Consider the following 55195-nt stretch of genomic DNA (forward strand, 5'->3'; position numbering starts at 1 on the left):
CCAAGCCTCACGGTCATCACCGATGCCGAAGGAGGTGTGGAATGACGCCGCAGCAGCTCACCGAGGAGTACATCTTCGCGCACGATCTCCGGGAAGCCAGCGCGAAGATCTACCGCGCCGCGACCAAGGCGCTGCTCAAGCACTTTGGTCCTACGGCAACCGTACAGGACGTGGACCACCGGGCAGTCCTGGGATGGCGGCGCAAGGTACTGGAACAAGGCCTGTCGAAGCGGAGCTGGAACACGTACTCGAATCATCTGCGGACGATCTGGGGCTATGCCATCGAGCACGAGTTGGTGACGCACTCCCAAGTCAACCCGTTCAGAAAGACCACCGTCATCCCCCCCAGGCGAGCAAGCAAAACCGTCGCCGCCGAAGCCATCCTGCGCGCCCGCCATTGGCTCAACATGCAGGTCGGCGCCGAGCGCGGCACCGGCGAACGCGCACGGATCACGCCCGCCTGGTTCTGGCTTTGCACGTTTGAGGTCTTCTACTTCACCGGCATCCGGTTGAATGCGCTGTTGTGCATACGCAAGCGCGACATCGACTGGGAAAATCAACTGATCCTCATCCGCGGCGAGACAGAGAAGACTCACAAAGAGTTCGTAGTGCCAATAACGGAGGGGCTTGTGCCTCACCTATCGAGGCTCCTGCAAGAGGCCGATAGAGCCGGATTCGTCGATGACGACCAGTTGTTCAACGTCAACCGGTTCTCACCGCACTACAAGAGCAAGGTGATGAACTCCGACCAGGTCGAAGCCATGTACCGGAAGTTGACCGAGAAGGTTGGGGTGCGGATGACCCCGCACCGTTTCCGGCACACCCTGGCCACCGACTTGATGAAGGCACCCGAGCGGAACATCCACCTCACGAAGTGCCTGCTCAACCACTCGAATATCCAGACCACGATGAGCTACATCGAGGCCGACTACGATCACATGCGTGCCGTGCTGCATGCTAGAAGCCTGGCCCAAGGCGCGCTGGAGAATGTCAGGAAGGTGGATTACAGCGGCTCCCCGCAAGCCTCTGCCAAACCAAAGCCATGCGGGCAACCTCTCGCTCGAGTGAGTGAAGCGCCGCCACCGGAGGTCAGGACAGAGCCTGCAGAACCAAGGGAGCACACGCCAGGGACAGGCATTCAGGGAGGTCCAACCGCGTGGGAAGCAGAAGCGCTACCACAGCCACCTGACACCTTCGAGCAAAGCGTGCTGTTCACTCTGATGGCTCAACACTTATCGAACCGTGCCGCCTCGGCATCCGCGGCTCCCGCTGCAACAAGCGGATCTGGTGGATGGGGATCTGCCGCCCGAAGCAGTCTCGCCTAGCGATACCGGTACTGAGGGGCCGGCTACCGGACGAAAGGTAGCCGCGCCTCCCAGCAGATCGCTAGGCCTGTAGGAATAATCTGGAATTACCGAGAGCGCCTGGATACCAGCGCCGGCATGCTGGCAGAGCCTCGCATTTTCAAGGCCAACACCGCAGTACCCTCTGTAATCGCTGATTATGTCGGGGGGCACATTGCTACGCCTGCAGAATGGTTTCAGGGCCTTAGAAACAGAAAAGCCCACCTAAATAGGCGGGCTATTCCATATTGACATCACGTCAATGCGGGCCTAATGTTCGGCCCAGACGGCTGCAAGGCTAGAACGGTGCAACACCCCCTTCCTAGACCTACGCAACTCGCCCCTCGAAAATGGTGGGTCGTGTAGGATTCGAACCTACGACCAATTGGTTAAAAGCCAACTGCTCTACCGACTGAGCTAACGACCCAACGCGAGGCGTATAATACTGATTTCTAACGTAAAAACAACACCTCTCGCGAATTTTTTTCAGAAATATGGCGTCGGGTCGGAAATACCAGCCGCCGCGAAGCCATCCGCACGCAGCCGGCAGCTATCGCATTTGCCGCACGCACGCCCCTGCTCATCGGCTTGATAACAGGACACCGTCAGGCCGTAATCCACCCCACGCGCCACGCCCGCCTGGATGATCTGCGCCTTGGACAGATACTGCAGCGGCGCCTGGATGCGGAAGCCATTGCCTTCCACGCCCGCCTTGGTTGCCAGGTTCGCCATGCGCTCGAAAGCCTCGACGAACTCAGGGCGACAATCCGGATAACCAGAGTAATCCACCGCATTCACACCGATGAAGATGTCACGGGCATCCAGGACCTCGGCCCAGCCCAGGGCGAGCGAGAGAAACACCGTATTGCGCGCGGGCACGTAAGTCACCGGTATACCTTCGCTAGGCGACTCGGGCACCGCGATGCTCTCGTCGGTCAATGCCGAGCCGCCCATGCCATTGAGGTCGAGCCCTATCACCTTGTGCTCGATCACGCCCAACTGCCGGGCCACGCGCTCGGCGGCCTGCAGCTCGGCGCGATGGCGCTGGCCGTAGTCGAAACTCATGGTGTAGCAGGCGTAGCCGTCGGCCTTGGCCATGGCGACAACGGTGGCGGAGTCGAGGCCGCCGGAGAGCAGGATGACCGCTTTCTTCTGGTTCATGATGGATTCCTCGTCTCAATGGCCCGGTTCGTCGTTCCAGAGAATCTTGTGCAGTTGCAATTGCAGGCGGACCGGCAGGTTGTCGGCCACGATCCAATCGGCCAGTTCTCGCGCGCTGACCTGATGGTGGCTCGGCGAGAACAGGACTTCACCGGCACGCTGGTCGAGGCGGTACTCGATCAGCTTGGATACCGCCCAGTCGTAGTCCTCTCGCGAACAGACGACAAACTTCACCTGATCGTTGTCGGTCAGCAACGGGATATTTTCGTATCGGTTGCGTCCGACCTCGCCAGATCCCGGCGTCTTGAGGTCGAGAACCTTGCTTACGCGCGGGTCGACCCGTGACACATCGAGGGCCCCGCTGGTTTCCAGGGAAACCTCGTAGCCGGCGTCGCAAAGCCGCTCCAGCAGAGAAATGCAATTCGGCTGGGCCAGCGGCTCCCCGCCGGTCACGCAGATGTAGCGAGGCTTGTAGGTGGCAACCCGCTCGAGAATAGCGTCCAGGCTAACGACGTCGCCGCCGCTGAAGGCATAGGCGGTATCGCAATAGTGACAGCGCAGGGGGCAGCCGGTCAGGCGCACGAAGACCGTCGGCAAGCCGGCGGTACGTGTTTCCCCCTGCAACGAGTAGAAAATCTCGGTGATGCGCAGGGTCTGTTGCATATTCAGCCACGGGCGTGACGACTGAACAGGTCGTCCGCCTCCGTTGCGGTAAATGAAGGGGCGCCACGGAACGTATCCTGTCGTGGCACTCGAAATCCCGGAAGGTCTCGCGAGGAGAGGCACGAAGATCAGCCGAGCTGAAACCATGCAGCTTCACGGGGGCGCCGATTCTAACGAAAAAACCCGCGACAGGCGCGGGTTTGTTCATCGGGAACGGGGTCAGCGAAGGTTCTTCAGGTCGCGCTGCGCCAGTTGGGCGGCCGAAGTGCCCGGGTACTGGGAAATGACCTGCTGGAGGATGCCCTTGGCCTTGTCGTTGTTACCCAGGCGACGCTCGACGTCCGCCAGCTTGTACAGCGAGTCGGGCACCTTCTGGCTGCTGGGGTAGCTCTGGCTGACCCGCGCGAAAGCCTGGCCGGCACCTTGCAGGTCGCCCTTGGCCAGGTTCACCTCGCCGAGCCAGTACTGGGCGTTGCCGGAGTACTGGCTGTTCGGGTACTTGCGCAAGAAGGCATTGAACGCCTGGCTCGCCTTGTCGAAATCCTTGCTCTTTATCAGGTCGAAGGCCGCGTCGTAGTAGAGCTTCTCCTTCGCCGGGTCGCCCGGCTCGCTACTCGGCGCCGGTGCGTTGTTGCCTGCGGGAGCCGCAGGCGCCCCATTGGCATTGATGGCGCCAGCAGGTGCGGAATTCTGTGCAGCGGGAGCGCCACCACCGGAAATCCGACGGTCGAGGTCCTGGTAGCGTTCCAGGCTTTCCTGCTTGAGCTGCTGGATCTGGTTCTGCTGTTCCTCGAGCGTGCCACGCAGGCGAGCCAACTCGTCCTGCATCTGCTGGAGCTGCATGAACAGTTCGCCCTGCACGGAGGTGGGGGTTGTCACCCCACCTCCGGCAAAGGCGCCGCCGGCACCTGCCGTGCCATACCCGGAAGGAGGAACGTTGCCGCCATTGTTGGCGGCAACGCCGTCATACACAGGAACTTCCGCCCAGGCCGCTAATGGCAGGCTGAGCGCGAGGAACGTCAGGACACGCAGGTGCTTGGGCATAACGACTTCTTACTTCTTCAGCTCGACGCGACGGTTCTGAGCCCAGGACTGCTCGTCGTGGCCGGTAGCGACCGGACGCTCTTTACCATAGGAAACCAGTTCCAGCTGGGCCGGCGAAACGCCCTGCAGCACCAGGTAGCGCTGAACGGCCTTGGCACGACGCTCGCCCAGAGCCATGTTGTACTCGCGGGTGCCACGTTCGTCGGTGTGGCCTTCCAGCACTACGCGCTGACCGCTGCCTTTCAGGTCTTTCGCGTGTACGTCCAGAGCGCGCATGGCTTCCGGCTTCAGGTCGGAGCTGTCGTACTCGAAGTAGAAGGTGGTGATCGCACGCAGAGCGGCTTCGTCGCTCAGGCTGCCGTCAACGGCACCGCTGTTGGCGCCATAGCCTGCGTTCGGGTCGACGCCGCCATTGGCACCTTCACCGGAAGCATCGCCGCCCTTGGAGGAGCAACCCACAGCCACAGCCATGGCCAGAGCCAGCGCAGCAAATTTGCCGAATTTCAGCATTTCCATCATGTAACTCCTAATGAACCCCAGTGTATAAGTTTGTAACCGTTGGCGACCGTCAGTTCAGGTAAGGGGACCAGGAAGGCTCGCGCACATCGCCCTGAGCGGTAGGGAGAGGTATCCGTACGCGTCCGTTGATGGATACGAGCATCAGCACGCCCCGGTCCTGCTGGCGGGTGGCGTAGATTAGCATGGTGCCATTGGGCGCAACAGTGGGCGAATCGTCCAGAGTGGTGTTCGACAGCACCCGCAGATTGCCGCGCTGGAGGTCCTGGGCGGCGATCTGGAAGTTGGTGTAGCCCTGCTGGCGGTGGACCATTACCAGGGTCTTCTCGTCGGCCGAGAGTTTCGGGTTGGCGTTGTAGTTGCCGATGAAGGTTACCCGGTCCACGGCACCGCTGTTCACGTTCATCTTGTAGATCTGCGGCTTGCCGCCACGGTCCGAGGTGAAGTACAGGGTAGAGCCGTCCTTGCCCCAGAAGGGTTCGGTATCGATCGCCAGGTTGTTGGTCAGGCGGCGCAGGGCGCGGCTGCCAAGGTCCATGACGTAGATTTCCGGGTTGCCGTCGCGCGACAGGACGAAGGCCAGGCGGTTGCCGTCAGGGGAGAATGCCGGAGCGCCATTCAGGCCCTCGAAATTGGTGATCTGCTCACGACGGCCAGTATCGACGTACTGGATGAAGATACGCGGGCGCTTCTGTTCGAAGGAGACATAGGCGATACGGCGGCCATCGGGCGAGAAGCGCGGCGACACGATGGGCTCGCGCGACTGCAGCAGGGTCACCGGGCGGGCGCCGTCGTAGTCGGAGCGCTGCAAGGTGTAGCGGGTGTTGTCGACCGAGAAACGCTCGGCGGTGACATAGAGCATCTTGGTGGAGAACGCGCCCTTGATACCGGTGAGCTTCTCGAACGACTGGTCGGCGATGTAGTGCGACATGTCGCGGAGCTGATCGGTGCTGCCGGTCACGCTGCCGGTCAGGACCTGCTGCTCGGTGCCGACATCGAACAATGCGTACTGCACCTGCAGGCGTCCGCCGGCAGGCACGATGTTGCCGACCATCACGTAGTTGACGCCAACTGCCTTCCAGTCACGGAAGATCACTTCGCTGGCCTGCGCCGGCTGGCTGATCATGTTCTGCCGAGGCAGCGGCTCGAAGTAGCCGGAGTTGCGCAGGTCGTTGCCGATGATATTGGACATGTCTTCCGGCAACACGTTGCCCCCCTGGAAGCCGAACGGCACCACGGCGATGGGAATGGCACGGTCGTTACCGCTGGAGATCACCAGCGGGTCGGCAGCCTGCGCAGCACCTGCCACCAGGGCCAGGGCGAACAGCGCAATGCGAATCAGGGTACTCACAGACTCAAATCCTCCGGTTTAAAGATGATGCGGCGCTGACGATACAGGCTGTCGAAGGTAGCCCGCGGCAATTGCTGCATCTCGGGAATACGGCCGACGTTGCGCACCGCCGCCACCGCCGAACTGTCGAAAGGCTTGTCGCCACTCGAACGGCTGACGCTGGCATTGGTGATGGTACCGTCCGGCAGCATTTCGATCAGTACTTCTACGCTCATTCCATTACGCGCCGATGGAGGACGCCGCCACTGCTGGCTCACCAGGTTGACGATCAGGTCGTCGAGACTGCCGGTGACCTCGCTGCCCACCTCGTCGGCCAAGGCCTGCTGGCGCTCGGTCGTATCCGAAAGCAACTCGGCCAACGCCTGCGCCTTCTTGTCCTCGGCAGCCTTGCGGGCTGCCGCGGCAGCGGCGGCGGCCTTTTTCTTGGCGGCCTCGACGGCGGCTTTCTTCTTCGCCGCTTCCGCAGCAGCCTTCTTCTTGGCCTCCTCGGCCGCTTTCTTCTTCGCGTCCTCGGCTGCCTTTTTCTTGGCGTCGTCAGCGGCCTTTTTCTTGGCCTCGTCCTCGGCGCGCTTCTTGGCTATGTCAGCCTGCCTCTTCTGTTCGGCGGCCTTGGCCTCGGCAGCTTTCTTGGCTTCATCGGCCTTCTTCGCCTCGGCGGCTTTCTGGGCCTCGGCCTTTCGAGCCTCGTCAGCCTTCTTTTGTTCCGCCGCTTTCGCAGCAGCGACCTGCTGCTGTTCCAGCTTTTGTTGCTCGAGTTTCTGCTGCTCGAGCTTCTTCTGTTCGAGTTGCTCGACTTCGTATTGCTTGGAGGCGGTCTTCTTCGCCTCGCCAGCGATCTTTTGGTTGGTCTGGGTCGTCGCCTGGCTCTTCGACTTGAGCTGGTAGAGCGTGGCCTGCACGATCGGCTTGGAGGGAGGAAGCTCCGGAGCAAACGCCCAGCTGACGAACAGCATGGCGAAGATCAGAACGTGCAGGACCACCGCCAGGACGACGGGCCAGAAATAACTCTCGGAAGGCGAGCGCTCGAACTGTTGCTTCAAGATCAGGGGGCCTCGGTAATCAACCCGACGTTGGGCACACCGGCCTGCTGCAAGGCACCCATGGCGCCAACCACCGCACCATAGTTCACCGCCTTGTCGCCGCGGATGAATACCTGGGTGTCCGGACGGGCACTCATGATCTTGGTGACTGCATCGGTCATCTGTTCCAACGACACGGCACTATCGGTCTGTTTTTCAGTATCCACTTCGCTGCCGACGTTCCAGTAATAGGAACCGTCAGCCTTCACCGAAAGGGTCAGGACCTGCTTGTTGTTGTCCTGAGGCAACGCCTCGCTGGACACCTTCGGCAGGTCGACCTTGACCCCCTGGTTGAGCATCGGTGCGGTCACCATGAAAATCACCAGCAGTACCAGCATCACGTCGATGTAAGGCACCACGTTCATTTCCGCGACCGGCTTGCGCTTGTGACGAACCCTTGCCATATCGGCTTACCTCTCAGTCGTCTTAGTCGTCGCTGGTGTGCACCTTGCGGTGCAGGATGGCCTGGAACTCGTCGGCGAAGGTGTAGTAACGACCGATCAGCATCTCAGAACGTGCGGAGAAGCGGTTGTAGGCGATGACCGCGGGGATCGCGGCGAACAGGCCGATGGCGGTGGCGATCAGCGCTTCGGCGATACCCGGGGCGACGGTGGCCAGGGTAGCCTGCTGCACGGTGGCCAGGCCACGGAAGGAATTCATGATACCCCAGACGGTACCGAACAGGCCGACGTACGGGCTGGTGGAGCCGACGGTTGCCAGGAACGGCAGGCTGGCCTCGAGTTTCTCCTCCTCACGGGAGATGGCCACACGCATGGCGCGCGCCACGCCCTCCATCACCGCATCGGGATCGACGCCGGGCTGCTGGCGCAGACGGGAAAACTCCTTGAAGCCGGCACGGAAGATCTGCTCGACGCCGGAGTCCGGGTCCGGATTGCTACCGGCCTGGCGGTACAGCTTGGACAGGTCGATGCCCGACCAGAAGCGTTCTTCGAAGGCATCCAGTGCCTTCTTGGCGGCGCGCATGGCGTTACCGCGCTGGAAAATCATGATCCAGGATGTGACCGAGGCGGCCACGAGGGTCAGCATGACCAGCTGCACCACGATACTGGCGTTGCTGATCAGGCTCCACATGGAGGTATGGTCGACGACGTTCGGTTCCACTTTAATCTCCTGCTGAAAAAGAATCCGGGCTTCCGGCAAAAGCCGCACGCAACGTTTCGGGGATAGCACGTGGCTTCAGGGTGTCCGCTCGCACGCACGCCACCAGGAACCGCCCCTCGCAGAGCAGGACGGAGTCCGACGCTCGACGAACCTGTTGACGAAACTTCAGGCTCGCCCGGTTCAACTCCTCGACCTCGGCGCTGACAAGCAGTTCATCGTCGAGCTTGGCCGGGGCGTGGTAACGCGCCTCGGCGGAGTGCACGACGAACAGCAGATTGTCGCCGACCAGTTGCGATTGGGCGAACCCCAAAGCTCGCAGCCGCTCGGTCCGAGCCCGTTCCATGAACTTGAGATAGTTGACGTAATAGACGATGCCGCCGGCATCCGTGTCCTCGTAATAGACCCGGAAACGCTGCTGGAACGGCTTTCCCCCGTGTTGCGCGCGCATACTCTAGAACCAAGTCCCGGCTTTGCCAATCGGCAATCGCCCACAAATGCAATTAATTACCATCTTCAGACGTGAACAGATCCGTCGTCACCCCCGGCCCCAACCTTTTCGGAATATTCAGGCCAAAGTGCAGGTACGCATGGCGTGTTACCACGCGTCCCCGCGGTGTCCGCATGATGTAGCCCTGCTGGATCAGATAAGGCTCCAGTACATCTTCGATCGTGTGCCGCTCCTCGCTCAACGCCGCAGCCAAGTTGTCGATTCCTACAGGCCCGCCATCGAACTTGTCGATCATGGTCAGCAACAGACGACGGTCGAGGTGGTCGAAGCCACGCTCGTCGACATCGAGCAGGTTCAATGCCTTGTCGGCGATCACCCGGGTAATGTCGCCCTGCCCCCGGACCTCGGCGAAGTCGCGTACCCGGCGCAGCAGGCGATTGGCGATTCGCGGCGTACCGCGGGCGCGCTTGGCGATTTCCGCCGCGCCCTGCGGCTCGATCTCCAGGCCGAGAATGCCGGCCGACCGACTGACGATGGTCGCCAGGTCCTCGACGTTGTAGAACTCCAGACGCTGGACGATACCGAAGCGATCGCGCAGTGGATTAGTCAGCATGCCGGCACGAGTGGTCGCGCCGACCAGGGTGAACGGCGGCAGGTCCAGCTTGATGGAGCGGGCCGCGGGCCCTTCGCCGATCATGATGTCCAACTGGAAATCTTCCATGGCCGGATACAGCACTTCTTCGACGATGGGCGAAAGACGGTGGATCTCGTCGACGAACAGGACGTCGCCGGCTTCCAGGTTGGTCAGCAACGCGGCGAGATCGCCGGGACGCTCGAGCACCGGCCCGGAAGTACTCTTGATGGAAACGCCCATTTCCTGGGCGATGATATTCGCCAGGGTCGTCTTGCCCAGCCCCGGCGGACCGAAGATCAGCGTATGGTCGAGCGCCTCCTGGCGGCCGCGCGCGGCATGGATGAACAGCTCCATCTGCTCGCGCACGCTGGGCTGGCCGATGTAGTCGGCCAGCTTCAGCGGGCGAATGGCGCGGTCCAGCTGCTCATCGCGTTCGCGACCGGAAACGGCGGATATGAGGCGATCAGGCTCGATCATCGGGCGCCACCTAGACCATGCCCTTCAGGGCCTGGCGGATCATTTCTTCGCTGGACAAATCCTCTCCCGGTACGGCTGCGACGGCACGACTGGCTTCCTGTGGCTTGAAGCCGAGGGCGATCAGCGCGCTGACTGCATCGGCCTCGGCGCTTGAGACTGTAGCGCTGGCACGGGGTTCCATCACCAACGGTGCAATCGTGGGCATGTTTTCCCAAGCCTTGAAGCGGTCCTTCAACTCCACCAGCAGGCGCTCGGCGGTCTTCTTGCCAACACCGGGGATCTTCACCAGGATGGAGGTGTCCTGTGCCTGGACGCAACGCACCAGTTCGTCCACTTCCAGGCCCGACATCAGCGCCAGGGCCAGTTTCGGACCCACGCCGTTGAGTCGGATCAGCTCACGGAACAGCTCTCGCTCGCGCTTTTCGGCGAAGCCATAGAGCAAGTGCGCATCCTCACGCACAACCAGATGGGTATGCAAGGTCACCGGCTCGCCTACCGAAGGCAACCGATAGAGGGTCGTCATCGGCACTTCCACTTCATAGCCGACGCCATTCACATCGAGGATCAGGTGCGGCGGCTGTTTCTCCGCCAGGGTGCCACGCAAGCGTCCGATCACGAAGAGCTTTCCTTATTCAAAGACGCAGGCGCCCGCCACGTCGGCGTGCGCCCACCAGGCCATGGGGGACCAGACTCTGTTGGGTATGGGCATGACACAGGGCGATGGCCAGGGCGTCGGAGGCATCGATCTGCGGTTTCTGGGTCAGCTTCAACAGATGCATGACCATCATCTGCACCTGCTGCTTGTCTGCACCGCCGGTCCCCACGACTGCCTGCTTGACCTGCGAGGCGGTGTACTCCGCCACGCTCAACCCCTCCTCCATCGCCGCGACGATGGCCGCCCCCCGCGCCTGCCCCAGCTTCAGGGCCGAATCGGCGTTGCGCGCCATGAACACCTGCTCGATGCTCAGGGCCGTCGGGCCATGGGTGCGGATCACCTCGCGGACGCTGCGAAACACCACGTGCAGACGCTCGTGCAAGGGGCCATTACCGGTCCGTATACATCCGGACGCCACGTATTCGCAACCGCGCGCCGTTTCCCGCACCACGCCGAAGCCGGTGATGCGCGAGCCCGGGTCAATCCCTAGAATCAAAGTCATAAGCTGGATACTAAAAGCCGGAAGCGGGGTTCGAACGCATCAAGCGTACCCCACTTCCGGCTTCGCGTTATCGCTCCGATCGGCTCAGCCGAGCTGCGCCATCACGTCGTCCGGGATATCGGCATTGGAATAGACGTTCTGCACGTCGTCCAGGTCCTCGAGCATGTCGATCAGCTTGAGCACCTTCTGCGCGGTTTCCAGGTCCAGGGTCGCGGTGGTCGAAGGGATCATGGTGACTTCGGCTTCGTCGCCCTTGAATCCGGCGGCGGCCAGCGCCTCGTTCACCGAAATGAAGTCGGCGAAGGTGGTGAACACGTCGATGGAGCCATCGTCGTTGACTACCACGTCATCGGCGCCAGCCTCCAGGGCCGCGTCCATCAGCGCTTCCTCGTCCACGCCGGGAGCGAAGCTGATCTGTCCCTTGCGCTCGAACATGTAGGCGACCGAACCATCGGTACCCAGGTTGCCGCCACACTTGCTGAAGGCATGACGCACTTCCGCAGCGGTACGGTTGCGGTTGTCGGTCATCGCCTCGACGATGATCGCTACGCCGCTCGGCGCATAGCCTTCATAGGAAAGCTCGACCATGTTGTCGGCATCGTTGGAGCCGACGCCGCGCGCAATGGCACGATCGATGGTATCGCGGGTCATGTTGGCGGTCAGCGCCTTGTCCACGGCCAGGCGCAGACGCGGGTTGTCCGCCGGTACGCCGCCGCCCTGCCTTGCAGCGACGGTCAGCTCACGGATCAGCTTGGTGAATATCTTGCCTTTCTTGGCATCTTGCCGCTCTTTGCGGTGCTTGATGTTGGCCCATTTAGAATGACCAGCCATAACTCACTCCGTATTGCTCTCTCGGCAGGAGGCGCCGCAAGCGGCGCCACCGCGGGTTGATTCGAATCACTCGGCCTTCGGCTGCTCGCGCAGGCGAATGTGCAGCTCGCGCAGGGCCTTGCCGTCCACGGAACCCGGTGCCTGGGTCATGACGTCGCCAGCGCTCTGGGTCTTCGGGAAGGCGATCACTTCGCGGATCGACGATGCACCGGTCATCAGCATGACCAGGCGATCCAGGCCGAAGGCCAGGCCGCCATGCGGCGGCGCACCGTACTTGAGCGCGTCGAGCAGGAAGCCGAACTTCTCTTCCTGCTCCGCCTCGTCGATGCCCAGCACGCGGAACACCGCCTGCTGCATGGACTTGTCGTGGATGCGGATGGAACCGCCACCCAGCTCGGTGCCGTTGAGCACCATGTCGTAGGCGCGGGAAAGCGCCGCGCCCGGATTGGCCTCAAGCTCGGCCGGGGTGCACTTGGGCGAGGTGAACGGGTGGTGCAGCGCGGACAGCGAGCCGTCGTCGTTCTCCTCGAACATCGGGAAGTCCACGACCCACATGGGCGCCCATTCCCGGGTGAGCAGCTTGAGGTCATGGCCGACCTTGATACGCAGCGCGCCCAGGGCATCGCAAACGATCTTGGCCTTGTCGGCGCCGAAGAACACGATGTCCCCGTCGACCGCGCCAACGCGATCGAGGATCACGTTCAGGTTGGCCTCGGGGATGAACTTCACGATCGGCGACTGCAGGCCTTCCACGCCCTTGGCGCGCTCGTTGACCTTGATGTAGGCCAGGCCCTTGGCACCATAGATGCCGACGAACTTGGTGTAGTCGTCGATCTGGCTGCGCGGCATGGAGGCGGCGCCCGGTACACGCAGGGCGGCGACACGCCCCTTCGGATCGTTGGCCGGACCGGAGAAGACCTTGAACTCCACTTCCTTCAACTGGTCGGCGACGTCCACCAACTCCAGCGGGATGCGCAGGTCGGGCTTGTCCGAACCGTAGCGGCGCATGGCCTCTTCGAACGGCATGTGCGGGAACTCGTCGAACTCGACGTCCAGCACTTCCTTGAACAGCTGGCGCACCATCTTCTCGGTGATGCCGATGATGTCGCTCTCGTCGAGGAAGCTGGTCTCGATGTCGATCTGGGTGAATTCCGGCTGGCGGTCGGCACGCAGGTCCTCGTCACGGAAGCACTTGGCGATCTGGTAGTAGCGATCGAAGCCGGCGACCATCAGCAGTTGCTTGAACAGCTGCGGCGACTGCGGCAGGGCGAAGAAGTGGCCCGGGTAGGTACGGCTCGGCACCAGGTAGTCGCGCGCGCCTTCCGGCGTCGGCCGGCCGAGGATCGGGGTCTCGACGTCGAGGAAGCCGTTGTCGTCCAGGTAGCGGCGAATGCTGCTGGTGATGCGCGCGCGCAGCTTCAGCTTGGCAGCCATCTCCGGACGACGCAGGTCGATGAAGCGGTAGCGCAGGCGGGTTTCCTCGCCCACATCGGAATATTCATCCAACGGGAACGGCGGAGTCTCGGCCTGGTTCAGCACTTCCAGTTCGTAGCCCAGTACCTCGATGGAGCCAGACGCCATGTTCGGGTTGCGCGCACCTTCAGGGCGCAGGCGCACCTTGCCGGTGATCTTCACCACGAACTCGCTGCGCACCCGGTCGGCCTTGGCGAAGGTTTCCGCACGGTCCGGATCGAACACCACCTGGGCCAGCCCCTCGCGATCGCGCACATCGAGGAAGATCACTCCACCATGGTCGCGGCGGCGGTGAACCCAACCGCAAAGGGTGACTTCCTGGCCGTCCAGGCTCTCGTTCAGTTGGCCGCAATAGTGGCTGCGCATCATGGTGTGGTTCGCTTCTCGTAAGTCTTGGATTCTGTGGAGCCGCCGGCTGCCTGGCGACCATTGCCGGGCTCTCGCCGGCCCTGACCGAGCACCGGAACCATCGGTACGCCCCCGGAAGGACATCTCCCGCGCTGCCCGGTGAACGGCAACGGCGAAGCACCCGCATCCGGGCCCACTTCGCATTGAAGGCGGGGATTATAGCCTGAAAAATCCATGGCTTGCAGCCAGCCCCGCCGGCCTGTCACGCGGGAAGCCAGGCCGTTGAACGGAAGCATTTCGCCGCACCCTGCGAACCATTCGCTTGACCGGGCAGTCGGAATAGATTCTCCCTATCGCCGCCTTTGACATAGACCAAGAGCGCTGGGAAAAACCCTGTGTTAGCCTCACTCCAACTGTTTCGGAGTGCCCCATTCACAAGGCCGACTGAAAGGAGAACGCCATGGAAATCAATATCGGAATCGGCGAACAGGATCGCGCAGCCATTGCCGAGGGCCTGTCGCGGCTACTGGCCGACACCTACACCCTCTACCTGAAAACCCACAACTTCCACTGGAACGTCACCGGCCCGATGTTCAATACGCTGCACCTGATGTTCGAAGGTCAGTACACCGAACTGGCCGTTGCCGTGGACGACATCGCCGAGCGCATCCGGGCCCTGGGCTTCCCGGCGCCCGGCACCTACGCCGCCTACGCCCGCCTGTCGTCCATCAAGGAAGAGGAAGGCGTGCCGGAAGCCGAGGAGATGATCCGGCAACTGGTCCAGGGCCAGGAAGCCGTGGTGCGCACCGCCCGCAGCATCTTCCCGCTGCTGGACAAGGTCAGCGACGAACCCACCGCCGACCTGCTCACCCAACGCATGCAGGTACATGAAAAGACCGCCTGGATGTTGCGCAGCCTTCTCGCCAGCTGATCGTCGATCGCTCGATAGAAAGCGGGGCCCGCCTCAGGGCCCCGCCCTCCCCTCCGGCGCCAACCGCTTGATTTGAGTAGCCTCCTGCTTTCCTGTTAAATAGCCGCCGTGCGTCACACGCATAGGCCGGCCGTCCTTCCGCACCTTTCGTTTCATGCACCGAAGCGCTGTCCGGCTACTTGATCGTTACCCCATCAAGGTGAACTCATTGACATGTTGAAAATCGTCCTTCTGGTCACGGGCGTCGCCGCCCTATTGCTGTCCTTCATTCCCAGCCTAAGAACCGAAGCCACACCCTTCCTGCAACATCCCGATGCCATCTACCTGGCCATTCTGGGCCTGATCAACCTGCTCTTCGCTCCCGTACTGCAATCGTCACATCCAACCCGCCCGCTGCAGGCCGGCGCAGCCGCCCTGCTGGTCCTGGGCGTCGTCCTGCAGGCACTGATCCTGCTGGCGCCGCTGCCGACCATCGCCGACCAGCCGGCGATCGTCCTGCCCCTGCTAAGCCTGGTGCTGGCCACGGCCCTGCAACTGGCGGGCAGCCTGAAGCCCGGCAAACCGGTCTCGCGCAGCGCCAGCGCCCCGACGGCCCTCGGCGGCAGCCAGGACAGCGGCAACCGGGAGACCGGTACCGTGAAGTGGTTCAACACCTCAAAAGGTTTCGGCTTCATTTCCCGCGATTCGGGCGAGGACATCTTCGTCCACTTCCGAGCGATTCGCGGCGAAGGCCACCGCATCCTCATCGAAGGCCAGCGCGTGGAGTTCTCGGTGGTACAACGGGACAAGGGCCTGCAGGCGGAAGACGTAATCGCCTCCCGCCGCTGACCGCCGCGAAAAACAGAAAACCCGCCGAACGGCGGGTTTTTTGTGCATTCAATAATGGGGAGGAGGCGCTTCGTCTTCCCCCGCCTCGCCCACCAGCCCCTGGACGTCTTCCAGACGCTTGATCAATGCCGCGACCTGAAGCTGCAGTCGCTCAATGCTGCGCTGCTGCTCGACCACCACATCGTTGAGAGCCTGCAAAGTGTCATCCTGGAAAGCCTGGCGGCATTCCAGGTCATCCATGCGCGCGTCCAGCTCCATCTAGGCCTCCCCGGCAAAACGGAAGCCGTCGGTCAGCACCATCCGCAACTTGCCGCGGATCGCCTCGACCTGCTCGGAAGAATAAGGCTGAGCCGGATGGCGCCCCCAGACAGGGCCGGGCCAGGCGTCGTCGCCACGTCGCCGGACGATCACGTGCATGTGGAGCTGGCTGACCACATTGCCCAGGTTAGCGACATTCATCTTGTCCGCACGGAAGGTGTCCTTGAGCACCTCTGCCAGCAGCGTGGCCTCGCGCCACAGCGCCTGCTGGTCATCGACATCGAGCTGGAACAGCTCGGTGACATCCTCCCGCCTCGGCACCAGGATGAACCACGGATAGCGGGCATCGTTCATCAGCAGCAGGCGGCTGAGGGGAAAGTCGCCGAGCAACAGGGTGTCCTGCTCCAGCCGGGGATCCAAAGCGAACATACTGACCTCTCCTGTTCGACCGTCATTCATGGACAGCTTAGCCCCTCCTTCCGAGAAGGGACCCGCCGTAACTGCCGCGCAGGATACTTCGCCGCCCGGCCAAAGCAAGCCCGCACATCCGCCCGCCCCAGCTTGGCGCGCCACTCCAGCCGAACGCCCCATAAGATGCCGGTCGAATGAATACAGCGCGACGTCGAACAGGAGACATGCCGTGGATACAAACGCATTCGCCACAGACAACTCGATGGCAACCAACCCTTGAAGCAGACGGATTACAAACAGGTTTCAAGGCATGATTCGTTTGCTTTCAAACAGAATAGCTTCGCTCTCGAAGAGACCAACTGGAATACATAGGCGAAGCCGTTTTCCAATTTGTGCACGGAGTTTGCTTATACCTCTTTCATCACAGTAAGAGGGGCCGCACGGAACATGACATTTTTATTACAAGACCCCGCCAATCGGGAAAAGCGACTTGAGAAGCGACCTCAACAAGAGTGACCAAGCCCGCGACATACGTCATTTTTTCAACTGCTCACCTACGCAGATGCGACATACGTCATGCAATTTTGCGACAACGCCGTAAAGAATCCGTCGCTTCGGAACCTCAACTATCGCCAAGAAACACTGCGTGCTATAAGTTAGCGCCGACAAGAAGAACTAGCCGTCACTGCGGCACTGTGATGGCAGAAATAATTTCAAAACCAAAGGAGCAATCACAATGAAAGTGATGAAGTGGAGCGCCATTGCACTGGCGGTTTCCGCAGGTAGCACTCAGTTCGCCGTGGCCGACGCATTCGTCAGCGATCAAGCCGAAGCGAAGGGGTTCATCGAAGACAGCAGCCTCGACCTGCTGCTCCGCAACTACTATTTCAACCGTGACGGCAAGAGCGGCAGCGGGGACCGCGTCGACTGGACCCAAGGCTTCCTCACCACCTATGAATCCGGCTTCACCCAAGGCACCGTCGGCTTCGGCGTCGATGCCTTCGGCTACCTCGGTCTGAAGCTCGACGGCACCTCCGACAAGAGTGGTACCGGCAACCTGCCAGTGATGAACGACGGCACGCCCCGTGACGACTACAGCCGCGCCGGTGGCGCCGTGAAGGTACGCATCTCCAAGACCATGTTGAAGTGGGGCGAGATGCAGCCGACCGCTCCGGTCTTCGCCGCCGGCGGCAGCCGCCTGTTCCCGCAGACCGCGACCGGCTTCCAACTGCAGAGCAGCGAACTCGAAGGGCTCGATCTCGAAGCGGGCCACTTCACCGAAGGCAAGCAGGGCACCACCACCAAGTCGCGCGGCGAACTCTACGCAACCTATGCAGGCGAGACCGCCAAGAGCGCCGATTTCATTGGGGGCCGCTACGCAATCACCGATAACCTCAGCGCCTCCCTGTACGGTGCTGAACTCGAAGACATCTATCGTCAGTATTACCTGAACAGCAACTACACCATCCCACTGGCATCCGACCAATCGCTGGGCTTCGATTTCAACATCTACCGCACAAACGATGAAGGCAAGGCCAAGGCCGGCGACATCAGCAACACCACTTGGTCCCTGGCGGCAGCCTACACTCTGGATGCGCACACTTTCACCTTGGCCTACCAGAAGGTCCATGGCGATCAGCCGTTTGATTATATCGGCTTCGGCGAGAACGGTTCCGGCGGCGGCGGTGACTCGATTTTCCTCGCCAACTCCGTGCAGTACTCCGACTTCAACGGCCCCGGCGAGAAATCCTGGCAGGCCCGCTACGACCTGAACCTCGCCTCCTATGGCGTTCCCGGCCTGACTTTCATGGTCCGCTATATCAATGGCAAGGACATCGATGGCACCAAGATGTCTGACAACAACGTCGGCTATAAGAACTACGGCTACGGCGAGGACGGCAAGCACCACGAGACCAACCTCGAAGCCAAGTACGTGGTCCACGTCCGGTCCGGCCAAGGACCTGTCGTTCCGCATCCGCCAGGCCTGGCACCGCGCCAACGCCGACCAGGCCGAAGGCGACCAGAACGAGTTCCGCCTGATCGTCGACTATCCGCTGTCGATCCTGTAATCGACCGACAGGCAACGAAAAAACCCGGCATCGCCGGGTTTTTTCTTCTCGGCGGCAACGCGCCTATAAAGGAAGGGCGTAGGTACCGGTCACATGGGCCACTAGGTCTTCCTCATTACTCTGCGAAAACACCCCGACCTCGCAGACGACCTGGCGCCGCCCCAGCTTGAGGATGCTCGCCTCGGCCAACAGGTCCTCGGGCCTGGGCTTGCTGAGGAAGTTGATGTTCAGGTTCGAGGTCACGGCCATCTCGACCGCCCCGAGACGCCCGAGAATGACCGCGTACATCGCCGCGTCGGCCAGCGCCATGATGGTCGGGCCGGACAACGTTCCACCGGGACGCACCAGCTTGCCGTGAAAAGGTATGCGCGCCAGCGCATGTCGTTCGTCGAGACGCTCGACACGAAAATCGATGTCCTCGGCCATGGGCAGCCCCATGCGGATCAACGCCTGTACCTGCGCCGCGTTCATTGCCTGCTGACTCCTCATCATCGATGGCCGGCGCCCTGTACGCAGCCAGACCGGCACCGTACAATGCCCAGCCATTCCTCCCGATACAACCGACATAACGGCCAAAGATGCGTACCAGTCAGTATCTGCTTTCCACGCTCAAAGAAACCCCCGCCGACGCGGTGGTAATCAGCCATCAACTGCTGCTTCGCGCCGGCATGATCCGTCGCCTGGCCTCGGGTCTCTACACCTGGCTGCCAATGGGCCTGCGGGTACTGCGCAAGGTCGAGACCATCGTCCGCGAGGAAATGAACGCTGCCGGCGCCCTGGAAGTGCTGATGCCGGCGGTGCAGCCGGCCGAGCTGTGGCAGGAGTCGGGGCGCTGGGAGCAATACGGCCCTGAGCTGCTGCGCCTGAAGGACCGCCACGAGCGCGAATTCTGCGTAGGCCCGACCCACGAAGAAGTGATCACCGACCTCGCGCGCAACGAGCTGAACAGCTACAAGCAACTGCCGATCAACTTCTATCAGATCCAGACCAAGTTCCGCGATGAGATCCGCCCGCGCTTCGGCCTGATGCGCGGACGCGAATTCATCATGAAGGACGCCTATTCCTTCCACCTGAGCCAGGACTCGCTGCAGCAGACCTACGACGGGATGTACCAGGCGTACAGCAAGATCTTCTCCCGCCTCGGCCTGGATTTCCGTCCCGTGCAAGCCGACAACGGCTCCATCGGCGGCAGCGACTCCCATGAGTTCCACGTGCTGGCCAACTCCGGCGAGGACGATATCGTCTTCAGCGACAGCTCCGACTACGCCGCGAACATCGAGAAGGCCGAAGCCGTGCCGCGCGAGAGCGCCCGCGGCAGCGCCACCGAGGACATGCGCCTGGTCGACACGCCCAACATCAAGACCATCGCGGCCCTGGTGGACGGCTTCCAGCTACCGATCGAGAAAACCATCAAGACCCTGGTGGTGCATGGCGCCGAAGAAGGCACGCTGGTCGCCCTGATCGTCCGCGGCGATCACGAACTCAACGAAATCAAGGCCGCCAACCAGCCGCTGGTCGCCAGCCCGCTGGTATTCGCGTCGGAGGCCGAGATCCGTGCCGCCATCGGCGCCGGCCCCGGCTCGCTGGGCCCGGTCAACCTGCCGATCGCCTGCATCGTCGACCGCTCCGTCGCCCTGATGAGCGATTTCGCCGCTGGCGCCAACATCGAGGACAAGCACTACTTCGGCGTGAACTGGGAGCGCGACCTGCCGCTGCCCGAGGTCGCCGACCTGCGCAATGTCGTCGAAGGCGACCCCAGCCCGGACGGCAAGGGCACCCTGGTGATCAAGCGCGGCATCGAGGTCGGTCATATCTTCCAGCTTGGTACCAAGTACAGCGAAGCGATGAAGCTGAACGTCCTGAGCGAACAGGGCAAGCCGGTCAACCTGATCATGGGCTGCTACGGCATCGGCGTATCCCGCGTGGTCGCCGCCGCCATCGAACAGAACCATGACGAGCGTGGCATTCTCTGGCCAAGCGCACTGGCGCCGTTCCAGATCGCCCTGGTACCGCTGAAGTACGAAACCGAGAGCGTCAAGCAGGCGACCGACAAGCTCTATGCCGAGCTGACCGCAGCCGGTTTCGAAGTGCTGCTGGACGATCGCGACAAGAAGACCAGCCCCGGGGTGAAATTCGCCGACATGGAGCTGATCGGCATTCCCCACCGCATCGTGATCAGCGACCGCGGCCTCAACGAAGGCGTCCTGGAATACAAGGGCCGCCGTGACAGCGAGTCGCAGAACCTGCCGATCGGCGAACTGATGTCGTTCATCACCGAAAAACTCAGCCGCTGAGCGTAACGATGCCCACCGGAAGACCCCTGCGCCTATTCGCCGCCGCCCTGTGCGGCGGCCTTCTGCTGAGCGGCTGCGCCAACCAGTTGCCGCAGCGTAGCGAGCATGAGGAGCGCGTCGAGCGGAAGCTGCTCGAACATACCCTGCAAGTCGATGTCGGCCAGCCCGATGTGCTCGAACTACCGCAGCGCCGGGTCCGGATCAACGACCAGAAGTCCTTCGAGGTCACCGAGTTCGAGGTGACGCGCCGTTACGACCGCTATACGCCGTACCAGGCCTGGCGGGAGATCTACGAGATCCCGTTGGGCGCGGTGGCGCTGGTGGCCGGCGTCGGAGCGAACATCGTCAACGTGGTGACCTTCGGCAGCGTACCGGACAACATCACCCATGGCTGGATCAACTATGGGCTGGCCGGGGTGAATCCGTTCATGAACGTGGAATCCAACGGTCGCGCCGAACAGAATCTCGCGAGCATCGACGAGAAACAGCGCGACAAGCGCCTGGAATACTCCAGCCTGCCCTGGGCGGAGCGTCCGGTCATGGTCAGTTCCGGCAAGGAACTCAACGAACTGCTTACCGACCGTCATGGCGTGCTGCGCCTCAACCTGCTTGACAGCCCCTTCGCCGAACAGGACATCAGCCGCATCTCGCAGATACATCTTTCGGTGAGCGACCCACAGGATGGTACCCGCGCCGATGCCAGCCTCCGCGTCAGCCGCAGCCTGCGCGGCAAGCTCCTGGAAGCTCACGCCCTGATCTATGACGACCTGGAAGGCGATGACGTCCACCACTGGGTCCATCGGGTGAAACGCCTCGCGGAGCTGGGCCTGGAAGAAGAAGCCAGCGAACTGGAACAGAGCCTGATCGAGCTCACGCGCAACGACCCCGAACTGCAGCAGCAGTTCATGCATGCCCTGCTCCGGGATGCCGGACGCCTGGCCGCGGACCCTGGCGAGACGCCCTGACGGCGAACTCGCCTCGTCAGCGACGGACGACGAAGCCAGCGATCCCCTGCAGCGGCATTTGCTCGACCTCGACCGCAGAGACCTCCGCGTGCCGCGGGCCCCGCCCCAGCCATCGCTCCAGGGCTTTCGCCCGGTCCTCCTCGCCCTCCCAGACGACCTCGACACGCCCGTCATCCAGGTTTCGCACCCAACCGTCGAGTTCGAGGCGATCAGCCTCTTCCCGGGTCGCCTGACGGAAACCGACGCCCTGTACCCGGCCGCCGACATAGGCATGCAAGCAGATCCTCGCCATCAGCCTCCCTCCCGCAAAGCCTCGAGCTGTTTCAATATGCCATCGGCCGTCTGCTCGCCCAGCAGACGCTGACGCATTTCCCCCCGAGCATCGACGATATAGGTGACAGGCAACGCTTCGCTGCGAGGGAGCTTGAAGCGATGCGCCGGATCATCGGCCAGCACGGTGAAGCGAATCCCCATGCCATCGGCCGACTTCTTCAACTCGGCATCGCGCAAGCCATCGAAATTCACGCCAATGACGCGCCCGCCCTGCCCTTCCAGCACCTGCGCAAGGCGATTCATCTCCGGAATCTCGGTCCGGCAGGGCGCGCACCAGTCAGCCCAGTAATTGACCACCAGCCAATGCCCGTCCAACTGCTCCGCAGCGACAGGACGCCCGTCCTGGTCGACTCCGTAATCCGCCGAACAGCCCGCGAGAAACAACACCGCAGCAGCGCCCAGCGGGCGTAGCCAACTCCCCATGTCAGGAACCTCTCGAGTCAGGAAAACATCGGCCGGACCAGGGCAACCCGGCGCGGCACTATGGCGAGACCTTACTGGAAGCCATCCACCTCTGCAAAACCGAGTGGAGACGAATATGGGAAGAAGAAGCCCCGATACTTCCTACAAGGCACAAAGTGCGAGAAGAGTCACGACGATCGCCGTCGAACCGCACAGTTTGACGCAAAGGACCACCCCTATAATCCGCGTGCCACACACGACGCGACGACTCAACCGGCCGTATGCCCAGGCATCGGCAGGATCGACTTGGGGAGAAGTCGAGAGCGACGAGTCCGAAGCCCTTTTAAACGGACACACTGCTGCTTATGAAAGACCATCTGATCGGAAGCGTCCCCGCACACCTGGTGGATGCCGCACGCCCGACCCTGACAGCCCACGAGGGCCTGGTCGCGGACTACAACATTGCCGCCTGGCTACATCTTCCGGATGCCTGCGACCTGCTGGTGTCACTGGTGGTCAGCTATCTGGATGGCGGGCGCCAGCGCGAAGTGGCGGTGGATCACGGACGAATCGACCGCCAGCAACGCATCCTGCTTTCCGGCATTGCCCGCCTACCCGTACGGCAGAAAGTGGAGAACATGCAGGTACGCCTGAAGTCGGCGACGGCCTTTTCCCGACTGGTCGTGGAGGAGTTCTTCGTACAAGCGGTGGAGCAGGAAAACAGGACCCAGCAGCTGTCCGAAGCTTGAGCCGGATCGCTCAGCCCTGGCGCACCTGATCGAGCAGGGGTTCGTCCCGCGCTTTCTCAGGCGACGGTTCGCTGACGCTACGCGCCGGCACCAGCGACTCCGGCCAACTGCTGAACTGCAGCCCGGTAATCCGGTTCAAACGCTCAAGCGCTGCCTGCTCATCCTTGTGATGCAAATGGACGACCTTGTTCGACATTGGGAGCATGAACGGGAACCTCGGCGGAACTACGGAGTGAAACGACTGTCACACGAGGGTTTGCCAGAAGCGTGCCAACAGCGCTTTCCCTGCGCTTGCTGGGATTCCTCCGGCAGAATGCAGCGCCTCATGCACATCGTTCGCCGCAAACTGACACTTTACGTCACCTTCGCTCCCGAGGTTCCGTCCGCCAGCCAGTGGGCCAGGCTTTCTCCGAACAGCGCCTCCTGCTCCACCTGCAAGCGTTCCATCGCCTGCTGGAACGGCGGATACCACGCCTCGTCCAGATTCGCAGGCATGCGCTCTCGGCTAGGCATGGGCCAGGGGCAGCGATTCAGCAAGCGATGCAGACTGTAGGCGCCAAGATCCCGGCACAGCACCCACTCACCTCCGCCGGCGCGGCAGACGAACTGCTCCTTCTCGAGAAAGTCCAGCAGTTCCTCCCACTCATCCTCGGGCAACAGCCAACCCGCACGATGCAAGTGGGTCAGGCGCAGCGATTGTCCAAGCTGCTGGCGTTGGTGGAACACCCTCAGCACGCCGAGCAGGACGATCAGCTTGGGCAGCGAGCGCCGCCGCCAGAGACGGGAAGAAGAGAGATTGCAGACCAGCACCGCGCCGAACAGAACGATCATCCAGGAAAGATAGATCCACAACAGGAAGATAGGCACGGTGGCGAAGGCACCGTAGATCAGTTGGTAGCCGGGAAACAGGCTTACGTACAGCCCGAACAGGGTTTTCGCGGCTTCGAACAGTACCGCGGTGAACACGCCGCCCATCAGGGCATGGCGCACCGGGACCCGGGCGTTCGGGACCGCCGAATAGAGCAGGGTGAAGGCCGCCACGCTGAACGCCAGCGGCATCAGCCCTAGCAGCGTCTCCGCGCCCGGCAACGCGTCCGGGCCATGGAGCAGCGACAGCGAAGTGATGTAGGTGGTCACGGCGAAGCCGGCCCCCAGCAACAATGGGCCCAGGCTGAGGATCGCCCAGTAGAGGAGGAACCGCCCGACACCCCGGCGTGGCTGGCGAACCCGCCAGATCTCGTTGAAGGCTTTCTCGATGGTCACCAGCATGGTGAAGGCGGTGACTGCCAGAAAGACCACCCCGACCCAGGTCAGGTGCCGGGCCTGGGTGGTGAAACTCTTCAGGTAGGTTTCCACCGCTTCTCCAGCGGAAGGCACGAAATTGCGAAAGATGAAAGTCTGGATCGACTCGCCCATGCCATGGAATGCCGGAATCAGCGAAAGCATGGAAAACATCACCGTCATCATCGGCACTACCGCGAACAACGTGGTGTAGGTCAGCGCCGCCGCGCTGTTGGGAGCCTTGTCGGTGACGAAGCGATGAGCGAGGAAGCGAGCGAACTCGACCCCATCGTTGAAATGTTCGCGCATGCCCTCTCCTTGAAGTCGCGCCGGTTCTTCGCCTCTCGGGGCGGTACTTCGCGCCGACGGGTTCAGTCCTGGTCGACGAGGCGGTTAGAATAGCCGTCACTTCACCGGCCATGCGACCCCTGACATGAGCGAACTGATCCTGTTGCACAATCCGCGCTGCTCGAAATCCCGCGCAGCGCTCGAACTGCTCGAAGCCCGCGGCCTGCAACCGCAAGTGGTGCGCTATCTGGAAACCCCGCCGAGCGCCGCCGAGCTGAAAGCGATCCTGGCCAAGCTCGGCATTCCCGCCCGCCAGTTGCTGCGGACCGGGGAGGACGAATACAAGGCCCTCGGCCTGGATGAGCCCAGTCTTGGCGAAGAGGCCATCATCGAGGCAATGGCCAAGCATCCGAAGCTGATCGAGCGCCCGGTGCTGGTCGCGGGTGACAAGGCGGTGGTTGGCCGGCCTCCGGAAAGAGTCCTGGAGATCCTCGTTTGAGCAGTCCCTACATCCTGGTGCTGTACTACAGTCGCCATGGCGCTACCGCTGAAATGGCCCGGCAGATCGCCCGTGGCGTCGAACAAGGCGGCTTCGAAGCGCGCGTACGCACGGTTCCCGCGGTATCCACCGAATGCGAAGCGGTCGCCCCGGACATCCCCGCGGAGGGGGCGCTGTACGCAACCCTGGAGGACCTGAAGAACTGCGCAGGCCTGGCCCTCGGCAGCCCGACCCGCTTCGGCAACATGGCTTCCCCGCTGAAATACTTCCTCGACGGTACCAGTAGCCTGTGGCTGACCGGCGGCCTGGTCGGCAAGCCGGCAGCGGTCTTCACCTCCACCGCCAGCCTGCACGGCGGCCAGGAGACCACTCAGTTATCGATGCTGTTGCCGTTGCTGCACCACGGCATGCTGGTCCTGGGCATTCCCTACAGCGAACCCGCCCTGCTGGAAACCCGCGGCGGCGGCACGCCTTACGGCGCCAGCCACTTCGCCGGCGCCGATGGCAAGCGCAGCCTCGATGAGCACGAACTGACCCTGTGTCGCGCGCTGGGCAAACGCCTGGCGGAAACCGCCGGCAAGCTGGGGAGTTGAAATGGCCCGCAAGAACAAACCGCTGCCCGAAGTAGCGTGGCTGCAGCCGCGCCTGGCGCTCAGCCGCGCCATCAGCCTGGGAAGCTTCGTCGGCCTGGTCCTGCTCATCCTCATTCGCGACCTGATCTACGCGGACGCCCATGGTGCGGCGAGCTGGGTGCCCTGGCTGGTCCTCGCCTTCAAGCTGCTGCCGCTGCTGGTGGTGGCCCCCGGACTGCTCATGGGCAGCGCGCGCGGGCATGCCTGGGCCTGCTACGTGGTCAACCTGTATTTCATCCTCGGCGTACTCGCCGCCTTCGATCCCACGCAGCGCCTGTTCGGCTGGGCCGAAGTGCTACTCAGCGTGACCTTGTTCTGCGCCGCGCTGCTCTATACGCGCTGGCGATTCCAGTACGACCGAAGGGTCGCCGGGGAACGCTGATGGTAAGGCAGGAGCCCCTCCTGCCCTGCCTGCGCCGCTTTCCAGTGCCGACCGCCGGTAAGCCTGCAGACAGCCAGCGCTCCGGTATTGCCGGCGCATGGATGGAGAGACGGATAGAAGGCGGTCACTTCCTGCTGCAAGCGAAACCCAAGGACTGCGGCACGGCCATGCGGGAGTTCGCCGACGGACTGTCGACGCCTACCAGCCGAGGGTTTCCTTGAGGAAAGGAATGGTCAGCTTGCGCTGAGCCTGGAGCGAAGCGCGATCCAGTTGCTCCAGCAGATCGAACAGAGAGTTCATGCTGCGCGAACCGCGGTTGAGGATGAAACGACCGACTTCATCGGTCAGATGCAAGCCACGACGGGATGCCCGCAGTTGCAGGGCACGAAGCTTGTCCTCGTCGGAAAGACCGTGCAACTGGAAGATCAGCGCCATGGTGAGGCGGGACTTCAGGTCCGGCAGCTTGACCTGCAGCTCCCGGGGCGACTTCGATGCCGCCAGCAGCAGGCGCCGACCGGTATCGCGCAGTCGATTGAACAGGTGGAACAGCCCCTCTTCCCACTCTCGCTTGCCAACCAGCACATCCAGGTCGTCGATGCAGACCAGCTCGCACTGCTCGAGATCGTCGAAGATTTCCGGGCCGTACTGCACCAGATCTGCCATCGGCAGGTAGATGGTTCGCTCTTCGAACTGCTCGAAACGCAAGCAGGCCGCCTGCAACAGGTGGCTGCGACCGACGCCGTCGTGTCCCCAGAGGTAGATGAGGCTTTCCGCCCAGCCAGCCTCGGCTTCGCACAAACGCTCGACATATCCCAGTGCCGCGGCATTGGCACCGGGATAGTAGTTGGCGAAGGTGGCGTCGTCGCGCAGACGCACACTGAGGGGAAGCTGAATAGGTTTCATGCCAGGCTGGGCGGACAATCCGAAAACGCCGCAGGAGTCACCGTAAAGGCTGCAAAGTTTATACGCCTCGGCAAGGCCGCACAATGAGCAACTAGGCAAGCAAAATCAAAGGTTTGCCGATAGCCGAGGCTCCTTGCCCAGAGCATCGGCCGGTCGCGCGCCGGCCCGCTCCGTTGCATAGGAGCGGATCGGCGCGCCGACTCACTGCCAGCGGAAATTCAGTTGGGACGACGACGGCACCGCCGCGCTGGGCGCTGCGGGCTGGCCGGAGGCATCCAGCGGTACGCTGTCGGCCGGGATTTCCTGCAACTGCGCCAGGCCCAGCTGGGCACGTAATTGCTCGGGACTGGCCTTCACGGAATAGTCGAGGCGATCGCCCCGCACGCCTACCAGACGCGCGCCGAACGGATCGAGCAGGCGTTGCAACTCGGCATAGCGTGCCAGTGTCGCGCCCTGGACCTGGAGGGTCAGGCCGGTCGCCGCTCCCGGCGTGGCAACGAAACGAGTGGACAGGCGGTTGCCGACGGCCAGCATCACGCTGTCTGCCAACGCGTCGGGCGTAGCGCCTTCAGCCTGGCCTTGCTCCCGCGAATCGCCCATCCACAGCCGCCATTGCGCCTGCCATTTGCCGTCCGCCTCCTTGGCGTCCACTGCCAGCAAGGCATCGGCGGCATAACGCTCGGAGGCTGCGCGCAGGGCATCGGGTTGGGCGGCGGTGAGGTTCTCCGGGGTACCGACGATCTGCTCGTCGAGATCCGCCAGAGGCAGGCGCAACGGCAAGCCGCGGTTCTGCGCCGCACGCTTGAGCGGTTCGGCCGAGGCCTGGTTGTCACCGACCAGGGTGCTGCCATCGGCGCTTTCGTTCAGCCACCAGGCCAGCACCGCCGGTCGGTTGGCGCCCCAGCTCGGCAGGCCGGCGGCCCGCAGCGCATTACCGGTGGCGGTTGGATCGAAATCGACCACCAGCGCCAGCGGCGGACCATTTTCGAAGGCGTACTGGCTGATCAGTTGCTGCGGATCCTTCAGGTACCCCGCCAATGCCGGATTCTGCGGCGCCTGCGGATTGCCGGTCAGGCGCACCAGCAGGGTCTGCAGGGCTCGCACCAGTCCGGCATCGCGCTCCCCGGGCTGCTGCGACGAAACCGGCTCGTGGACCTGGTAGAGATTGGGGACCGTTGCCGCGAAGACGGGCAAGCCTAGCAGGGAAAAACAGAGAACGAAGAGTCGGGCTATGCGCATGGAGGGCTCTCGACGAACGGATGGGAACGGCGGCGACGAGCTGTGAAGGCCGCGCAAGTGGACCTATACCTTAAACAGCAGTCCGTCCAGCGGCAACCGAGATGGCCGCTGCGTGGCAAGCCTGATAAAATCGCGCGCCTTCAAAACCGGCAAACAGCGTTGCACGCCTGGGCGGCCGGCCGATCTCCGAATTACCCCTATAGGCCTGGATTTATGAGCAGCAAGCAACCCTCGTTGAGCTACAAGGACGCTGGTGTGGACATCGACGCCGGCGAAGCCCTGGTGGAACGCATCAAAGGCGTGGCCAAGCGCACCGCACGCCCGGAAGTGATGGGCGGCCTCGGCGGCTTCGGCGCCCTCTGCGAAATCCCGGCCGGCTACAAGCAGCCGGTGCTGGTATCCGGCACCGACGGGGTGGGCACCAAGCTGCGCCTGGCGCTCAACCTGAACAAGCACGACAGCATCGGCCAGGACCTGGTGGCGATGTGCGTCAACGACCTGGTGGTCTGCGGCGCCGAGCCGCTGTTCTTTCTCGACTACTACGCCACCGGCAAGCTCAACGTCGACGTCGCCGCCACCGTAGTCACCGGCATCGGTGCCGGTTGCGAACTGGCGGGCTGTTCCCTGGTCGGCGGCGAGACCGCCGAAATGCCCGGCATGTACGAAGGCGAAGACTATGACCTGGCCGGCTTCTGCGTCGGCGTCGTGGAAAAGGCCGAGATCATCGACGGCTCCAGGGTCCAGGCCGGCGACGCGCTTATCGCCCTGCCCTCCTCCGGCCCGCACTCCAACGGCTACTCCCTGATCCGCAAGATCATCGAGGTTTCCGGCGCCGACATCGAGCAGGTCCAACTCGACGGCAAGCCGCTGGCCGACCTGCTGATGGCGCCGACCCGCATCTACGTCAAGCCGCTGCTGCAACTGATCAAGCAGACCGGCGCGGTCAAGGCCATGGCTCACATTACCGGCGGCGGCCTGCTGGACAACATCCCGCGCGTCCTGCCGAACAACGCCCAGGCCGTGATCGATGTCGCCAGCTGGAACCGTCCGGCGGTATTCGACTGGCTGCAGGAACAGGGCAACGTCGACGAGACCGAGATGCATCGCGTACTCAACTGCGGCGTCGGCATGGTCATCTGCGTGGCCCAGAGCGACGCCGAGAAAGCCCTGGAAGTCCTGCGTGCCGCCGGCGAGCAACCCTGGCAGATCGGTCGCATCGAAACCTGCGGCGCGGACGCCGAGCGCGTGGTCCTGAACAATCTGAAAAACCACTGATGCCGAAACTCTGCAATGTCGTGGTGCTGATTTCCGGCTCCGGCAGCAACCTGCAGGCGCTGATCGACAGCCTCCGGGAGGGCGCCACGCCGGCCCGGATCCGCGCGGTGATCTCCAACCGCGCGGACGCCTATGGCCTGGAACGCGCGCGCCAGGCCGGCATCCAGACCGAGGTGCTCGATCACAAGGCCTATGCCGATCGCGAAAGCTTCGACCAGGCCCTGGCACAACGGATCGATGCCCATGAACCGCACCTGGTGATCCTTGCCGGGTTCATGCGCATCCTCAGCGCCGATTTCGTTCGCCATTACCAGGGGCGACTGCTGAATATCCATCCCTCGTTGCTGCCGCGCCACAAAGGGCTGCATACCCATCAACGCGCCCTCGAAGCCGGCGACCGCGAGCACGGTTGCAGCGTGCACTTCGTGACGGAGGAACTCGATGGGGGGCCACTGGTCGTACAGGCAGTAATCCCGGTAGAGTCGCAAGATACGCCGGAATGCCTGGCCAGACGGGTTCACGAGGAAGAACACCGGATCTACCCGCTGGCCATGCGCTGGTTCGCCGAGGGCCGCTTGCGCCTGGGCGAACAGGGCGCCCTGCTGGATGGCCAGGCCCTGCCTGCCACCGGCCATCAGATTCGCACCAAGGAGATTCGCAATGCGTAAAGCCATGCTGTTCCTGCTGACGCTGCTGACCCTGCCGGCCTATGCCTTCGAGCTGAAGCCGTTCACCGCCAGCTATACCGCCGACTGGAAACAGATGCCCATCAGCGGCAATGCCTCCCGCAGCCTGAAGGCTCTCGGCGACGGCCGCTGGCAACTGGACTTCGAGGCCTCCATGCTGCTGGCCAGTCTCAACGAAGTCAGCACCTTCAAGGTCGAGAACGACACCTTCCTGCCACAGACCTACCGCTTCGCCCGCCAAGGTCTGGGCAAAGGCAAGCAGATCGAACTGGACTTCGACTGGTCGCAGAAGCAGGTGCTCGGCAGCGACCGCGGCGATGCGGTGCGGCAACCCCTGAATCGCGGTCAACTGGACAAGTCCACCTATCAACTGGTCCTGCAGCATGACGTTGCCGACGGCAAGAAGAGCATGAGCTACCAGATCATCGAGGGCGAGGATGTCGATACCTACGACTTCCGGGTTCTCGGCGAGGAAAAGGTACGCACCCAGGCCGGCCTGATCAACGCGATCAAGGTCGAGCGCGTGCGTGATCCGGGCAAGAGCAACCGCAAGACCATCCTCTGGTTCGCCAAGGACTGGGACTACCTGCTGGTCCGCCTGTACCAGATGGAAACCGACGGCAAGGAATACCAGATCATGCTCAAGGAAGGCACCATCGACGGCAAGACCGTCACTGGCGAAAAGAGCTGACCCCCTCTCCCACGAAAAGCCGGGCCATTGCCCGGTTTTTTATTGCCCGCGGGTCAGCCGCAGGCCTGGTGCTCGCGGCAGATCAGCTCGGCATCGACAGCGCTCAACGGCTCCCCGGTTAGACCGCAGAAGGGCGAACCCGCACGCCGTTGATGGAACCGGCAGGACCGACAAAGGCCGAAACCAGGCACATCCTCCTGACGCTGGATGACGACCAGAAGATCACGCAACAAGCCTTGCAAGTGTTCGCCCTTCTCGCCCAGTGCCGTGACGGCCTGCTCGAGGAACTGCGGCGGAATCACCGCCTCGATCAGCGCGCGCCCCGCATCGGTCAGCCGCAGATGAACGCTGCGCCGATCCCGCGCATCCGGCAGCTTGCTGATCAGCCCCCGCCCTTCCAGCACCTTGAGCGATTGCGACACTGTGCCCTTGGTCAAGCCGAGGTATTCGGTCACGCCCAGCGGAGTATCCGAATAGCGATTACAACGCGCCAGGTAATGCAAGGCGCTCAACTGCACCGGCTGCAGCTCAGCCACCAGCGGCTGCTCGCGGGACCAGGCACGCATCAGGCTGGTCAGCCTTTCCAGGTAATCGTAAAGGGCGATGGCGGACATGGGATACCTCCTTGCCAATATAGTATCGACTAAAAACATGTTTGACAAAGAGGTCACCTCTTGTTTAGGCTGAAAAAGTATCGTATCGATACTAAATTCCTACAGGAGAATCAGCATGACCAAAGCCATCTACTACCACGCCGGCTGCGCAATCTGTGTCGAAGCCGAACGTTCCTTGCTGCCATTGCTCGATCGCAAGCAGGTGGACATCGAAGTGGTCCATCTCGCCGAACAATCGGCACGCATCGCCGAGGCGGAAAAGGCCGGGGTCAAGTCGGTTCCTGCCCTGGTTGTCGATGGACAGGTACTGCACCTTAACTTCGGTGCGGCGCTCAGCGATCTGAAATAAGGAGAACGGCCATGGAGGTGAAGATCTTCGACACCCATGTGCGAACCCGCGACGGCCGCTACCTGCACTTCGATGTCCTGGTCACGGAGGAGCTGGGGGCTCGCGCCGGCGAGTTCGCTCGACGCTGGCTCGCCGGAAGAGGCATAGACGAGGCCGATATCAGCCAGGGGCATTGCAGCTACTGCCATAGCGAGATTGCGACAGCAGAGGTTGCCGAAGCCATTCGGCTCCATGGCCATTACATCCTTCCCCTGGAAGGCTGTTGAGGCCAATGGACAGCTACCACCCGATCGCCTGCGGTCTCCATGACTACCTGGAGATCGCCTGCCTCTACCGCTACCGGTTGCTCCTCGAACTCGAGGATGGTGTTCGCTTCGAAGCCGAGGCGCGCACGACGCATACCCGGGCCGTTCGGCCAGGCGGCGGCAAGGAGGAATACCTTGAGGTGGCCGTCGAAGGAGCGACTCTGCTGCTGCGCCTGGATCGCCTGTTGGCGATTACCGCCCTCACGGAAGCGGCCTTGTTCGGCCGCATACGCCTGAGGGAAGAGGCCTGTTCCAGAGCATCCGGCATGCCACCTTCACACCTTGGAAACTGAAAAGGTTTTTCTCAATTCCAGGACTATTTGATTAGCCTGCTATTGAAATAGGCTGGATTTGCCTTGATGCAGATCAACCCTGGAGCAGAAAGATGAGTGTGACAGTGACCGAGCGTGACGATGACCACAAATCCCGCGAGCTGCGTGCGCTTGGCCGCCGCTGCTGGGACGTGCATCAGCAGGGACTGCTGGTTGGCGTCTTTCATAACGAGGATGACGCCCACGCCTATCGGATCAAGCTGGAGAAAGAAGAAGAACTGCGGCAAATAGGTAAATCGGCCTGAACCATGCGCCCCCGCGCACTTCGGGGGCGCACCTTTGGTCTCAGGTCCCGGAAAGGCTCCGGTCGAGACTGACGACTCCCGGCGGCAGGCTATCTTCCTGTACCCGTTGCCGTGGGGCACGCAACATCGCCCGAACCAGAGCCACCAGCACGCCGAGCGCCAGCCCACCCAGGAGGCCCAAGGCCACCACCAGAGCCTTGCGTGGCTTGATCGGTCTCAGAGGCGTTGCAGCTTTCTGGTCGACCCGTACCAGTTCGATCTTAAGGTCACTTGCCCTCAAGGTCTGTAGACGCGCCTGCTCTCCACGCAGCTTGTCGATGTTTTCGAAGAAACGCTCCTCGCCCTTTCGAGCCTGCAGGTATTGCACTTCACGGTTGTTCTCCAACTGTTTCAGCTCTTGCTGGATCGTCGCTACGCGGGGCTCGGTGAAGTCATCGCCCTTGCGTTTGAGCAAGGTATCGCGCTCGGCGGTCAAGGCATCGACGCCCATGAAATACAGGGGAATCTGCTGGTTATTCACCTCGGTGCGGAAAACGCTGCGCGAGCCATCCTGCCCGACCTCTCCCAGTGCGCCCGGGGTCGTCGGCTTGACGATCCCCAGCCGCGTGGCGATCTGGATGGCTTCGTTGAGCTGCTGGATACGAGAGCCGCGCACCATCTTCAGCCGCCCGCGCAACGCCCTGAGTTCATCCTCCAAGCCAGCCCGCCGGATGCTGTCCGCTTCCAGCAACCGGGCGATCTTGCCTTCCTTGCTAGCCTGGTAACTGGCACGCTTGCCTTCGATATCCTGCTCGAGGAATTGCAGGCGACCGTCGATACGTGCCTGGAGGTCGTCCAGGATTCGCTGGCGCTCGTTCTCGATGGTCGACGCGAGCATGCCGTTGAGAATGGCGGCACCATCCATGCCCTGGGGATACTGCATGGACAAGCGGAAGAAAGGCGCCGCCTGGGGGGCCTTCTTCAAGTCCGTCTGCTGCATGCTGAAGGCATCCTGGTTGAACTTCCAGAAAGCCTGCTCGGGGGACAGGCCCTCGGTGTTCAATTGCTGGAATAGCTCTGGATGTGCTTCGAAATACTCCAGCCTGCCGGAGTAGGCTGCCAGCTCGTTGCCGACGCGCTCCAACGCTTCCCGCGGAGTCATGGCGTAAAGACCTTCGATGTTGACAGCCTCCAGGGCCTTGGTCTGGATCGGCCGCAACAGGACATCCACCTGGTAGGTCGGAACGACCAACAGCGCATAGGCGAGCGCAGCGGCGGTCGCCAAGGCCGCGATCAGCGCTATCAGCCACTTCGACGCCCACAATTGCTGGAACAGCTGAACGATATCGATCTCCGAGGGCGAAGCCCCCGGAAGCTGTGAGGAAGGCATACCAACGTCCTTTTCGATAGGCGGCTAGCCCACAGATGCACGCAAAGGCAGCCGTAGGAGATTTCTGAGGAAAGGCATTATGCTATCGAAACGAAATCATCGGTAGTTATTTTAGAACTGCTTCGCATTCCAGAATTGGTAGTTGACCGGCATCCGTACCGGTCAAGCGACACTCCGGATGCGGACCTCACCACATGAGATCGTCGGGCACCACATAGTCCTTGTAGGGATCGTCTTCGTCCGGCTCCTGGCTCTGTATGTTGAGCAGCACCACCCGCCGCGGATCGCGCTCCTGGATCTTCACCGCCGCATCCCGGGGCACGATCTCGTAGCGTCCGTCATAGCTGACGATAGCCAGGCTGCCTCGGCTCAGCTTGTCGCGGATCAGGTCGTTGACCGCGATCCGCTTGACCTTCTTGGCGTCGACGAAATTGTAGTAGTCGTCGCTTTCCAGCTTGGGCAGGCGCGTCCCTTCGATAAGTTGCTTGATCTGCGCGGCCTTGGCCTTCTTCTCGGCTTTTTCCTGCTGCTGGCGGTTCAATTCCTGGTCGCGCGCCAGCTTTTCCGCCTTGGCCTGCTCCGCCGCCTGGCGCTGGGAGTCGTCCTTGTCGACCTGGTTCTTGTGCTCCAGGCGCTGCTGTTTCTGTTTCTGCTTGGTGGCCTGCTTGGCCTGTTTCTCATTGACCAGCCCGGCTTTCAGCAACTGGTCACGCAATGACATGCTCATTCGTCAACGACTCGCTCGCGTGGCACGCCCGGTGGGGTGCGGCATAATCTTCCAGCCGACTGGGGTTCAGCCGGCCCTCGCAGGGGGTATAATCCTCCAGCCTCAGCCGCCTCAACGCAAGTCTCGGCGGCTCGCAAACTGCCACGCATGCCCTGGAGACCCCTCCCTACCGTCCCGAGCACCCGCAGGCACTCCTCCCGGCCCCTGATATCGAAGGCATGGAAAGCAAGGCATGAGCGTTTCTCTCCTGGTAAAAGTCACTCTGGTGGGCCTGTTCGTCGCCAGCGTCCTGTTCGTCCATTTCCGTGGGCGCGCGCGCTTGCCCTTCCTGCGTCAACTGGTCAACCACTCCGCCTGGTTCGCCCCCTACAACTCGCTGATGTACCTGTTCTCCAGCGTCCCCTCGAAGCCCTATCTGGATCGCAGCCGTTTTCCAGAGCTGGACGAACTGAAGAACAATTGGCAAACCATCCGCGAAGAAGCCCTCAACCTGTTCGACGAGGGTTATATCCGGGCTGCCCTGAACAACAACGAAGCCGGCTTCGGCTCGTTCTTCAAGAAAGGCTGGAAGCGCTTCTACCTGACCTGGTACGACGGCCCGCTGCCCTCCGCCCAGCAGCTCTGCCCGAAGACCGTAGAGCTGGTGAGCCGCATCCCCAACGTCAAGGGCGCGATGTTCACCCTGCTTCCCGGCGGCAGCCACCTGAATCCGCACCGCGACCCTTTCGGCGGCTCGCTGCGCTATCACCTCGGCCTGTCCACGCCGAATTCGGACAACTGCCGCATCTACGTCGACGGCCAGCCCTACGCGTGGCGTGATGGCGAAGACGTGATGTTCGACGAAACCTTCGTCCACTGGGTGAAGAACGAGACCGAGCAGACCCGGGTGATTCTCTTCTGCGATATCGAGCGGCCGCTCCGCTCCCGCCTGCTGACCCGGCTCAATCGCTGGATCAGCGGCATTCTCGGGCGTGCGACCGCACCGCAGAACGTCGAAGGCGAACGCGTCGGCAGCATCAACCAGGCCTACTCGGTCGCCATTCGCGGCGGCAATGCCATCGGCGCCCAGGTGAAGCGCTTCAAACGCGCCTACCCGAAGGCCTACCGAATCCTCCGCCCGGTGCTGGCGGTGATCCTGCTGGTCATCCTCTATCGTTGGATCTTCGGCTGATTCAGATGCCGTGGCAGCCCGGCTGCCACGGTAATTTTCCCCATCAACAGCCAGGCGCGCTCCTCTCCGCTTTCTTAGCCTCGCCCCAGAGGCTGTCCAGTTCCTCCAGCGAACATTCTTCGGCTTTCCGGCCGGCTTCGCGCAGGTTCCGCTCGATGAATCGGAAGCGCCGCTCGAACTTGCCGTTGGCCTGGCGCAGAGCAGCCTCCGGATCGACCTTGAGATGCCGGGCCAGGTTGACCACGACGAACAGCAGGTCGCCAACCTCCTCGCCCACGGCACCCTCGTCACCCTCTGCCATCGCCTCGAGGACTTCGTCCAGCTCCTCGCGAACCTTGTCCACCACCGGCAGCGCTTCCGGCCAGTCGAAACCGACCTGCGCCGCGCGCTTCTGCAGCTTCGCCGCCCGTGACAACGCCGGCAGGGCGACAGGAACGTCATCCAGCAGCGACAACTGCTGCGGCTCCTTGGCCTTGGCGGCACGCTCCTCGGCCTTCAGTTCTTCCCAGCGCTGCTTGACCGCCGCTTCGGCGAGCTTCGCCGCATCGGGCTTGCCATAGAGATCGCCATCGAGGAATACGTGGGGATGTCGACGGATCAGCTTGCGGGTGATGCCGTCCACCACCTCGTCGAAAGCGAAGCGATCCTCTTCGCGAGCCAACTGGCTGTAATAAACCACCTGGAACAGCAGGTCGCCCAGTTCCTCGCGCAATTGCGGGAAATCCCCCTGCTCTATGGCGTCCGCTACTTCGTAGGCTTCTTCCAGGGTGTGCGGGACGATGGTCGCGTAGCTCTGCTGGAGATCCCAGGGGCAGCCGAATTCGGGATCGCGCAGGCGCGCCATGAGGTGGAGCAGGTCGTCGAGTCGGTACATGGGTATCTCGGGTCTTCAGTGAACGGTCCGGGCATTCTGCCCTTTCCGGAAACGAAAAGGCCACGGGCAACCTGCGAGCGCCCGTGGCCTGTTTCCGCCTCGCCTCAAGGCGTACGGTTGCGCCGCGCCTCGATGATGTTGGGCAGTTGCGAAACGCGCGCCAGCAGGCGTCCAAGAGCGTCCAGACCGGGAATCTCGATGGTCAGTTGCATGGTCGCGGTGTTGTCTTCCTTGTTCGAACGGGTATTCACCGCCAGAACGTTGATCCGCTCGTTGAGCAGCACCTGGGACACGTCGCGCAACAGGCCGGAACGATCATAGGCACGGATCGCGATATCCACCGGATAGGTGCGAACCGGCTCCGGCCCCCAACTGACCTGGATCATCCGCTCCGGTTCGCGTCCCGCCAGTTGCAGCGCGGTGGCGCAATCCTGGCGGTGGATGGTGACCCCACGGCCCAGCGTGATGTAGCCGACGATGGGATCTCCCGGCAGCGGCTGGCAGCAGCCGGCCATCTGCGTCAGGAGGTTGCCGACGCCCTGGATCTGCACGTCGCCGCGCTTGCCGTGGCCGATCTTGCTCGGCTTGCGCGGGATCAGTTCGAGTTGCTCGCTGTCGCGGTCCGGCTCGACCAGTTGCTGGGCATAGTTGACCAGGTGCGCCAAGCGCAGGTCGCCGGCGCCGAGAGCGGCGAACATATCCTCGGCGGTACGCACGTTGGCCTTCTCCGCCAGCCGGTCGAAATCCACCGGCGGCAGCGCCAGGCGCGACAGCTCGCGTTCGATCAGGGCCTTGCCGGCAGCGACGTTCTGGTCCCGCGCCTGCAGCTTGAACCAGTGGACGATCTTCGCCCGCGCCCGGGAGGTGGTGACATAGCCCAGGTTGCTGTTCAGCCAGTCACGGCTCGGACCGCTGTGCTTGCCGGTGATGATCTCGACCTGCTCGCCGGTCTGCAGGCTGTAGTTCAGCGGCACGATGCGTCCGTTGATCTTCGCCCCGCGGCAGTTGTGCCCGACTTCAGTGTGGACCCGATAGGCGAAATCCAGCGGGGTCGCGCCCTTGGGCAGGTCGATGGCGTGGCCGTCGGGAGTGAAGACGTAGACCCTGTCCGGCTCGATATCGACCCGCAGTTGCTCCGCCAGGCCACCGATGTCGCCCAGTTCCTCGTGCCATTCGAGCACCTGGCGCAGCCAGGAGATCTTTTCCTCGTAATGGTTGGAGCTGGCCTTGACGTCGGTCCCCTTGTAGCGCCAGTGCGCGCAGACCCCGAGCTCCGCCTCTTCGTGCATGGAGTGGGTACGGATCTGTACTTCCAGCACCTTCCCCTCGGGGCCGATCACTGCGGTATGCAGCGAGCGATAGCCGTTTTCCTTGGGGTTGGCGATGTAGTCGTCGAACTCCTTGGGAATGTGCCGCCAGAGGGTATGCACGATGCCCAGCGCGGTGTAGCAGTCGCGCATCTCCGGAACGAGCACGCGCACGGCGCGAACGTCGTAGATCTGGCTGAAGTCCAGGCCCTTGCGCTGCATCTTGCGCCAGATCGAATAGATGTGTTTCGCCCGCCCGCTGAGATCGGCCTGTACGCCGGTGGCCGCGAGAGCTTCCTTCAACTGGCTCATCACGTTGGCGATGTACTGCTCGCGATCCAGCCGGCGCTCGTGCAGCAGCTTGGCGATCTGCTTGTACTGGTCGGGCTCGAGGTAACGGAAGGACAGGTCCTCCAGCTCCCACTTGATATGCCCGATGCCCAGGCGGTGGGCCAGCGGCGCGTAGATATCGAAGACTTCCCGGGCGACGCGGTGGCGCTTTTCCTCGTCGGCATTCTTCACCGCGCGAATGGCGCAGGTGCGCTCGGCCAGCTTGATCAGAGCGACGCGAACGTCGTCGACCATCGCCACCAGCATCTTGCGCAGGTTCTCCACCTGCGCCTGGGTACCCAGCACCATGGAATGGCGCGGATTGAGGCTGGCGCTGATTGCGGCCATGCGCAGCACGCCCTCGATCAGCTTGGCCACCACCGGCCCGAAATGCTTGTTGACCGCTTCCAGGGTGATCTTGCCTTCCCGCACGCCTCGATAGATGACCGCGGCGACCAGGGACTCCTGATCCAGCTTGAGGTCCGCGAGGATCTCGGCGATTTCCAGTCCGGTCTGGAAGCTGGACGTGCCTTCTGCCCAGGAGTTCTGTGCGGCGATCGCTCGCTGCTCGGATTCGCGAGCGAACTCGCAAGCCTCCAGCAAGCCCTGACGATCGAGCCCGGGGACGAGGTTCTGGACGTGGTCCAGCCAGGCCTCGAGGTTGATACTGCCGTCGGTGTTGACCGGCTGGTGCGCTCTCACCTGTACCATCTTGCCTACCCTTTACCACGGTGCGCGTAGCCCACCGATGACTGCGCCAGCCTTCGAACGGGCTGGTCGGATTACGCAGGCATCCTAGCCTGCCTCGAACAAAGCCATGGCCTCGACATGTGCGGTCTGCGGAAACATATCGAGGATTCCGGCGCGCTTCAGACGATAGCCCTGCCTGGCCATTTCGCCAGCATCGCGCGCCAGGGTCGCCGGATTGCAGGATACATAGACTACCCTCCGGGCACCCAGAGAACTCATTTCGCGTACCGCCTCGAACGCGCCGTCGCGCGGCGGATCGAGCAGCACAGCGGTAAAACCTTGCTCCGCCCAGGGCGCTTCGGCAAGCGCTTTGGACAGGTCGGCCTGGAAAAAGTGCGCGTTGCCAAGGCCATTGGCCAGCGCGTTGGCGCCTGCCCGCTCGACCATCGCCGCCACGCCCTCCACCCCGACTACCCGCGCCACCCGGCGCGCCAGCGGCAGGGAGAAATTGCCCAGCCCGCAGAACAGGTCGAGGACCCGCTCGTCGGCGGTCGGCGCCAGCCAGTCAAGGGCCTGGCGGATCATCGACTCGTTCACCGGCGCATTGACCTGGACGAAGTCTCCGGGTCGGTACGCCAGAGTCAGTTGCCAGTCACCCAAGGAGTAGCCCAGTTCGGCGGCCGGCTCCACCGGCAAGGGCTGTTCCGCACCTTGCAGCCAGAGCTGGGCCTGGTGTGCGGAGCAGAAAGCGGCCAGGCGCTGGCGATCCTCGTCGACCAGGGCCGTCGTATGCCGCAACAGCAATGCACTGGCCGTGCCATGGAAGAGTTCCACGTGGCCGATGCTTTCCGGCTTGCGGAAGTCCTGCAGAAGAGCAGGCAGGGCACGGGCAATCGTTTGCAAAGGCGGCACCAGGACCAGGCACTCATCGAAGGCGACGATCTCCTGGCTGGCCGAGGCACGGAAGCCGACATCCAGACGCCGCGCCCTGGCATCCCAGCGCACGGCGATCCGAGCGCGGCGCCGATAGCCGAATTCGGGCCCGACCAGGGGGGCGGCCCATTCTTCCGGCTCGATCCCGGCGAAACGCTGCAACTGCTCCTGCAAGGTACGCTGCTTCAGGGCCAACTGCTCGCCGTGTTCCAGGTGCTGCAGGGTGCAGCCGCCGCAGCGACCCGCTACAGTGCAGGGCTCGCGGCGACGCAGGTCGCTACTGCTGAACAGGCGCTCGCTGCGCGCGTCGACCACCTTGCTTCGCGCGCCCAGCACCCGTGCCTCAAGTTCCTCGCCAGGCAGCCCGCCGCTGACGAACCAGGTCATCCCCGCCTCGTGGGCGATACCTCGGCCGTCATGGGCCAGGCGCTCGATGGTCAGGCGCTGCTTCTTGCCTACCGGTATCGCGGGACCGCGCGCACCACCGCTGGGCTGGAAGCGCAGCCCGCCCTTATTTCTGGCCATGGACATGCTCAGCGCGGGTCATAGACGCCGGAAGACAGGTAGCGGTCGCCGCGGTCGCAGATGATCGCCACCAGCACGGCATTCTCCAGTTCGCGGGACAGGCGCAGCATCGCCGCCACCGCCCCGCCGGAGGACACGCCGCAGAAGATGCCTTCCTCGCGGGCCAGCCGGCGCATGATGTCCTCCGCTTCGTCCTGGTGCATGTCGACGACCCGGTCGACGCGACTGGCGTCATAGATCTTCGGCAGGTATTCCTGCGGCCAGCGTCGGATTCCCGGGATGGCCGAGCCCTCCATGGGTTGCAGGCCGACGATCTGCACCGCCGGGTTCTGCTCCTTGAGGTAGCGCGATACGCCCATGATGGTCCCGGTGGTGCCCATGGAGCTGACGAAATGGGTGATGCTGCCGCCGGTCTGCTGCCAGATTTCCGGGCCGGTGCTGTGGTAATGGGCTTCCGGGTTGTCGCCATTGGCGAACTGGTCGAGAACCTTGCCGCGGCCTTCGCGCTGCAGCTTGTCGGCCAGATCGCGCGCGCCCTCCATGCCCTCTTCCTTGCTGACCAGAATAAGCTCGGCGCCATAGGCGGTCATCGCCGCCTTGCGTTCAGCCGTGGAGTTGTCCGGCATGATCAGGATCATCTTGTAACCCTTGATCGCCGCCGCCATGGCCAGGGCGATGCCGGTGTTGCCGGAAGTAGCCTCGATCAGCGTATCGCCGGGGCGGATGTCGCCGCGCAGTTCGGCACGGGTGATCATCGACAGGGCCGGGCGGTCCTTCACCGATCCCGCGGGGTTGTTGCCTTCGAGCTTCACCAGCAGGGTATTGGAGGTTTCCCCGGGAAGGCGCTGCAGACGCACCAGAGGGGTATTGCCAACGCAGTCGGCGATAGTCGGGTACTGCACGGTCATGGAGGCACTCGTTCGGCACTGACGGTAAAGGCTGAGCATGATACCGGGAAACTGGGGCCGGACCCTAGCACCGCAATATCCGGTCATGCATGCCGATTCAGCCGAAAGACCGCCCGAAACGGCATGCGATGCGATGACCAGAGGCGTCCGAAGAGAAAACCTGGCGTTGGACAGCCGATGCCTGACCAACGCCAAAGAAAGGTCCGACAGGCGTTGCGCCTGCCGGTGAAAGCGCGTTGGCCGCGGCGATCAGAACGAGGTGGTCATCGAAACGTAGTAGGCGCGACCCGGCTCGTTGTAGGTTGCCGCGCCGGCGTCGAAGGAGTTGCCCTGGCGGTACAGGCGCTTGTCGAAGAGGTTGCTTACCCCGCCCCGTACGCTCAGGTTCTCGCTGAAGGTGTAGCCGGCGCTGACGCCCCAGATGCCATAGGTACCCACCTCTTTTCGCGAGACCACCGGCGTGTTGCGGCTGGTGCCATGCTTCGGCGGCTCCTGGCGGCCGTAGATGGTGCTGGTCAGTTGGGTGGAAAGACGCTCGCTGGCCTGCCAGTCCAGGGTCGAGTTCAGGGTGTACTCGGGGATCACCGAAAGCGGGTTGCCGGTGTCCTTGTCCTTGGATTGCAGCATATAGGTCAGGTTGGTGCTCCAGCTCAGGTCCTCGTGCAGGGGGACCAGCAGGTTGCCCTCCAGGCCTTCGACCACCGCCTTCTTCGCGTTGCTCCATTGCAGGATGTTGTTACCGGTCCCGGTCTGTCCCATGACATCCAGCGGCGCGACGATCTTGTTCTTGTAGTCGTTGCGGAAGTAGGTGAGCCCGGCGACCCAGCCATCGCGCCGGAACTCGATGCCCAGTTCCTTGTTGACGCTGGTCTCGGCGTCCAGGTTCTCGTTGCCGACCAGGTAGCAGCCGCCGCTGCTGGTCTGGATCGGGCAGCCGTTGCCACGGGTATAGAGCAGGTAGTTCGGGTTGCTCTGGTACAGGTTGGGCGCCTTGAAGGCCCGTGCGATACCGGCCTTGACCGTGAAGTATTCGCCGAGCGTCTGGGAAGCGTTCAGGCTCGGGCTCCAGTTCAGGCCGAAGTCGCTGTGATCGTCCAGGCGCAGCCCGGGGGTGAGCATGGTGCCGGGGCGCAGTTCGATATTGTCCTCCACGTACAGCGCCCGGATCTCCGCCTTGCTTTTCGGGCTTCGCGAGCCGGCCGCGGGGGTCCCCGGCAAGCTATCGCTTCCCACGAAGCCCTGCTTGAGCGAGGACGGGTCGTTGAGGGTTTCCTTGTTCCACTCCGCGCCCACCGTCAGCACCTGCTCGAACAACGCATGCAACGGAAGGTTGAGTTCGCCGCTGAGGCGATAGTTCTCCAGCTTGCTGGTGCTGAACGAACGGTCGGCGCCGATCTGCCCCTCGACGGAACCGGCCAGCCCCTCCTCCAGACGGTTGTTGCGGGTGGAGTCGTACTGGGCGACGAACCTGGAAGTACCGAACGACCAGGTCCCGTTGTGGGTGATGGCGTAGTTCTCGCGATACATGCGGTTGGTCTCCGCACCGTCGTCGGCGAGTCCCTGGGTATTGGCGGTGCCGTTGTTGTTCTGGGTATCGCCGGCATAGATGTTGCCCTGTCGGCTGAAGCCCGCTTCGAAATCGACGACCTGGTCGGGGGTCACCTGCCACGACAGCATCCCGCTGAGATCGCGATTGCGTACCCCTTCGCGTCCGGCCACGGTACGGCTCGGGTTGACGGTATGTCCGAGGTTGATGTCGGTATCGTCCGAATCGGTCTTGTTCGCGCTGCCGTACGCGCGGAAGCTCAAGGCTTCGGTCAGCGGCCCGCTGAGGCTGAAGTTGGCGCGGCGCGTGGCGCCATCCTTGGAGCTTTCCGGAATGTTGGTGAACACCGTCATGGAGCCACGCAAACGATCGGTCGGGCGCTTGGTGATGATGTTGACTACCCCGCCCGCCGCGCCGGAACCGTAGCGTGCCGCCGCGGGCCCACGGAGGACCTCGATGCGCTCGACCTCCTCCGGCGGCACCCAGTTGCTGTCGCCGCGGGTGTCGCGTTCGCCGCGCCAGCCGTAGCGCACCGAGTTGCGCGAGCTGACCGGCTTGCCGTCGACCAGGATCAGGGTGTTCTCCGGCCCCATGCCGCGGATGTCGATCTGCCGGTTGTTGCCACGCTGGCCGCTGGAACTGTTGCCGGTGAGGTTGACCCCGGGCATGGTGCGGATGATCTCGGAGAGATCGTTCACCGGCGGGCGCTTCCTGATGTCCTCGGCGGTGATGATGGATACCCCCGGTGCCTGCTTGAGCTCCTGTTCGGCGGTGCCCAGCACCACCTCGTCACCCAGCTGGACCACCGATTCGGCGCGTTCGTCCAGTTCTTCCAGGCGCTCGTCCTCGGCCAGGGCCTGCCCGCCCAGCAGGCTCGATGAAGCGAAAAGGACGGCAGCGGCGAGATGGCCGCGACGGAATTGGGGGTACATGCGTGACTACTCCTGTCGAGGGAAAACGGGTAGCAGGCGAGCCACGAGGGATACGTTGACGTTTTTTCTGAAGCCTGGGTCGCCGGCGTTGCGCGGGTGACGTCTCGGCACGGGTAGGACAGGGCGCAGACCCGGAACAAGGCCGGCCGAGGAGATCGGCACGGATGATAATCATTCACAAAGGAGAGTAAAGATCATTTACATCTAGGTAAAATGTAAAGGCACCTGCGCCTCGCTAGGCAGAAGGCAGCACCAGGCACAGGCGCAGCCCCGGATCGGCGGCTTCCGCCCATAGGCGGCCGCCCTGGAGCACCACGGCGCGACGGGCAATGCTCAGTCCCAGGCCGAAGCCCTTGCCGGTACGTGCCGAAGACAGTCGGGTGAACGGGCGGAAGATGGTCTCCAACTGGTGCTCGGCCACACCCTCGCCCTGGTCTTCCAGGCAAAGCCACCAGCAACTTCCTTCGCGCCGACCATGCAGGCGGATCACGCCGCCCTCCGGGGAATGCCGGATGGCGTTGCGCAGCAGGTTCTCCAGGGCCTGGGCAAGTGCATTGAGGTTGCCACGCACGACACAATCCTCGGGCAGATCGCTGCGGAACCGCTCGGCGGCCCAGCCGCTTTCGAAGCGTGCGTTCTCCACCAGCAGGTCCCATAACGCCGGGATGGAAATGTCCTCCAGCGCCAATACCGGGCGTTCGGTGTCCATCCAGGCCAGCTCCAGGGTGTTGTCCACCAGTTGCTGCATGCCCTGTACCTCCTGCTCCAGGCGCTCGCGCAGGAGCTGCGCGGGCAGCGTGCCCTCTGCCGCCACCTGCAGGCGCGCCAGCGGCGTGCGCAGCTCGTGGGAGAGATCGCGGAGCAGTTGGCGCTGCAACACCATGTGCTCGTCGAGTCGCTCGGCCATATGGTCGAACGCCCGCCCCAGATCGCCCAGCTCGTCGCTGCGCCGGCTGATCTCTGCCTGCGTACGCGCCGTCAGGTCGTTGCCGCGCAGGGCATTGGCCTGCGCTCGCAGGCGTCCCAGCGGCACTACCCAGCGCCGATACAGCAACACTCCCAGCAGCAGGGCCAGCCCGGCCGGCACCAGGCCGTGGGTGACCAGGCGCTTGGCCGGCGACAAGCCGGGAGGGACGAACTCGGCGGGAAGACGCAGGACCACCCGGCCTTGCTCCGGATGTTCGGGGAAGCGCAGGCTGATGAACGGCCGCGACAACGAACGGGAGCTCATCGGCCAGTCGACGCCCCGCAGGAAAGTCAGGCGTTCGGCTTCCTCCGTGGTGAGCGGACGACTGCCCAGCGATTGCAGCCGTCCGTCGAGCACGACCACCCAGTCCAGCGCCTGCTGGCGCGGCTCGGCCAGCCAACGGTCGATGCCCTCGCGGCCATCGTCGAGCCAGGCACGCTCGGCTCGCCGCGCATAATCCGCCAAGGCGGAGCGGGCTTCGGCGGACAGGTAGTAACCCTTCAGTTCGGCACTGCGTCCCCAGGTCCAGGACAGCCATACCGATAGCAGGAAGAACGCCACCAGCACCAGGGCCAGGCGCCAGAACAGCGAATGGCGGTTGGGCATCATGGCGCCGGTGTCAGGACGTAACCCTTGCCCCAGACGGTATGCAACTGGTGACCGGCGTAACCGAGGCGTTGCAGCTTGCGCCGCAGGTGACTGACGTGCATGTCCAGGCTGCGATCATGCTGGGTATGACCGCGGTGCAGGACATGCTGGTAAAGGAAGGCCTTGGTCAGGGTCTCTCCTTCCGCGGCGAGGAAGGTTTCCAGCAGGCGGTATTCGGTCGGCGTCAGGCCGGCGAACCGCTCGCCAAGGCTGACATCGCAGACATCGGCGGAGAACTGCAGCGAGGGCCGCGCCAGCGGTTCGGCGCAGCGGCCCGGCGCGCCCCCCCGCTCCAGGGCGATCCGGCGCAGGATGGCATCTATGCGCACCCGCAGCTCGGCCAGGCTGAAAGGCTTCGGCAGATAATCGTCGGCGCCCTGGCTGAACCCGGCGATGCGGTCCTGCTCGGCGCCCAGGGCCGACATCAGGATCACCGGCAGCGCCTGCTCCTGGCGGAGTTGGCGAAGAATCTCGAGGCCATCGCGCCCCGGCAGCATGATGTCCATCAGGATCAGGTCATAGGCGCCGCTGCGCGCAGCCGCCAACCCCTCTTCCCCGTCTCGGCACCAGGTCACCTCGAAACCGCTGCCATTGAGGTGCTGGAACAGATGTGCGCCCAGTGTCGGATCGTCCTCGATGGCCAGCAGTCGGGGGTCGGGCGTCAGGGATGGGAACATGGCAGCCAAATAAGATTGATTAGCAATCGTGCCAGTATTCACGATCTTTCCGCTTCGTCGCAAGCCGAATCCGCCGGGCTGCGCACATCGGTGCAGATTCCCCTTCCGCGACCCGCTAAACTGCGCGGGGTAAACGTATGGCCGGGGAGCGTCGGCCATCCCGATCTGGCTCGACGGAGAGACGTGTGTTCAAGGATCTCGGCATCAAGGGGCGCGTACTGCTGCTCACCCTGCTCCCCACCAGCCTGCTGGCGATGGTGCTTGGCGGTTACTTCACCTGGATTCAGCTGTCCGACATGCGCGCCCAGTTGATCGAGCGCGGGCAACTGATCGCCGAACAACTGGCGCCGCTGGCCGCCACCGCGCTGGCGCGAAAGGATACCGCCGTGCTCAACCGCATCGCCAACGAGGCGCTGGACCAACCGGACGTGCGCGCGGTGACCTTCCTCGACGCCCGCCAGGAACGCCTCGCCCATGCCGGGCCAAGCATGCTCACCGTCGCCCCGGCCGGCGACGCCAGCCATCTGAGCATGTCCACCGAACTGGACACCACGCACTTCCTGCTACCGGTTCTTGGCCGCCACCACAGCCTGTCCGGCGCCACCGAGCCTGACGACGAGCGCGTACTCGGCTGGGTCGAACTGGAACTGTCGCACCACGGGACTCTGCTGCGCGGATATCGCAGCCTGTTCACCAGCCTCTTGCTGATCGCCGCCGGCCTCGGCGTCACCGCCCTCCTCGCCCTGCGCATGAGCCGCGCGATCAACGCGCCGCTGGAACTGATCAGCCAGGGCGTCGCCCAGCTCAAGGAAGGCCGCATGGAAACCCGCCTGCCACCGATGGGCAGCAACGAGCTGGACGAACTGGCCTCCGGCATCAACCGCATGGCGGAAACGCTGCAGAGCGCCCAGGAGGAAATGCAACACAACATCGACCAGGCCACCGAGGACGTACGCCAGAACCTGGAAACCATCGAGATCCAGAACATCGAGCTGGACCTGGCGCGCAAGGAGGCCCTGGAGGCGAGCAGGATCAAGTCCGAGTTCCTCGCCAACATGAGCCACGAGATCCGCACCCCGCTCAACGGCATCCTCGGTTTCACCAACCTGCTGCAGAAGAGCGAGCTCAGCCCGCGCCAGCAGGACTACCTCACGACCATCCAGAAATCGGCGGAAAGCCTGCTGGGGATCATCAACGAGATCCTCGATTTCTCGAAGATCGAGGCCGGCAAGCTGGTTCTGGAAAACCTCCCTTTCAATCTCCGCGACCTGATCCAGGACGCCCTGACCATGCTGGCTCCGGCCGCCCACGAGAAGCAACTGGAACTGGTCAGCCTGGTCTACCGGGATACCCCGATCCAATTGCAGGGCGACCCGCAGCGGCTGAAGCAGATCCTCACCAACCTGGTCGGCAACGCCATCAAGTTCACCCAGGGCGGCACCGTCGCCGTACGCGCCATGCTCGAGGACGAAAGCGACGACCGCGCGCAGTTGCGGATCAGCGTCCAGGACACCGGTATCGGCCTCTCCGAGGAGGACCAGCAAGCCTTGTTCAAGGCCTTCAGCCAGGCCGACAACTCACTGTCGCGGCAAGCCGGTGGCACCGGCCTAGGCCTGGTGATCTCCAAGCGCCTGATCGAGCAGATGGGCGGCGAGATCGGCGTCGACAGTACGCCTGGGGAAGGTGCCGAATTCTGGATCAGCCTGAGTCTGCCGAAAAGTCGCGACGACAACGAGGAGCCAGGCGCCTCCTGGGCCGCGGGCCAGCGCGTGGCGCTGCTCGAACCGCAGGAGCTGACGCGCCGCTCGCTGCACCACCAGCTCACCGACTTCGGCCTGGAAGTGAGCGAATTCGCCGACCTCGACAGCCTCCAGGAAAGCCTGCGCAACCCGCCGCCCGGCCAGTTGCCGATCAGCCTGGCGGTGCTCGGCGTCTCGGCCGCGATCCATCCGCCGGAAGAGCTGAGCCAGTCGTTCTGGGAATTCGAACGGCTCGGCTGCAAGACCCTGGTGCTCTGCCCGACCACCGAGCAGGCGCAATACCACGCGACCCTGCCCGACGAACAGGTCGAGGCCAAGCCCGCCTGCACCCGCAAGCTGCAACGCAAGCTGCAGGAGTTGCTTCAAGTCCGCCCGACGCGCAGCGACAAGCCCCACGCCATGGTTTCCGGACGGCCGCCACGGCTGCTCTGCGTCGACGACAACCCGGCCAACCTGCTGCTGGTGCAGACCCTGCTCAGCGACCTCGGCGCCCAGGTCACCGCGGTGGACAGCGGCTACGCGGCCCTCGAGGTAGTGCAGCGCGAGCGCTTCGACCTGGTCTTCATGGACGTGCAGATGCCCGGCATGGACGGCCGCCAGGCCACCGAGGCGATCCGCCGCTGGGAGGCCGAGCGGGAAGTCAGCCCGGTGCCGGTGATCGCGCTCACCGCACATGCGCTTTCCAACGAGAAGCGCGCATTGCTGCAGGCCGGCATGGACGACTACCTGACCAAGCCGATCGACGAACAGCAATTGGCCCAGGTAGTGCTGAAGTGGACGGGACTGAGCCTGGGCCAGTCGCTGGCCAGCATGAGCCGTGCGCCGCAGCTCGGCCAGTTGAGCGTGCTCGACCCCGAGGAAGGGCTGCGCCTGGCCGCCGGCAAGGCCGACCTCGCCGCCGACATGCTGGCGATGCTGCTGGCCTCGCTGGCGGCGGACCGCCAGGCGATTCGCCAGGCCCGCGACAACGACGACCGCACCGCTTTGCTCGAGAGGGTCCACCGGCTGCATGGCGCCACCCGCTACTGTGGCGTGCCGCAGTTGCGCGCGGCCTGCCAGACCAGCGAAACCCTGCTCAAGCAGAACGATCCGGCGGCGGCCGCGGCCCTGGACGAGCTGGACAAGGCCATCGAGGCCCTGGCCGACACTGCCTCGGCCACCACCCACCTCTCCTCCACCAGCCTCGACTCCAGCGAACTCTGACCATGCGCATCCTGTTCTTCAGCACCCAGGCCTACGACAGCGAGAGCTTCCAGGCCAGCAACCACCGGCACGGCTTCGAACTGCACTTCCAGCAGGCCCACCTGCAGGCGGACACGGCGGTCCTCGCCCAGGGCTTCGAAGTAGTCTGCGCCTTCGTCAACGACGACCTCTCGCGGCCGGTGCTGGAACGCCTGGCCGCTGGCGGCACGCGCCTGGTCGCCCTGCGCTCGGCCGGCTACAACCACGTCGACCTGGCCGCCGCCGAAGCGCTCGGCCTGCCGGTGGTGCACGTCCCGGCCTATTCGCCGCACGCTGTCGCCGAGCACGCGGTCGGCCTGATCCTGACGCTCAACCGGCGCCTGCACCGCGCCTACAACCGGACCCGCGAGGGCGATTTCTCGCTGCATGGGCTGACCGGCTTCGACCTCCACGGCAAACGCGTCGGAGTGATCGGCACCGGACAGATCGGCGAGACCTTCGCCCGCATCATGGCCGGCTTCGGCTGCGAGCTGCTGGCCTACGATCCCTATCCCAATCCGCGCATCCAAGCGCTCGGCGGCCGCTACCTGGCGCTCGACGCCCTGCTCGCCGAGTCCGACATCGTCAGCCTGCATTGCCCGCTGACCGCCGACACCCGCCACCTCATCGACGCGCAGCGCCTGGCGACGATGAAACCCGGCGCGATGCTGATCAATACCGGCCGTGGCGCCCTGGTGAACGCCGCGGCGCTGATCGAGGCGCTGAAGAGCGGACAACTGGGCTACCTCGGCCTCGATGTCTATGAAGAGGAAGCGGATATCTTTTTCGAGGATCGCTCCGACCAGCCCCTGCAGGATGACGTGCTGGCACGCCTGCTGAGCTTCCCCAACGTGGTGGTGACCGCCCACCAGGCCTTCCTTACCCGCGAGGCGCTGGCGGCGATCGCCGACACCACCCTGGACAACATCGCCGCCTGGCAGGACGGGACGCCACGCAATCGGGTCCGGGCCTGATGGCGTGGTAGCATGCGCGGCTGATTGGAGGCTCCATGGCTGAACACGATTTCCGTTACACCCTGCTCAACCCGCAATACACCCTCAACGAATGCCGCGCGCTCTCCCCGGGGCGCTACCAGGTCACCGGCACCGGCGGCTCGATCAAGGCCGACGACGTGCTGCTGGTCAGCCTCAAGGGCAGCAAGACCCTGAGCATGCGCCTGACCGTGGAAAAGGTTCGCCACCTGATCAACCCACCCGGCCAGTGGCTGGCGGTCGCCCGCGGCCCGGCATTCCGCGAACTGGCGATCCATACCTGGCAGGTCGACTGCGACCAGTGCCAGGCTCGTCTCGACTTCGAGTTCGCCGTGGACGCCAGTCTCGGTCGCAAGGCCCTGGCGCCGGCCGCCGAAGAGCGCATTCACGAACTGGGCTGGAGCAGCCGCGAAGGCAAGCACCTGTGCCCGAAATGCCAGTAGGGCGAACGCTCCGTCCGACCGACGGTCTGTGAACTATCGCCCGTACGAAATGCGCAAAGGAAACGCCATGAAACCCTCTCTCGCCCTCTTCGCCTCCACCGCCCTGGTACTGGGCGGTTGCGCCAGCCAGGAGACCACCCTGGAAACCGAGCAGGCCTACCAGGTCGACTGGGTCGGCGCACAACCGACGATGGACTACAGCCACATCAGCCTGACCTTCGACGGCCAGGGCCGTGCCTTCGGCAACGGCGGCTGCAACCACTGGTTCGCCAGCTACACCTTGCAGGACGACCTCCTTCAGTTCGGCGCCATCGGCAGCACCCGCCGCCTGTGCGCGGCGGAGATCATGGAGCAGGAACGGCGCTTCCTGGCCCTGCTGCAGAGCGTCCAGCACTGGGACATTTCGCCGTCCGACGAGCTGCGCCTGTGGCCGGCCGAAGGCAAGCCGCTGCGCCTGGTCCCCGAGCACGACTGAAGCCTGAAGCGGCGCTACCCGGCGCCGCCCGTTTACATTTTTTTGACATCCATTTCATTCCCGCTTGACCACCACGTCCCTAGGCTTCCGCATCCTCGCCCGGAGACGCTTGATGTTCGCCCCACCCAGCACCGAGACACTCAACCGCTTCTTTCTGTTGTCGTGGCTGGTGGTGCTCTGGCAGGTGCTGCGCCTGCAGGACGGGATCGTCTTCGACGACGCCTGGCTGCCGCTCTGGAGCGTCGCTGCCAGCCTGAGCTACGCCTTCCTTTATATAGTCCCGGTGTACCTCGCCTGCCGACTGCTCCTGCATTTCCATGATCGCCTTCCCGTGCGCCTCAGTCCGTGGCTGGCAGGCGTGCTGGCCATCGTCGGCAGCGCAGCGGTACAGATACTGCTCTACGCCGACCGCACCCTCTACGACCTGTACGGATTCCACCTCAACGGTTTCAGCATCGGCCTGCTGGTCTCGCCCGGCGGCCTCTCCAGCCTCGGCAGCGGCGACGGCACCCTGCTCAGCGCAAGCCTGGCGGCCCTGGCCCTGCTCTGTCTGCAGGTGCTGCTGTACAGCGCCTGCCAGGTCAGCCGCGAACGCCTTCCCGCGCTCCCTCGGCGCGCCTGGCGCTACCTGTTGGCGGCCTTCCTCTGCCTGGCCCTGGGCGAACGCCTGGCCTATGCGTTCAGCTCCCTGCGCGACTACCGGCCGATCCTGCTGGCCAGCGAACGCTATCCGCTGTACCTGCCATTGACCGTCCGCAGCCTGGCGAGGAGCCTGGGCATCCAGCCGACGCCCACCCAGCGCGAGCTGCTCCAGCAGCAGAGCGACCTGCACTATCCGCTCCGGCCGCTGGAGATCAGCGCCCCGGCGCACCCATTGAACATCGTCTGGATCGTCGCCGAGTCGCTCCGCGGGGACATGCTCGATCCGCGCTACATGCCCAGGCTGTGGGACTTCTCCAACCGGGCAATCCGCCTGGACAACCACTACAGCAGCGGCAACCTGACCCAGATGGGCGTCTTCGGCATGTTCTACGGGCTGCACGGCGGCTACTGGGACGCCGTGCTGAAGGCTGGCCAGCCGCCGGTGCTCATGGAGGTACTCAGGCAGCAGAACTACCAGTTCCGGATCAATGCCGCGCAACGTTTCAGCTATCCGCCCTTCGACCGCAGCGTGTTCGTCAACCTGCGCCCGCAGGACCTGCACGTGCTGGATAGCCCGGAGCCTGCCTGGCAGCGCGACGCCCGGAACACCGACGACCTGCTGCGCTTCGTCGATCGCCGACTACCCGACCGGCCGTTCTTCGCCTGCCTGTTCCTCGAGTCGAGCCACGCCAACTACAGCTTCCGCGACGAGACCGCGAAAATCCGCCCCTATCTGGTCAACTTCAACTACCTGACCACCGATTTCCAGGCGCAGATGCCGCTGATCAAGAACCGCTACCTGAATGCCGTGCGCGAAGTCGATACACAGATCGGCCGCCTGCTGCAGCACCTGGAAAACCAGCACCTGCTGGAAAACACCGCGGTAGTGGTGCTCGGCGACCATGGGGAAGAGTTCATGGAACGCTCGCGCTGGGGCCACAATACCGAGTTCAATCGCTACCAGACCGGCACCGTCGCCGTGCTGAGCATTCCCGGACAGGCGCCCCGTGCCGTCCGCGGCATCACCAGCCACATCGACCTGCCCGCAACGCTCCTGCCGCTGCTGGGCGTACGCAATCCGCCCCGCGACTACTCGCTGGGACAGGACCTGCTCGCAGCAGACTACCATCGCGACTATGCGGTGAGCGCCGATACCACGCGCATCGCCTACCTGGGCGAAGGCTTCAAGGTGAGCTTCCCACTGCGTGGCGCGGACCGTCACCACGGTCCGGTGAGCGATGGCGACGACCGCCCGCTCGACGTGGAACAACAGGAAGCCATACGCGGCCCACTCCGTGCAGCACGCCTGGAACTGCTGCAGGATCTCGGCCGCTTCAGCGCCTTGCCGGTAGGGGAAGAGCCGTCGCCGCGGAGCCTCGCGACTTCGTTGACGCCATGAGGAGCATCAGAACAGCCTGAGTTGTTCGTGGGCACCCTGCAGGTCGAGCAGGCGCACGCCGACGCCGATCAGGCGCACCGGACGATTGCCACGGGCAAAGGCCTGGCCGAGCAATTGCCGGTAGCTCTCCAGGTCGCGCCCGGCGCCGGACTGTTCCACTGTGGTCTGGGTGAAATCGTGAAACTTCAGTTTCACGAACGGCTTGTCCGGCCGATAACTGCCATCCAGGCGTTGCAGGCGTCCGTCCAGCTCCTCGAGCAGGGTCGGCAGTTCCTCCAGGCAAGCCGCCAGGTCCGGCAGGTCGCGATCGAAGGTACATTCGACGCTCACCGACTGGCGCCGGCTGTCGACTTCCACCGGTCGCTCGTCGATACCATGGGCCAGTCCCCACAGGCGTTCGCCGAAGCTGCCGAACTCGCGCACCAGGCTCAGCTTGCTGCCCTGGCGCAGGTCGGCGCAGGTGCGGATGCCCATCCGCGCCAGGCGCTCCGCCGTGACCTTGCCAACGCCATGCAACTTGGCCACCGGCAACTCGGCGACGAACCCGTCGACCTGCTCCGGGGTAATCACGAACAGCCCGTCCGGCTTGCGCCAGTCGCTGGCGATCTTGGCCAGGAACTTGTTCGGCGCGACGCCCGCCGAAACGGTGATGTGCAGTTCCTCGGCCACCCGGCGGCGGATGTCCTGGGCGATCCGCGTGGCGCTACCGGCGAAATGCGGCGAAGCGCTGACGTCCAGGTAGGCCTCGTCCAGCGAAAGCGGCTCGATCAGATCGGTATAGTCGCGGAAGATCGCATGGATCTGCTTCGACACCGCCCGGTATACATCGAAACGCGGGCGCACCACCAGCAGATCGGGACACAGCTTGAGCGCCGTGCGCATGGCCATCGCCGAGCGCACGCCATAGGCCCGCGCCTCGTAGCTGCAAGTGGCGACCACTCCGCGCTTGTCCGGCGAACCGCCAACCGCCAGCGCCTTGCCGCGCAGGCTGGGGTCGTCGCGCATCTCGAGGGCGGCGTAGAAACAGTCGCAGTCTATATGGATGATTTTCCGCACCGGAATCTCGCTACAAGCCCCGCCGGGCCTGCCCCGGAGCGCCGAATTCTAGCATTGGGCAAGCGCTAAGCATTTGAAGAAAAAACACTTTTTTCGAAAAATCGATTGACAGCCCGACGAGAGTCCGTAGAATGCGCCCACACAGACGCGGGATGGAGCAGTCTGGTAGCTCGTCGGGCTCATAACCCGAAGGTCGTTGGTTCAAATCCAGCTCCCGCAACCACATTCGAAAAGCCCCGGCACTAGCGATAGCGCCGGGGCTTTTTGCATTCCGACACTCGTGCTCCACTGCATCGCCTCGCCCTCCGTTCGCTCGCATCATCGCACATTTAACTGTATATTCGTACAGCCAGCTCAGCCTTCGATGAATGCTCGGTAACGGATACGGAAAGGACAGACAGATGCTGAACGTCGAACAATTGAAGCGCAGCGTGAACCGGATGGGACTCGACGACATCCGCCAGGCAGTGGACGAACTGCAGATGGACGGCCTGGTCACCGACGGCAAGACGCCGTTCACCCGCGTGCACTTCAATACCTGCTTCGCCGAGATCGAGGCGCTGTTCCAGCGCGCCGGCTTCCACCGGCCGCTCGATGTGGTCGGCTACCAGGGCGAGATCTATGCGTTGTACGACCCCTCTCGCTGGGAGGCCGTGGAAGTGCTGCGCTGGTTGAAGGAATACCGCGAGGAATCGCGTCACCTGACTCCGGCGTGAGCGCAACGCCTGCGTCAGCGCAACTCGTGTGCCAGGCGCGCGCAGGCCATCCCCACGACCAGCATCACCAGCGGACCGAAGGCCCGCATGGAGATCCGCGCAAGGCTCCAGGACTCTTTCGCAGCGAACAGGCTGGCCGGATTCACCGAATAGACCAGCAGGGAACCGCAGAACAGCCCCAGGCCCAACAGGCCCAGGCGGCGCAACCAACCGTCGTGGCGGAGCAACACCACCAGCAGGGCGCCGTACAACAGGCAATCGACCCGCGCCACCGAATCC

The 55195-nt window shown here is 63.5% G+C and carries 58 protein-coding genes, 2 tRNA genes and 1 pseudogene (1 of these 61 running past the window's edge); 25 read left to right on the forward strand and 36 right to left on the reverse strand.

The window, feature by feature from the left end; translation table 11 throughout:
• Positions 1-41 precede the first annotated feature (41 nt).
• Positions 42-1325: a site-specific integrase gene (gene xerC, locus HMPREF2924_RS27205; protein WP_003134216.1), complete on the forward strand. Its 1284-nt coding sequence runs from the start codon at positions 42-44 to the stop codon at positions 1323-1325.
• 369 nt (positions 1326-1694) lie between these two features.
• On the opposite strand, the gene HMPREF2924_RS27210 is transcribed toward xerC, so the two are convergent.
• The 15 genes from HMPREF2924_RS27210 to aspS all read right to left on the reverse strand — a co-directional run bounded on the left by HMPREF2924_RS27210 (position 1695) and on the right by aspS (position 13668).
• Positions 1695-1770, reverse strand: a tRNA-Lys gene (locus HMPREF2924_RS27210).
• Positions 1771-1829: 59 nt separating this feature from the next.
• Positions 1830-2504: a 7-cyano-7-deazaguanine synthase QueC gene (queC, locus tag HMPREF2924_RS27215; RefSeq protein WP_003111415.1), complete on the reverse strand. Its 675-nt coding sequence runs from the start codon at positions 2502-2504 to the stop codon at positions 1830-1832.
• Positions 2505-2519: 15 nt separating this feature from the next.
• Complete coding sequence (gene queE, locus HMPREF2924_RS27220) at positions 2520-3167, reverse strand: 7-carboxy-7-deazaguanine synthase QueE (protein ID WP_003111416.1); 648 nt, start codon at positions 3165-3167, stop codon at positions 2520-2522.
• Positions 3168-3386: 219 nt separating this feature from the next.
• The gene (gene ybgF / locus HMPREF2924_RS27225) at positions 3387-4211 is read right to left on the reverse strand and encodes a tol-pal system protein YbgF (RefSeq protein WP_003120698.1); all 825 of its coding nucleotides are present in this window, start codon (positions 4209-4211) and stop codon (positions 3387-3389) included.
• 9 nt (positions 4212-4220) lie between these two features.
• Positions 4221-4727 (reverse strand): peptidoglycan-associated lipoprotein Pal, encoded by a 507-nt coding sequence (gene pal / locus HMPREF2924_RS27230; protein WP_003111417.1) that lies wholly within the window; start codon positions 4725-4727, stop codon positions 4221-4223.
• 52 nt (positions 4728-4779) lie between these two features.
• On the reverse strand, positions 4780-6078 hold the full coding sequence (tolB, locus tag HMPREF2924_RS27235; RefSeq protein ID WP_003086128.1) for a Tol-Pal system beta propeller repeat protein TolB: 1299 nt from the start codon (positions 6076-6078) through the stop codon (positions 4780-4782).
• Positions 6075-7118 (reverse strand): cell envelope integrity protein TolA, encoded by a 1044-nt coding sequence (gene tolA, locus HMPREF2924_RS27240; RefSeq protein WP_003134218.1) that lies wholly within the window; start codon positions 7116-7118, stop codon positions 6075-6077. The genes tolB and tolA overlap by 4 nt, the downstream gene beginning before the upstream one ends.
• 2 nt (positions 7119-7120) lie before the next feature.
• Positions 7121-7561 carry a protein TolR gene (tolR, locus tag HMPREF2924_RS27245; protein ID WP_003086126.1) on the reverse strand — a complete coding sequence of 147 codons (441 nt, stop codon included), beginning with the start codon at positions 7559-7561 and terminating at the stop codon, positions 7121-7123.
• 22 nt (positions 7562-7583) lie between these two features.
• Positions 7584-8279: a protein TolQ gene (tolQ, locus tag HMPREF2924_RS27250; RefSeq protein WP_003086125.1), complete on the reverse strand. Its 696-nt coding sequence runs from the start codon at positions 8277-8279 to the stop codon at positions 7584-7586.
• Position 8280: 1 nt separating this feature from the next.
• Entirely contained in the window at positions 8281-8727 is a 447-nt protein-coding gene (gene ybgC / locus HMPREF2924_RS27255; RefSeq protein ID WP_003086124.1) for a tol-pal system-associated acyl-CoA thioesterase, read from the reverse strand.
• 52 nt (positions 8728-8779) lie between these two features.
• A complete protein-coding gene (ruvB, locus tag HMPREF2924_RS27260) occupies positions 8780-9838 on the reverse strand; it encodes a Holliday junction branch migration DNA helicase RuvB (RefSeq protein ID WP_003086123.1) in 1059 nt (352 codons plus the stop codon).
• Positions 9839-9848: 10 nt separating this feature from the next.
• Complete coding sequence (ruvA, locus tag HMPREF2924_RS27265; RefSeq protein WP_003134220.1) at positions 9849-10454, reverse strand: Holliday junction branch migration protein RuvA; 606 nt, start codon at positions 10452-10454, stop codon at positions 9849-9851.
• 16 nt (positions 10455-10470) lie between these two features.
• Positions 10471-10995, reverse strand: coding sequence for a crossover junction endodeoxyribonuclease RuvC (gene ruvC, locus HMPREF2924_RS27270; RefSeq protein ID WP_003112575.1), 525 nt, complete (start codon positions 10993-10995; stop codon positions 10471-10473).
• Positions 10996-11079: 84 nt separating this feature from the next.
• Positions 11080-11826, reverse strand: coding sequence for a YebC/PmpR family DNA-binding transcriptional regulator (locus HMPREF2924_RS27275; RefSeq protein ID WP_003086107.1), 747 nt, complete (start codon positions 11824-11826; stop codon positions 11080-11082).
• Positions 11827-11892: 66 nt separating this feature from the next.
• Positions 11893-13668, reverse strand: coding sequence for an aspartate--tRNA ligase (gene aspS / locus HMPREF2924_RS27280; protein WP_003123218.1), 1776 nt, complete (start codon positions 13666-13668; stop codon positions 11893-11895).
• A gap of 439 nt (positions 13669-14107) precedes the next feature.
• Between aspS and HMPREF2924_RS27285 the strand changes: the two genes are divergently transcribed.
• Positions 14108-14578 carry a Dps family protein gene (locus HMPREF2924_RS27285; RefSeq protein WP_003086103.1) on the forward strand — a complete coding sequence of 157 codons (471 nt, stop codon included), beginning with the start codon at positions 14108-14110 and terminating at the stop codon, positions 14576-14578.
• 213 nt (positions 14579-14791) lie between these two features.
• Positions 14792-15406: a cold-shock protein gene (locus HMPREF2924_RS36825; protein ID WP_003086101.1), complete on the forward strand. Its 615-nt coding sequence runs from the start codon at positions 14792-14794 to the stop codon at positions 15404-15406.
• A gap of 48 nt (positions 15407-15454) precedes the next feature.
• Here the strand turns inward: HMPREF2924_RS36825 and HMPREF2924_RS27295 are convergent, their stop codons facing one another.
• On the reverse strand, positions 15455-15664 hold the full coding sequence (locus tag HMPREF2924_RS27295; RefSeq protein WP_003086099.1) for a SlyX family protein: 210 nt from the start codon (positions 15662-15664) through the stop codon (positions 15455-15457).
• Positions 15665-16093 carry an HIT family protein gene (locus HMPREF2924_RS27300; RefSeq protein WP_003086095.1) on the reverse strand — a complete coding sequence of 143 codons (429 nt, stop codon included), beginning with the start codon at positions 16091-16093 and terminating at the stop codon, positions 15665-15667.
• A 718-nt stretch (positions 16094-16811) separates the two neighbouring features.
• On the opposite strand from HMPREF2924_RS27300, the pseudogene oprD reads away from it, so the two are divergent.
• Positions 16812-18144, forward strand: a pseudogene (gene oprD, locus HMPREF2924_RS27305) (outer membrane porin OprD).
• A gap of 63 nt (positions 18145-18207) precedes the next feature.
• On the opposite strand, the gene HMPREF2924_RS27310 reads toward oprD, so the two are convergent.
• On the reverse strand, positions 18208-18615 hold the full coding sequence (locus HMPREF2924_RS27310) for a PaaI family thioesterase (protein WP_003086091.1): 408 nt from the start codon (positions 18613-18615) through the stop codon (positions 18208-18210).
• A gap of 107 nt (positions 18616-18722) precedes the next feature.
• On the opposite strand from HMPREF2924_RS27310, the gene HMPREF2924_RS27315 reads away from it, so the two are divergent.
• Both HMPREF2924_RS27315 and HMPREF2924_RS27320 read left to right on the forward strand, forming a co-directional pair.
• On the forward strand, positions 18723-20438 hold the full coding sequence (locus tag HMPREF2924_RS27315; protein ID WP_003134223.1) for a proline--tRNA ligase: 1716 nt from the start codon (positions 18723-18725) through the stop codon (positions 20436-20438).
• Between the two features lie 8 nt (positions 20439-20446).
• Positions 20447-21403, forward strand: a complete 957-nt coding sequence (locus HMPREF2924_RS27320) for a hypothetical protein (protein ID WP_003086088.1) — start codon at positions 20447-20449, stop codon at positions 21401-21403.
• 16 nt (positions 21404-21419) lie between these two features.
• Here the strand turns inward: HMPREF2924_RS27320 and HMPREF2924_RS27325 are convergent, their stop codons facing one another.
• Positions 21420-21695 carry an acylphosphatase gene (locus tag HMPREF2924_RS27325; RefSeq protein ID WP_003102385.1) on the reverse strand — a complete coding sequence of 92 codons (276 nt, stop codon included), beginning with the start codon at positions 21693-21695 and terminating at the stop codon, positions 21420-21422.
• Positions 21695-22159, reverse strand: a complete 465-nt coding sequence (locus tag HMPREF2924_RS27330) for a TlpA disulfide reductase family protein (RefSeq protein ID WP_003134233.1) — start codon at positions 22157-22159, stop codon at positions 21695-21697. The genes HMPREF2924_RS27325 and HMPREF2924_RS27330 overlap by 1 nt, the downstream gene beginning before the upstream one ends.
• 344 nt (positions 22160-22503) lie before the next feature.
• On the opposite strand from HMPREF2924_RS27330, the gene HMPREF2924_RS27335 reads away from it, so the two are divergent.
• A complete protein-coding gene (locus HMPREF2924_RS27335) occupies positions 22504-22887 on the forward strand; it encodes a hypothetical protein (RefSeq protein WP_003102388.1) in 384 nt (127 codons plus the stop codon).
• 10 nt (positions 22888-22897) lie between these two features.
• Here HMPREF2924_RS27335 and HMPREF2924_RS27340 read toward each other — a convergent pair whose 3' ends face one another.
• Positions 22898-23083, reverse strand: coding sequence for a hypothetical protein (locus tag HMPREF2924_RS27340; RefSeq protein WP_003112577.1), 186 nt, complete (start codon positions 23081-23083; stop codon positions 22898-22900).
• A gap of 158 nt (positions 23084-23241) precedes the next feature.
• Entirely contained in the window at positions 23242-24477 is a 1236-nt protein-coding gene (locus HMPREF2924_RS27345; RefSeq protein WP_003117099.1) for a YihY family inner membrane protein, read from the reverse strand.
• 124 nt (positions 24478-24601) lie between these two features.
• Between HMPREF2924_RS27345 and arsC the strand changes: the two genes are divergently transcribed.
• Genes arsC through HMPREF2924_RS27360 form a run of 3 tightly spaced genes read left to right on the forward strand, consistent with a single transcriptional unit; the run spans position 24602 to position 25969 of the window.
• On the forward strand, positions 24602-24955 hold the full coding sequence (arsC, locus tag HMPREF2924_RS27350) for an arsenate reductase (glutaredoxin) (RefSeq protein WP_003134235.1): 354 nt from the start codon (positions 24602-24604) through the stop codon (positions 24953-24955).
• Entirely contained in the window at positions 24952-25548 is a 597-nt protein-coding gene (wrbA, locus tag HMPREF2924_RS27355) for an NAD(P)H:quinone oxidoreductase (protein WP_003102394.1), read from the forward strand. The genes arsC and wrbA overlap by 4 nt, the downstream gene beginning before the upstream one ends.
• A 1-nt stretch (position 25549) precedes the next feature.
• Positions 25550-25969 (forward strand): DUF2069 domain-containing protein, encoded by a 420-nt coding sequence (locus HMPREF2924_RS27360; protein WP_003086072.1) that lies wholly within the window; start codon positions 25550-25552, stop codon positions 25967-25969.
• Positions 25970-26167: 198 nt separating this feature from the next.
• On the opposite strand, the gene hda is transcribed toward HMPREF2924_RS27360, so the two are convergent.
• Positions 26168-26872 (reverse strand): DnaA regulatory inactivator Hda, encoded by a 705-nt coding sequence (gene hda, locus HMPREF2924_RS27365; protein WP_003102398.1) that lies wholly within the window; start codon positions 26870-26872, stop codon positions 26168-26170.
• A gap of 201 nt (positions 26873-27073) precedes the next feature.
• Positions 27074-28111 (reverse strand): DUF2066 domain-containing protein, encoded by a 1038-nt coding sequence (locus HMPREF2924_RS27370; RefSeq protein ID WP_003123220.1) that lies wholly within the window; start codon positions 28109-28111, stop codon positions 27074-27076.
• A gap of 213 nt (positions 28112-28324) precedes the next feature.
• On the opposite strand from HMPREF2924_RS27370, the gene purM reads away from it, so the two are divergent.
• The 3 genes from purM to HMPREF2924_RS27385 are packed head-to-tail and all read left to right on the forward strand — an operon-like array spanning position 28325 to position 30763.
• Positions 28325-29386, forward strand: a complete 1062-nt coding sequence (gene purM, locus HMPREF2924_RS27375; RefSeq protein WP_003134243.1) for a phosphoribosylformylglycinamidine cyclo-ligase — start codon at positions 28325-28327, stop codon at positions 29384-29386.
• Positions 29386-30054, forward strand: a complete 669-nt coding sequence (gene purN, locus HMPREF2924_RS27380; RefSeq protein ID WP_003134245.1) for a phosphoribosylglycinamide formyltransferase — start codon at positions 29386-29388, stop codon at positions 30052-30054. The genes purM and purN overlap by 1 nt, the downstream gene beginning before the upstream one ends.
• A complete protein-coding gene (locus HMPREF2924_RS27385) occupies positions 30047-30763 on the forward strand; it encodes a DUF3108 domain-containing protein (RefSeq protein WP_003086061.1) in 717 nt (238 codons plus the stop codon). The genes purN and HMPREF2924_RS27385 overlap by 8 nt, the downstream gene beginning before the upstream one ends.
• A 53-nt stretch (positions 30764-30816) precedes the next feature.
• Here HMPREF2924_RS27385 and HMPREF2924_RS27390 read toward each other — a convergent pair whose 3' ends face one another.
• Complete coding sequence (locus tag HMPREF2924_RS27390; RefSeq protein WP_003086060.1) at positions 30817-31377, reverse strand: MarR family winged helix-turn-helix transcriptional regulator; 561 nt, start codon at positions 31375-31377, stop codon at positions 30817-30819.
• Between the two features lie 115 nt (positions 31378-31492).
• Between HMPREF2924_RS27390 and HMPREF2924_RS27395 the strand changes: the two genes are divergently transcribed.
• The 4 genes from HMPREF2924_RS27395 to HMPREF2924_RS27410 all read left to right on the forward strand — a co-directional run bounded on the left by HMPREF2924_RS27395 (position 31493) and on the right by HMPREF2924_RS27410 (position 32608).
• A complete protein-coding gene (locus HMPREF2924_RS27395; RefSeq protein WP_003086058.1) occupies positions 31493-31726 on the forward strand; it encodes a glutaredoxin family protein in 234 nt (77 codons plus the stop codon).
• Positions 31727-31737: 11 nt separating this feature from the next.
• Positions 31738-31992: a DUF2024 family protein gene (locus tag HMPREF2924_RS27400; protein WP_003086057.1), complete on the forward strand. Its 255-nt coding sequence runs from the start codon at positions 31738-31740 to the stop codon at positions 31990-31992.
• 5 nt (positions 31993-31997) lie between these two features.
• Positions 31998-32324 carry a Rho-binding antiterminator gene (locus tag HMPREF2924_RS27405; RefSeq protein ID WP_004364063.1) on the forward strand — a complete coding sequence of 109 codons (327 nt, stop codon included), beginning with the start codon at positions 31998-32000 and terminating at the stop codon, positions 32322-32324.
• 92 nt (positions 32325-32416) lie between these two features.
• The gene (locus HMPREF2924_RS27410; protein ID WP_003454532.1) at positions 32417-32608 is read left to right on the forward strand and encodes a hypothetical protein; all 192 of its coding nucleotides are present in this window, start codon (positions 32417-32419) and stop codon (positions 32606-32608) included.
• Positions 32609-32648: 40 nt separating this feature from the next.
• On the opposite strand, the gene HMPREF2924_RS27415 is transcribed toward HMPREF2924_RS27410, so the two are convergent.
• Entirely contained in the window at positions 32649-33977 is a 1329-nt protein-coding gene (locus HMPREF2924_RS27415; RefSeq protein WP_004364065.1) for a Wzz/FepE/Etk N-terminal domain-containing protein, read from the reverse strand.
• A 187-nt stretch (positions 33978-34164) separates the two neighbouring features.
• Complete coding sequence (locus HMPREF2924_RS27420; protein WP_004364066.1) at positions 34165-34704, reverse strand: DUF2058 domain-containing protein; 540 nt, start codon at positions 34702-34704, stop codon at positions 34165-34167.
• A 232-nt stretch (positions 34705-34936) separates the two neighbouring features.
• On the opposite strand from HMPREF2924_RS27420, the gene lpxO2 reads away from it, so the two are divergent.
• Positions 34937-35875, forward strand: coding sequence for a lipid A hydroxylase LpxO2 (gene lpxO2, locus HMPREF2924_RS27425; RefSeq protein WP_003086047.1), 939 nt, complete (start codon positions 34937-34939; stop codon positions 35873-35875).
• Between the two features lie 43 nt (positions 35876-35918).
• Here the strand turns inward: lpxO2 and mazG are convergent, their stop codons facing one another.
• The 7 genes from mazG to pirR all read right to left on the reverse strand — a co-directional run bounded on the left by mazG (position 35919) and on the right by pirR (position 46212).
• A complete protein-coding gene (gene mazG, locus HMPREF2924_RS27430) occupies positions 35919-36749 on the reverse strand; it encodes a nucleoside triphosphate pyrophosphohydrolase (protein WP_003086045.1) in 831 nt (276 codons plus the stop codon).
• A gap of 104 nt (positions 36750-36853) precedes the next feature.
• Positions 36854-39097, reverse strand: a complete 2244-nt coding sequence (gene relA, locus HMPREF2924_RS27435) for a GTP diphosphokinase (RefSeq protein WP_003086042.1) — start codon at positions 39095-39097, stop codon at positions 36854-36856.
• A gap of 84 nt (positions 39098-39181) precedes the next feature.
• Positions 39182-40534, reverse strand: a complete 1353-nt coding sequence (rlmD, locus tag HMPREF2924_RS27440) for a 23S rRNA (uracil(1939)-C(5))-methyltransferase RlmD (RefSeq protein WP_003102417.1) — start codon at positions 40532-40534, stop codon at positions 39182-39184.
• A gap of 8 nt (positions 40535-40542) precedes the next feature.
• Positions 40543-41442, reverse strand: coding sequence for a cysteine synthase B (gene cysM, locus HMPREF2924_RS27445; protein WP_003102419.1), 900 nt, complete (start codon positions 41440-41442; stop codon positions 40543-40545).
• Between the two features lie 249 nt (positions 41443-41691).
• A complete protein-coding gene (gene pirA / locus HMPREF2924_RS27450) occupies positions 41692-43920 on the reverse strand; it encodes a TonB-dependent siderophore receptor PirA (RefSeq protein WP_003117107.1) in 2229 nt (742 codons plus the stop codon).
• 235 nt (positions 43921-44155) lie between these two features.
• Positions 44156-45493: a sensor histidine kinase PirS gene (gene pirS / locus HMPREF2924_RS27455; protein WP_004364068.1), complete on the reverse strand. Its 1338-nt coding sequence runs from the start codon at positions 45491-45493 to the stop codon at positions 44156-44158.
• Positions 45493-46212 carry a response regulator transcription factor PirR gene (gene pirR / locus HMPREF2924_RS27460; RefSeq protein ID WP_003109933.1) on the reverse strand — a complete coding sequence of 240 codons (720 nt, stop codon included), beginning with the start codon at positions 46210-46212 and terminating at the stop codon, positions 45493-45495. Before pirR ends, pirS begins: the two co-directional genes overlap by 1 nt.
• A gap of 185 nt (positions 46213-46397) precedes the next feature.
• Between pirR and gacS the strand changes: the two genes are divergently transcribed.
• From gacS to HMPREF2924_RS27485, 5 genes are all read left to right on the forward strand, one after another.
• On the forward strand, positions 46398-49175 hold the full coding sequence (gene gacS / locus HMPREF2924_RS27465; RefSeq protein WP_004364071.1) for a two-component system sensor histidine kinase GacS: 2778 nt from the start codon (positions 46398-46400) through the stop codon (positions 49173-49175).
• Between the two features lie 2 nt (positions 49176-49177).
• Entirely contained in the window at positions 49178-50167 is a 990-nt protein-coding gene (locus HMPREF2924_RS27470) for a 2-hydroxyacid dehydrogenase (RefSeq protein WP_003086027.1), read from the forward strand.
• A 35-nt stretch (positions 50168-50202) separates the two neighbouring features.
• Positions 50203-50628, forward strand: a complete 426-nt coding sequence (locus tag HMPREF2924_RS27475) for a hypothetical protein (protein ID WP_003086023.1) — start codon at positions 50203-50205, stop codon at positions 50626-50628.
• Between the two features lie 67 nt (positions 50629-50695).
• Positions 50696-51103 (forward strand): META domain-containing protein, encoded by a 408-nt coding sequence (locus HMPREF2924_RS27480; protein WP_003086021.1) that lies wholly within the window; start codon positions 50696-50698, stop codon positions 51101-51103.
• A gap of 112 nt (positions 51104-51215) precedes the next feature.
• Positions 51216-53144 carry a sulfatase-like hydrolase/transferase gene (locus tag HMPREF2924_RS27485; RefSeq protein WP_004364074.1) on the forward strand — a complete coding sequence of 643 codons (1929 nt, stop codon included), beginning with the start codon at positions 51216-51218 and terminating at the stop codon, positions 53142-53144.
• 6 nt (positions 53145-53150) lie between these two features.
• Here HMPREF2924_RS27485 and dinB read toward each other — a convergent pair whose 3' ends face one another.
• A complete protein-coding gene (gene dinB, locus HMPREF2924_RS27490; protein WP_003086018.1) occupies positions 53151-54200 on the reverse strand; it encodes a DNA polymerase IV in 1050 nt (349 codons plus the stop codon).
• A 146-nt stretch (positions 54201-54346) separates the two neighbouring features.
• Between dinB and HMPREF2924_RS27495 the strand changes: the two genes are divergently transcribed.
• Together HMPREF2924_RS27495 and HMPREF2924_RS27500 are read left to right on the forward strand one after the other, a co-directional pair.
• Positions 54347-54423, forward strand: a tRNA-Met gene (locus tag HMPREF2924_RS27495).
• A 178-nt stretch (positions 54424-54601) separates the two neighbouring features.
• Positions 54602-54916: a transcriptional regulator gene (locus tag HMPREF2924_RS27500; RefSeq protein WP_003109929.1), complete on the forward strand. Its 315-nt coding sequence runs from the start codon at positions 54602-54604 to the stop codon at positions 54914-54916.
• Between the two features lie 14 nt (positions 54917-54930).
• Here the strand turns inward: HMPREF2924_RS27500 and HMPREF2924_RS27505 are convergent, their stop codons facing one another.
• On the reverse strand, positions 54931-55195 hold the 3' portion of the coding sequence (locus tag HMPREF2924_RS27505) for a PA0921 family PhoP regulated protein (protein WP_003104747.1). The gene runs 95 nt beyond the window's last position; the window shows 265 of its 360 coding nt (coding positions 96-360); its start codon lies off the right edge, out of view — the gene reads right to left on this strand; its stop codon occupies positions 54931-54933.

It is taken from the genome of Pseudomonas sp. HMSC063H08 (genome assembly GCF_001813645.1).
In the GTDB taxonomy this organism is placed as follows: domain Bacteria; phylum Pseudomonadota; class Gammaproteobacteria; order Pseudomonadales; family Pseudomonadaceae; genus Pseudomonas; species Pseudomonas aeruginosa.

Bases quoted from the DNA above. Each gene is read 5' to 3' on its own strand.
- arsC (WP_003134235.1), top strand. From the start codon at position 24,602: ATGAGCGAACTGATCCTGTTGCACAATCCGCGCTGCTCGAAATCCCGC.
- ybgF (WP_003120698.1), bottom strand. From the start codon at position 4,211: ATGCCCAAGCACCTGCGTGTCCTGACGTTCCTCGCGCTCAGCCTGCCA.
- ruvB (WP_003086123.1), bottom strand. From the start codon at position 9,838: ATGATCGAGCCTGATCGCCTCATATCCGCCGTTTCCGGTCGCGAACGC.
- HMPREF2924_RS27340 (WP_003112577.1), bottom strand. From the start codon at position 23,083: ATGTCGAACAAGGTCGTCCATTTGCATCACAAGGATGAGCAGGCAGCG.
- HMPREF2924_RS27315 (WP_003134223.1), top strand. From the start codon at position 18,723: ATGCGTACCAGTCAGTATCTGCTTTCCACGCTCAAAGAAACCCCCGCC.
- HMPREF2924_RS27310 (WP_003086091.1), bottom strand. From the start codon at position 18,615: ATGAACGCGGCGCAGGTACAGGCGTTGATCCGCATGGGGCTGCCCATG.
- HMPREF2924_RS27335 (WP_003102388.1), top strand. From the start codon at position 22,504: ATGAAAGACCATCTGATCGGAAGCGTCCCCGCACACCTGGTGGATGCC.
- HMPREF2924_RS27395 (WP_003086058.1), top strand. From the start codon at position 31,493: ATGACCAAAGCCATCTACTACCACGCCGGCTGCGCAATCTGTGTCGAA.
- HMPREF2924_RS27385 (WP_003086061.1), top strand. From the start codon at position 30,047: ATGCGTAAAGCCATGCTGTTCCTGCTGACGCTGCTGACCCTGCCGGCC.
- hda (WP_003102398.1), bottom strand. From the start codon at position 26,872: ATGAAACCTATTCAGCTTCCCCTCAGTGTGCGTCTGCGCGACGACGCC.
- HMPREF2924_RS27330 (WP_003134233.1), bottom strand. From the start codon at position 22,159: ATGGGGAGTTGGCTACGCCCGCTGGGCGCTGCTGCGGTGTTGTTTCTC.
- pirR (WP_003109933.1), bottom strand. From the start codon at position 46,212: ATGTTCCCATCCCTGACGCCCGACCCCCGACTGCTGGCCATCGAGGAC.
- HMPREF2924_RS27485 (WP_004364074.1), top strand. From the start codon at position 51,216: ATGTTCGCCCCACCCAGCACCGAGACACTCAACCGCTTCTTTCTGTTG.
- HMPREF2924_RS27320 (WP_003086088.1), top strand. From the start codon at position 20,447: ATGCCCACCGGAAGACCCCTGCGCCTATTCGCCGCCGCCCTGTGCGGC.
- HMPREF2924_RS27325 (WP_003102385.1), bottom strand. From the start codon at position 21,695: ATGGCGAGGATCTGCTTGCATGCCTATGTCGGCGGCCGGGTACAGGGC.
- HMPREF2924_RS27345 (WP_003117099.1), bottom strand. From the start codon at position 24,477: ATGCGCGAACATTTCAACGATGGGGTCGAGTTCGCTCGCTTCCTCGCT.
- relA (WP_003086042.1), bottom strand. From the start codon at position 39,097: ATGGTACAGGTGAGAGCGCACCAGCCGGTCAACACCGACGGCAGTATC.
- HMPREF2924_RS27295 (WP_003086099.1), bottom strand. From the start codon at position 15,664: ATGGAGCTGGACGCGCGCATGGATGACCTGGAATGCCGCCAGGCTTTC.
- HMPREF2924_RS27475 (WP_003086023.1), top strand. From the start codon at position 50,203: ATGGCTGAACACGATTTCCGTTACACCCTGCTCAACCCGCAATACACC.
- HMPREF2924_RS27400 (WP_003086057.1), top strand. From the start codon at position 31,738: ATGGAGGTGAAGATCTTCGACACCCATGTGCGAACCCGCGACGGCCGC.
- pirS (WP_004364068.1), bottom strand. From the start codon at position 45,493: ATGCCCAACCGCCATTCGCTGTTCTGGCGCCTGGCCCTGGTGCTGGTG.
- rlmD (WP_003102417.1), bottom strand. From the start codon at position 40,534: ATGGCCAGAAATAAGGGCGGGCTGCGCTTCCAGCCCAGCGGTGGTGCG.
- HMPREF2924_RS27300 (WP_003086095.1), bottom strand. From the start codon at position 16,093: ATGTTCGCTTTGGATCCCCGGCTGGAGCAGGACACCCTGTTGCTCGGC.
- pirA (WP_003117107.1), bottom strand. From the start codon at position 43,920: ATGTACCCCCAATTCCGTCGCGGCCATCTCGCCGCTGCCGTCCTTTTC.
- tolR (WP_003086126.1), bottom strand. From the start codon at position 7,561: ATGGCAAGGGTTCGTCACAAGCGCAAGCCGGTCGCGGAAATGAACGTG.
- HMPREF2924_RS27420 (WP_004364066.1), bottom strand. From the start codon at position 34,704: ATGAGCATGTCATTGCGTGACCAGTTGCTGAAAGCCGGGCTGGTCAAT.
- purN (WP_003134245.1), top strand. From the start codon at position 29,386: ATGCCGAAACTCTGCAATGTCGTGGTGCTGATTTCCGGCTCCGGCAGC.
- queE (WP_003111416.1), bottom strand. From the start codon at position 3,167: ATGCAACAGACCCTGCGCATCACCGAGATTTTCTACTCGTTGCAGGGG.
- HMPREF2924_RS27470 (WP_003086027.1), top strand. From the start codon at position 49,178: ATGCGCATCCTGTTCTTCAGCACCCAGGCCTACGACAGCGAGAGCTTC.
- ybgC (WP_003086124.1), bottom strand. From the start codon at position 8,727: ATGCGCGCGCAACACGGGGGAAAGCCGTTCCAGCAGCGTTTCCGGGTC.
- lpxO2 (WP_003086047.1), top strand. From the start codon at position 34,937: ATGAGCGTTTCTCTCCTGGTAAAAGTCACTCTGGTGGGCCTGTTCGTC.
- HMPREF2924_RS27500 (WP_003109929.1), top strand. From the start codon at position 54,602: ATGCTGAACGTCGAACAATTGAAGCGCAGCGTGAACCGGATGGGACTC.
- HMPREF2924_RS27285 (WP_003086103.1), top strand. From the start codon at position 14,108: ATGGAAATCAATATCGGAATCGGCGAACAGGATCGCGCAGCCATTGCC.
- cysM (WP_003102419.1), bottom strand. From the start codon at position 41,442: ATGACCGTGCAGTACCCGACTATCGCCGACTGCGTTGGCAATACCCCT.
- HMPREF2924_RS27480 (WP_003086021.1), top strand. From the start codon at position 50,696: ATGAAACCCTCTCTCGCCCTCTTCGCCTCCACCGCCCTGGTACTGGGC.
- HMPREF2924_RS27390 (WP_003086060.1), bottom strand. From the start codon at position 31,377: ATGTCCGCCATCGCCCTTTACGATTACCTGGAAAGGCTGACCAGCCTG.
- HMPREF2924_RS27410 (WP_003454532.1), top strand. From the start codon at position 32,417: ATGAGTGTGACAGTGACCGAGCGTGACGATGACCACAAATCCCGCGAG.
- aspS (WP_003123218.1), bottom strand. From the start codon at position 13,668: ATGATGCGCAGCCACTATTGCGGCCAACTGAACGAGAGCCTGGACGGC.
- HMPREF2924_RS27415 (WP_004364065.1), bottom strand. From the start codon at position 33,977: ATGCCTTCCTCACAGCTTCCGGGGGCTTCGCCCTCGGAGATCGATATC.
- HMPREF2924_RS27405 (WP_004364063.1), top strand. From the start codon at position 31,998: ATGGACAGCTACCACCCGATCGCCTGCGGTCTCCATGACTACCTGGAG.
- pal (WP_003111417.1), bottom strand. From the start codon at position 4,727: ATGGAAATGCTGAAATTCGGCAAATTTGCTGCGCTGGCTCTGGCCATG.
- xerC (WP_003134216.1), top strand. From the start codon at position 42: ATGACGCCGCAGCAGCTCACCGAGGAGTACATCTTCGCGCACGATCTC.
- HMPREF2924_RS27360 (WP_003086072.1), top strand. From the start codon at position 25,550: ATGGCCCGCAAGAACAAACCGCTGCCCGAAGTAGCGTGGCTGCAGCCG.
- HMPREF2924_RS27275 (WP_003086107.1), bottom strand. From the start codon at position 11,826: ATGGCTGGTCATTCTAAATGGGCCAACATCAAGCACCGCAAAGAGCGG.
- HMPREF2924_RS27370 (WP_003123220.1), bottom strand. From the start codon at position 28,111: ATGCGCATAGCCCGACTCTTCGTTCTCTGTTTTTCCCTGCTAGGCTTG.
- ruvC (WP_003112575.1), bottom strand. From the start codon at position 10,995: ATGACTTTGATTCTAGGGATTGACCCGGGCTCGCGCATCACCGGCTTC.
- purM (WP_003134243.1), top strand. From the start codon at position 28,325: ATGAGCAGCAAGCAACCCTCGTTGAGCTACAAGGACGCTGGTGTGGAC.
- queC (WP_003111415.1), bottom strand. From the start codon at position 2,504: ATGAACCAGAAGAAAGCGGTCATCCTGCTCTCCGGCGGCCTCGACTCC.
- mazG (WP_003086045.1), bottom strand. From the start codon at position 36,749: ATGTACCGACTCGACGACCTGCTCCACCTCATGGCGCGCCTGCGCGAT.
- HMPREF2924_RS36825 (WP_003086101.1), top strand. From the start codon at position 14,792: ATGTTGAAAATCGTCCTTCTGGTCACGGGCGTCGCCGCCCTATTGCTG.